Raw genomic sequence first — 57,671 nt, 5'->3', positions numbered from 1 at the left:
GCCTGGGCATCTCCCGCGCCCTGCTGCAGGCTGGCGACTACCGCGCCGAGCTGAAGAAGGCCGGTTTCCTCACCCGCGACGCCCGCATGGTGGAGCGCAAAAAGTACGGCCTGAAGAAGGCCCGCAAGCGCCCGCAGTTCAGCAAGCGCTAAAGCTTCGGTTTCGGCAGAAGAACCTGTCGCAAATGCGAAAGAACCCGCCCAAGTGGCGGGTTCTTTTTTGTGCCTTCGGCAGGTTCGCCCGAAAGCTCACCGCATGGGAGATGGGTGATTGATTTTGGGGGGTTTGTCTGCGAGTATGGCATCTGCCAAAAGCAGCACGCAGAGCACTTGGAGGATTTAATGCGTTTCTATCGGGCCGTTTGCACCGCCGAAGACCACAATGTCCGAGGCCTGGCCTCGGCCACTACTTGGAAAGAAGTGGGGAAAGACCTGGTGCTTTTCCCTTATACCCAGCGCGGTTTTGGCGGGGACGATAGCTTTTTCGTGGGAGTCATCAGCGCGCGGAACGACCTTACGCGGGAAGCGCTTTCGGGCATTATCCGCCGGGTGTGTGAAGATGATTGGGACATTGCTGACCTGGAATCCATCAACTCAGTGGAATGTACGTTCAACAAATGTACCGACCAAGTAGGGGCCACGGCGTTGTATTCCTCCGACATCGTGTCGCGGGCGGCGCGTCTGCTGCATGCCGAAGAGCTGTTCACCCTGCTGATGCGTACGAAGGTGTTTTGGGAGTACACCATCAAGGACGCCATTCCGGCCGGCGGTCTTTTGGGGGCGGCCCAGAAGACCATCTATTCCGAGGCTCTTTCCCAGGAAATCGAGCGGGTGGTAGCCTGTGTACCCGAGGCGGGGCACGCGCACCACATACTGCCGGTTCACTATTTGGTGGAGGGCAACAATCCCAACGATTACCAGCCGGCCATTGACGTGCTGCTTGAGTCGCTGTACGAGAACAATCGCCTGGTGTCGAGCCACGCCTATGTGTTCGAAGTAGACAAGCTGGGCAGAAGCGAATGGGCGCGGGGCGCGGCCGCCAATGAAGACAACTTCATGGCGCTTATCAACGGGGCGCTGGGGGATGCCCTCAAGTCCAGCTCTATCATTGTGAAGTACGGGCAAGACGACGATGGCTCCAACTTCAACAAGTTCGCTTATCAGGCGCTTACCAAACTCATCGATGAGCTGTCCGAGCGGGGCGACGAGATACAGGTGGTGTTCGTGGTGCCCGAGGGCAGTGGGGATCTTCAGGTGCGAATCAAAAACCGCTTCCGGCTGCCGCTTATTCGCATTGTCCCCGATGAGGCGCCTAAGGCCTTTGACCTTACCGAAGACGAAGCCCATGCGATTCTTGTGCGCCGGGCCGAAGCGGACAGCTTAGAGCCCGACGATGAGCTGCGGCGCATCTTGCATCGTCGCATGGAGGACCGTTCGTTTTCGAACCTGGACGAGGTGTACGACGAATGGAGCAAGCTGACGCTCACCCGCAGCGTGTTTCCCCAGTATCTGTCCATCGTGCAGGCGGCTTACGACTCCGACGGAGCGGCGGCACCGGTGGACGCCCGCAAGCGGCTGGAGGAAATGATTGGGCTTGCGGGAGTAAAGCGCCAGATAGAAGACGTGTTGCTGCGTTTCAAGATGAACAAAGAAGCGGCCTTCGCCGGCCTTAAGCCCCAGCCGTTTTCGATGCATTTGGCGTTCCAGGGGGCGCCCGGCACCGGCAAAACCGAGGTGGCGCGCCTGTATGCGGAAATCCTGAAAGACGAGGGCATCTTGTCTGAGGGGCGCCTGATTATGCGGTCCGGCACAGGCGCGTGGAATGTTCAGGAGGCCTTTGCGGAGGCCAAGGGCTCGGTGCTGTTTGTGGACGAGGCCTACGCGATGGCCAGCACCTCCGATGGGAGAATAGCCGATTTCATCGCCTGCATGGAGAATTATCGCCGCGACACGGTGGTAATTCTGGCGGGCTATAAGAACTCTATCAACCGCCTTATCGATTGCAATCCGGGCTTCCGCAGCCGCATCAGTTTCTTCATTGACTTCCCCGATTACAGTCAAGAGGAGAAGATGCAGATATTCCAACTGATGGTGGACCGCGCGGGCCTGACCATGGCGGAGGAAGCGCGTTCCGCCGCCCGTGACATTCTTGCCCGTGGCGGCACGCGGGCCGACGAGGGTAACGGCCGCTTTGTGCGCAATCTGTTTGAAAGCGCCATCGGCCAGCAGCAGCGGCGGTTGTCGCGCCAGAAGCCTGAGGGTGGCTACACGAAAGAGCTGCTGGCAGAACTTCGGGAAGAGGACATTGTGGCAGCTGGCAAGCGCGAGTCGGTGCACCAGCTGAGTGGCCGCGAGGAGCTGGCCGGGCTTATCGGGCTTGCGGAGATAAAGCAGCTGGTGAGCGACCGCATGGACTACATGAAGGTGCAGAAGGCAAAGCGCGATGCCGGCATAAAAGCGCCGTTTATTCCCATGCACATGGCGTTCAAGGGCAACCCTGGCACGGGCAAAACCGAGGTGGCTCGGCTGATTGCTCGCATTTTGCGAGAAGAAGGGGTGCTTTCGGTAGGGGAGTGCAAGGAGTACATCGGGGCTGATTTGTGGAACACGCTGGCTATAAATTTGGCGTTTGAGGACGCCAAGGGCTCGGTGCTGTTTGTGGACGAGGCCTATTCCATTCCGAATAATGCCGAGGCAACGGCGGCGCTGGTGGCCTGCATGGAGAACTATCGCGAGGACGTGATAGTGGTGTTTGCCGGCTATACCCGCGAGGTTGATCAGCTGCTGAGCGCCAATCCGGGCTTTGCCTCGCGAGTGAAGTTCCATCTGGAATTCGCCGACTACATCGAAGACGAGCTGCTGCAGATTCTGGATCTGCTGGCGGGCAAAATGCACGTAACCTTGGGAGAGGGCGTGCCGGAAAAGGTGCGCGGCTTTGTGCGGGAAGCCCGGAAGGAAAGCCGGTTCGGCAACGGCCGATTTGTGCGCAACGTGTTGGAAGATGCCATTGTGGCCCAAGGGGCGCGATTGGTGCGAGAGCACAGCGCGCTTGGAGGGTTGGACCCCGATGTGTTGACGCGGCTTGAGGCCGAAGATTTCAGTTGGCAGCCCAAGCGGCTGGAAGACGCTCCTGCTTCGGTAGGCTTTACCGCTTAAGGCTACTCGCGCCCGGCATCCTCTAGGCGGTAGGGGGTAGTCTGGTACACGTAATAATTCAGCCAGTTGGTGTAGAGCAGCTGGGCATGGGCCCGCCAGGTGTTGCGCGGCGTGGCCGCTGGGTTGTCGTTCGGGTAATAATGGGCCGGAAGCGCCATGGGCAGACCCTTGGCAATGTCGCGATCGTACTCGGCTTTCAGGGTGTCGCGGTCGTACTCAGGATGGCCAAACACGAAGAAATGGCGGCTGTCCACGCTTTTGGCAATGTACACCCCGGCTTCGGGCGAGTCGGCCACAACTTCCAGCTGCGGGTGGTTGTCGATGTCGCCCCGTTGCACCGTGGTGTAGCGAGAGTGGGGAGCGCGGAAGCCATCGTCGAAGCCGCGCATCAGCGGCGAGTAGGGCTTCACCACCCGATGCTCGAACACGCCGAACAGCTTCTGCGGCAGCTCCTGCTTGGGAACGCCGTAATGGAAGTAGATGCCTGCTTGCGCCCCCCAGCATATGTGCAGCGTGGAATGCACGTGGGTAAGCGACCAGGCCATGATCTCGCACAGTTCGTCCCAGTAATCTACCGACTCGAAATCCAGCAGTTCCACCGGCGCGCCAGTGATAATCAGCCCGTCGAAATGCTGGTCGCGGATTTCCTGGAATGTAGTGTAGAACGATTCCAAGTGCTCGGCGGTGACGTTTTTTGCATCGTGGGAGGCGGTTTGCAGCAGCTCCACCTCCACCTGCAACGGCGTGTTGGAAAGCTTGCGCAGGATTTGCGTTTCGGTGGTTATTTTGGTGGGCATCAGGTTCAGCAGCAGCACCCGCAGAGGGCGAATGTCCTGATGCATGGCGCGGTATTCCGTCATGACGAAGATGTTTTCGGCTTCCAAGGCCGCCGTTGCCGGCAAAGAGTCGGGGATGCGGATGGGCATGGGAGGTCCTTTCTGTGTGCTGCTGAAAACTATAGCCAATGACGACACGGGGCGGGGGAGGGATGGGCATTCGGGTTATTCGATTATCGGGTAACTGGTTATAGCGAATTCGCGGACTACCCTGGCCGATTCGTGGCGACCATGCCCGAAGGTGCCCACTAGAATAGCCACCGGACTTACGAGGAAAGGACCGGCAATGGCAACCCATTCTGTTGATACCGTTTGCGTGCAAGGGGGCTGGCGCCCCGGCGACGGCGACCCGCGCCAGGTGCCCATCTACCAGAACACCACCTGGAAGTACGACACCTCCGAGCACATGGGCAAACTGTTCGATCTGGAGGAGAGCGGCTACTTCTACACCCGCCTGGCCAACCCCACCAACGATGCGGTGGCGGCCAAGATAGCCGAGCTGGAAGGGGGCACGGCGGCAATGCTCACCAGTTCGGGGCAGGCGGCCAACTTCTTCGCGGTGTTCAACATTGCCGGCGCGGGCGATCACGTGGTGGCGTCATCGGCCATTTACGGCGGTACCTACAACCTGCTGGCCCACACCATGAAGCGCATGGGGCTGGAGTGCACGTTTGTGGGCCCCCACTGCAGCGATGAGGAGCTGGAAGCGGCGTTTCGCCCCAACACCAAGTGCGTGTTCGGCGAAACCATTGCGAATCCAGCGCTGGCGGTGCTGGACATCGAGCGCTTTGCCGCGGCGGCCCACGCCCACGGGGTGCCGCTGATTGTGGACAACACCTTCCCCACACCGGTGCTGTGCCGGCCGCTGGAGTGGGGGGCCGACATCGTGACCCACTCCACCACCAAGTACATGGACGGCCACGCCGCCAGCGTGGGGGGCGCCATCGTGGACGGCGGCAAGTTCGACTGGACCGCTTATCCGGACAAGTTTCCGGGGCTGTGCCGGCCGGATGAGAGCTACCACGGCGTGGTGTACACCGAGCGCTTCGGGCTGGGCGGGGCCTTCATCACCAAGGCCACGGCGCAGCTGATGCGCGATCTGGGCTCCATCCAAAGCCCGCAGAACGCGTTTCTCATCAACCTGGGGCTGGAGAGTTTGCACTTGCGCATGGCGCGCCACGCCGAGAACGGCCGCAAGGTGGCCGAGTATCTGGCGGCGCACCCGAAGGTTGCCTGGGTGCGGCATCCCTCGCTTGAGGGCGACGCCGAGTTCGGGTTGGCGGCGAAGTACCTGCCCCAGGGCAGCTGCGGCGTGGTGAGCTTCGGCGTGGCCGGCGGGCGCGCGGCGGCGGAAACCCTGATGAAGAACTTGAAGATGGGGCAGATTGCCACCCATGTGGCGGACGCCCGCACCTGCGTGCTGCATCCCGCCAATGCCACCCATCGCCAGATGAACGACGCCGAGCTGGCTGCGGCCGGCATCGGGGCCGACCTCATCCGCCTCTCCTGCGGCATCGAGGCGGCCGACGACCTGATTGCCGACCTGGAGCAGGCCCTGGCCCAGGTGTAAGGCGCGCGCCGCAGGACTACTGCGGCAGGAACGGCGACGGCTCGTGGCGGTACAGCACGGTGAGCCGGTGCATGGCGCGGGTGATGGCGGTGTACAGCAGGTGCCGATCCGCTTCGGTGGCGTATTGCTGGCAGTCCGCGTCCAGCAGCACCGCCTCGTCGAATTCCAGCCCCTTCGCCAGCCGCACCGAGGTGACCGCCACACCGGCGGGGAAGGTCTCGGTGCGGTCGGTGATGAGGGTCACGGGAAGATCGCGGACCAGCAGCTCGCCGTAGCGGGCCGCCAACAGGTCGGACTTGCAGATAATGCCCAGCGTGCGGCGGCCGTCCTTCTGCCACGCGGCTACCGCTTCGGCCACCGCCGCCAGCGTGCCCGCCGTGTCGCGGCAGCGTCGAATGAGGGGCGCATCCCCGTGGCGCTCCACCGCTTGCAGGCCCGCCACTGGAAGTACCCGCTGGGCCAGATGGGCAATTTCCCAGGTAGAGCGGTAACTGCGCATCAGCCGCATCGTGCGCGCGTCGGGGTAGTGGGCCGCCACTGCCTCCGGCACCTGGCCGGTGCGGCCGTCCACCAGCTGGTTCACATCGCCCAGCAGCGTTTTGCTGCCGGGGAACAGCCGCGCCAGGGCCTCGTGCTGCACGGGGGTGAGGTCTTGCATCTCGTCCACCACCAGATGGCGCACCTGGGCTGCGGCCGGAAACCCGTCGGCCCCCCGGAACGCCAGCGCGCACAGCAGCAGTGGAAACGCGTCTTCCCACTCCACCATGCCCTTTTGCGGCGCTCGCAGCAGTTTGCTCTGGCCGGTTTCCGCTAGGAAGCGCCGGTACAGTGCCAGCGGGTTTTTGGCCCGCATCATGCGCAGCAGGCGCCCCTTCAGCTCTTTGCGGGTGGGCATAACGTGGGCGTATCGGCCGAAGGTGGCCCCGTGGACCAGCGCCAGCGCGTCGCCGGCCACCAGGTGCAGGCGCTCTTCGAAGGGCACCGGCGCGTAGGCGGCAAAGCGCTGCGCCAGCCAGTCGGCGCTGGCGGTGGAGCCCCCTACCGCGAGGTCACGGGGCTCGAAGAGGGAAGGCCCATCGCCGCTCGCCCCCAGTTGGGCCTCCAGCCACTGGGTCAGCTGCCGGGCGAAGGCCTCGGTGCCCTTCGCTGCCGCCCGCCGGGCGCGCGCCGGGTCTGCCTCGTCGGCAAACGACCGGGGCGGCTGCACCTTCGCCATGCCTTCCAGAAGCACCTGAGCCAGCCCATGCACGCTCCATTGCCTCACCGGCTCTTCGCCCAGCTCGGGCAGCACGCCGGAGATGTAGTGGCTGAAAACGCTGCTGGGGGACAGGATGGCCACCGATTGGGCGTTCAACTGGTCTTTCTGCTGATACAGCAGGTAAGCGATGCGGTGTAGCGCGATAGAGGTTTTGCCCGAGCCGGCTACCCCTTGTATGACCAGTGTGCCTGGGCGCTCGTCCCGGATGATGACGTTTTGCTCTTGCTGGATGGAGTTCACGATGTCGTGCATGCGGGTGTCGGAGGTGCGGGAGAGGGCGCGGGCCAGCACTTCGTCGCGCACGCTGGAGCTGCTGTCGGCGGCCCACACCAGCTGCCCGCGTTCGATGGATATCTGGCGCTTGAGGGTAAGCTGCCCTTCGCGGCTGCCGCTGGGGGTGGCGAAAGAGGCGGGCCCGGGTTCGAAGTCGTAGAACAGCGCCGCCACAGGGCTGCGCCAGTCGGAAATGAGCGAGCGGTTTTCCCAGGTGAAGGCCGAGCGTCCGATGTAGGTTTGGCTGGTGGAGCCGTTTTCGCAAAAGTCCACGCGGGCGAAGTAGGGGTTGCCCAGCAGCCGGTGCAGCCGTTGCCGGGCCAGGGCGGCTGATGCGGCCTGCTGATCCATGCGGTTCAGCTCGTAGGCGGAAAGGTGGGCTTCTTCGGGGGACAACTCGCCGCGGGCGCCGGCAAGGTAGGCGCCGGCTTCCCGGTGGCTGTCGGCGGCCCGTTGGGCCAATCCGTCGGCGCGGGCCGTGGCCGCCTGCAGGCAGTTCAGCACGTGGGCCAGATGGGCGCGTTCTTCGTCTTCGATGTTCAACGGATTCTCCTTCCACTCGTGGGGGCTCACAGGTGGGGCGGCCGGTTTCGGGCGGCTCCTGAGGTCAACGAGCGGTCGGCTTTTGGCCCGGTAACGACTCGGGCAAGGCGACATCGAAGTGGGGGAAGTAATGCTAGTAATGCGGCGCACGGGCGCTTTCGGCATCACACCGACCTTCACAAAATGCCCACATCGGGCGCGGGCAGCTGCCCTATACTGGGTGAATCTTCCACAGGCATAGCCCGACTTTCCGCCTGAAAGGGAAAGCGGGCATATGAGAAGGAGCTCATATGGATTCGTTTTTGGCGTCCCTTCGGGGGCAGCTCACCCTGCGCGGCTGCGTGATCGGCCTCATCGGGTGCATCGTCATCACCGCGTCGTCGGTGTACACCGCGCTCAAGCTGGGGGCGCTTCCCTGGCCCATCGTGTTTGCGGCCATCATCTCGCTGTTCTTCCTGCGGGCGCTTGGCAGCCGCTCGCTCAACGAGGCTAACGTCACCCACACCATCATGTCGTCGGGGGCCATGGTGGCCGGCGGCCTGGCCTTCACCATCCCCGGCGCCTGGATGCTGGGGCTTGCGGACGAGATTTCCATTCCTGAAATACTGGTGGTCACGCTGGGGGGCGTGGCGTTGGGGCTGGTGTGCACCGGCCTTTTGCGCTGCTATTTCATCGAAGAGGCGCGGCTGGAGTTTCCCATGGGCATCGCGGCGGCGGAAACCCTGAAGGCCGGCAGCGCCGGCGGCAAAGTGGGCAAAAAGCTGTTCGGCACCATGGGGCTGGCCGGGCTTTACACCGCGCTCAAGAATTTCGTGCCGGGCATCCCCGCCATTTTCCTGGGGAATGTGAGCATTCCCGGCGTGGCCTTTGGCATTTACAACTCGCCCATGATGCTGGCGGTGGGTTTCCTGGTGGGCACTGGTGCGGTGGTGGCGTGGTTCGTCGGCGCGGTGTTCGCCAACTTCGGCATTATGGTGGGGGGCACGGCGGCGGGTCTGTGGACCACCGAGGCGGCCGGCGGCATCGTGAGCAGCTTAGGCATGGGGCTCATGATGGGCTGCGGCTTCACGGTTATTTTGAAGAACATTCTGCCCGCCGGGGTGCGGGCGCTGCGGCGGACGCTGGCGGAGCGCCGCGGGAATGCGGCGGGCGCGGACGTGGAGGCTGCGGGTGCCGCCGGGGCCGCTGCTTCCAATGCGGTTGCGCTGGAAGGGGAGGAGCCTCTGGTTGACCAGGGGGCTTCCCGCTGCGATGGCGCTGGTGCCTCGGCGGGTTCGGTCGTGGGCGCCTGCGGCGGCGCGGCCATCCACGGCGGGGCCGCCCCAACGGCCGCCGCTTCCGCCCCGCGCGGGGTGGCGGGGCTGGCGGCGCTACTGACGGCCGCGGCGGTGCTGGCCCTGTGCCTGGCGCTGGGGGTTCATCCCCTGGTGAGCATGGCGGTGGTGGCCCTCACCTTCGTCACCACCGCCATGAGTGCCCAAAGCGTGGGGCAAACTGGCATCGATCCCATGGAGATTTTCGGCCTCATTGTGCTTTTGCTGGTGGCGGCCTTTTCCGCCACGGCCCAGGCGGCGCTGTTCCTCATCGCCGCGTTCGTGGCGGTGGCTTGCGGCCTGGCCGGTGACGTGATGAACGACTTCAAGGCCGGCCACGTGCTGGGCACCAGCTCCGCCGCCCAGATGACCGGCCAGGCCATCGGGGCTGTAGTGGGCAGCTTCGTGGCGGTGGCCGTTGTGGTACTGCTGCTGGGCGCCTACGGCCCCGATGCCTTCGGCGTGGGCAAGGAATTTGTGGCGGCCCAGGCCAGCGTGGTGGCCACCATGGTTTCCGGCGTGCCCAGCGTGGAGGCCTTTGCCATCGGCATCGCGGCGGGCATGGCGCTGCAGTGGGCGGGGCTTCCGGCCATGATGATCGGCCTGGGGGTGTATCTGCCCTTCTACATGTCGTTCACTGCTTTCCTAGGGGCCATGGCGAAAGCGACCTTCGACGCGGTGCAAAAGCGGCGCCAAGCGGGCCTTTCCTCCGACCAGCGGGCCCAGCGCCAAGCGGATGCCCAGGAAACCGGCCTGGTTGTGGCCTCCGGCGTGCTGGGCGGCGAATCCATCGTAGGCGTCATCCTGGCCACGCTGGCGGTATTCGCCGCATAGCAAACGGGAGCGCGCGGTGGTCCCGGCTTCCCATTGCCCGGTTGCGAAGGTTTCCGATTGCCGGCTGGAAAACTTCCTGCCTTGCCGGCAAATGCGCTGCAGCCGCAATCCGCGCCGTTCCCACCATTTGCGCTCCTGTAATATAGGGCGCGGCAAGACGGAGCGGATGAGAGGCGTTGCATGAACGTTTTGGCGGTTATGGTGGGGAACTCGGTTACCGAGGCGGGGCTGTTCGCGGGCGAGCAGCTGGTGGCGTCGTGGCAGATGGGCACGGCGGCGCGGCTCACTGCCGATGAGGCGCGGCTGCAACTGCGCAGCGCCATGGCCGCCTTCGCCCCGGCGGGCTGGCCGGGGGAGGGCGCGTCTGTGCAGGTGATTCTGGGCAGCGTGGTGCCCGCCCTCACCCAACCGTGGCGCCAGGCCTTGGAGGCGGAAACCGGCCAGCGGGTGTTGGTGATGGGGCCGCGCTTGAAAACCGGCATCGCCATTACCTGCAAGAATCCCGCCGAAGTTGGGGCTGACCGTGTGGCGGATGCCGTGGCGGCGCGGGCCGTGGCGGGGGCGCCCGCCGTGGTAGTGCATCTGGAAGCGGCCACTGCCATCACCGCTGTGGACGCGGCCGGCGCGCTGGCGGGCGGCGTGATTGCGCCCGGATTCGAGGCGTCGTCTGCCACCATGGCCCACGTGGCCGCGCGTTTGCCCGAGGTGGAGGCCCAAGTGCCGCGCCAGGTGGTGGGTAAAACCACTCAGGAAGCCATCGCTTCCGGCGTGTTCTGGGGCGAAGTTGCCCGCATCGACGGCCTGGTGGCCATGGTGCGGGTCGAGTTGGCTTCCACGGGAGAGGTTCCCGTACTGCTTACCGGCCAGAAAGCGGCGCTGCTGGCTCCTCATCTCACCTGCGCTCCCGCATTGCATCCTCATCTCACCCTGCAGGGCCTGGCCCGCATCGCCGAAGCCTCCGCCGCCCGCCACTAGGGCGTGGGTGCTGGGGGGGGTGCTGACACACCTAACCCGTGGATTCTTTAGGGTGAGCTTCTGCTTTTTTCGCTTGGGGGCAACGGAGGAAAGCCCAGATGATACGGTCGTGCCCCGTTAAACTGTGGCGCTGCACCGATGGTGCGCCGGAGCGGCGGGGCTTTTGGGGTATGTTATATCGGTTATCCATTTGAGAGGAAGAGAGACCGATGGGTCGTATATCCGTGAAGCCCGCCGCGAAAGCGGACGGGCGCATTGGCGAGTTCGCGGCCGCCCTTTCCCGTCGTGCGGAGGCCATGCCGCCCGGTATCTGTCCGGTGGGCGTGGTGCTGGGGCAGCTGCAAGTTTCGCTGGCGCAAACCTGCGGAAAGTGCACCCCCTGCGCACAAGGTATGCCGAAAATGGCGAAGATTCTGCAGGACGTCGCCCAGTTCAAAGCCGATGAAGCCGCCCTGCGCGAACTGCGCGCCGCCGCCGATTTGCTGCGCGAAACCGGCGATTGCGCCGTGGGTTGGCAGGCGGCCGACATGGTGCTGGCGGGGCTTGAGGCCTTCCCCGAGGAATTTGCCAGCCACCTGGAAGCGGGCCAGTGCGCCGCCGGCACCCGCCAAACGGTGCCCTGCACCACGCTGTGCCCCGCCCATGTGAACGTGCCCGCCTACATCGCGCTGGCGGCCGAGGGCGACTGCGCCGGCGCGGTGAAGATGATCCGCAAAGACAACCCGTTCCCCACCGCCTGCGCCATGATCTGCGAGCACCCTTGCGAAGAGCGCTGCCGCCGCACCATGGTGGACGCGCCGGTGAACATCCGCGGCTTGAAGAAGTACATCGTGGACACGGTGCCCGCCAACACGGTGCCGGTGCCCCGTCCGCTGCCGGCCACCGGCAAGCGGGTGGCCGTGGTGGGCGCCGGCCCCTCCGGCCTCACTTGCGCCTACTTCTTGGGCCTGATGGGGCATGAGGTGACGGTGTTCGAGCAGCGCCAACAGCTGGGCGGCATGATGCGCTACGGCATCCCCGCCTACCGCTTCCCCCGCCAGCGGCTGGATGAAGACCTGCAGGCCATCTGCAGCCTGCCCAACCTGGAGGTGCGGGCGAACAGCCCCATCGATGGCGACGGGCTGAAGCGGCTGGCCGGCGAATACGACGCGGTGTACGTGGCCATCGGCGCCCAGGGAGGCAAGATGCTGACGCTGCCCGGCAGCGATGCCGCCGGCGTGATGAGCGCGGTGGATTTGCTGGAGGCCATCGGCGACGGCAACTATCCCGACTTCACCGGGAAGAACGTGGTGGTGATCGGCGGCGGCAACGTGGCCATGGACTGCGCCCGCACCAGCGTGCGCGCCGGCGCCCAGTCGGTCACCGTGACCTACCGCCGGCGTCTGGAAGACATGACCGCCCTGCCCGCCGAGGTGGAAGCGGCCATTGCCGAAGGGGTGGAGATGATGTGCCTGCAGGCGCCCGAGTGCATCGAGGTGGACGCCGCCGGCGCCGCCTGCGCCCTGCTGTGCCAGCCGCAGCGCATCGGCGCCGTGAAGCGCGGCCGTCCCGTGCCGGAGGCAGCCGACAAGCCGCTGCTGCGCATCCCCGCCGACATCGTGCTGGTGGCGGTGGGACAGGCCATCGAGAGCGCGCCCTTCGAAGAGGCGGGCCTGGAAGCCGACCGCACCTACTTCTGCGCCGACGAATTCCTGCAGGCGCCCGGTTTTTCCAACGTGTACGTGGGCGGCGACTGCCAGTGGGGGCCGCGCACGGTGATCATGGCCATCGGCGCCGGCAAGGCGGCCGCGGCCAACATCGACGAGGCGCTGGGTTTCTGCCATCAGCTGGACTGTGGCGCGCAGGTGCCGCCGGCCCGCAGCAACAACCGCACCCCTTACGGCCGCGTTCAGGTGGCCGAACGCCCCGCGCGCGAGCGCCGCGGCGACTTTGAATGTGTTGAGATTCCGGTGAGCCACGAGGAGGCCATGCAGGAATGCGGCCGTTGCCTGCGCTGCGACGTGTACGGCATCGGCGCCCTGACGGGGAAGGAGCAGGGAGCATGGTAACGATTTCCCTAGACGGCCGCGAAGTGCAGGCGGCCGAGGGCACGAAGCTGGTGGACGCCGCGGCGGCGGCCGGGGTGAGCATCCCCACCCTGTGCTACCTGAAGGGGCTGAACTTCATCGGCTCGTGCCGGGTGTGCCTGGTGGAAGTGGAAGGGGAAGGCCTCGTGGCCTCCTGCAACACTGCTGTGCGCGAGGGCATGGTGGTGCGCACCGCCACTCCGGCCGTGGCCGCCGCCCGCCGCGCCAACCTGCAGGCCATCACGGACGACCACCGCGCCGTGTGCGCCACCTGCGTGCGGCAGGACACCTGCGCCCTGCGCAGCCTCTCCAGCGCCTTCAACCTGGAGGACTCCACCCAGCCGCTGCCGGAAAAGGGCACCTGGGACGAAGATTTCCCCCTGCAGCGGGACAGCTCGAAATGCATCAAGTGCATGCGCTGCGTGGCCATCTGCCGCGACGTGCAGCATTGCGGCGTATGGGATTTCACCGGCATGGGCCCCTCCATGAAGGTGACGGTGCGCGACGGTTTGCCCATTTCACAGGCCGGTTGCGCCCTGTGCGGCCAGTGCATCACCCATTGCCCCACCGGCGCCCTCACCGCTCGCGACGACGTGAGCCTGATCATGGAGGCCATCCTCGACCCCGAGGTGATGACGGTGGTGCAAGTGGCGCCGGCCGTGCGCACTGCCTGGGGCGAAGGGGTGGGGCTCTCCCACGACGAGGCCACGCCGGGCCGCCTGGCGTCGGCGCTGCACGCGCTGGGTTTCGACAAGGTGTTCGACACCGACTTCGCCGCCGACCTCACCATTATGGAAGAGGGCAGCGAATTCGTGGAATTCATGGCTTCCGACAAGCCGCGCCCCATGTTCACCAGCTGCTGCCCCGGCTGGGTGCGCTTCGCCAAGCTGCACTACCCGGGCGTGGTGCATCAGCTGTCCAGCGCGAAGTCGCCCCACCAAATGCTGGGGGCCGTGGTGAAGAACACGCTGGCCGACGAGGCGCAGGCGGCGGGCAAGCGGCTGTTCTGCGTGTCCATCATGCCCTGCGTGGCGAAGAAGTACGAGTGCGACGTGCCCGAGCTGGCCACCGTGCCCGCCGGGGAAGACCCGCAGCTGGCGGCCGAGGCGGCCCCCGATGTGGATGCGGTGCTCACCGTGCGCGAGCTGGACCGACTGCTGCGCACCGTGGGGGTGCAGTGCGCCACGCTGCCCGAGGTGGACTTCGACAACCCGCTGGGCACTTCCACTGGCGCTGCCACCATTTTCGGTCGCACCGGTGGCGTGATGGAGGCGGCGCTGCGTTCGGCCGCGTACCTGATCACCGGCGAGAACCCGGATTTCAGCACCTGCGACACCACCGATGCCACGCCGGAAGTGCCGTGGGTTTCCAAAACGCTGGCCATCGGCGATGCCACCGTGCGCATCGCCATCGCCAGTGGCCTGGAGAACACCGCCCAGCTGCTGGACGCCCTTGAGCGGGGCGAAGCGGAGTTCGATTTCGTGGAGATTATGGCCTGCCCCGGCGGCTGCGTGGGGGGCGGCGGCCAGCCCATCCATTTCAACCGTGAGATGGGGGCCCAGCGGGCCGGCATCCTGAACCGGCTGGACAACGCGGCGCCGCTGCGCTATTCCCACGAGAACCCCGACATTCACCAGCTGTACGAAACCTGGCTGGAGCAGCCGCTGTCCCATACGGCGCACGAGTGGCTGCACACCCACCAGGAAGACTGGCAGATTTAGATGGGGCAAGCGGTGGCGGGCCCGGCCTGGCCGATTGCCGAGAAGCTGCGCCAAGGGAGCGCCTTGTCGGCGGCGGAACTGGAGCACCTGGTGCGCCACCGCACCCCTGAACTGGCCGAATACCTGGCGGAAGCGGCGCGGGCGGCCTGCGAGGCCGTCTATGGAGACGCCCTGTTCGCCCGCGGGCTCATCGAGATTTCCAACTTCTGCCGCAACGACTGCTACTACTGCGGCATTCGGCGTGGCAACCGCTCGGTGGCCCGCTACCGGCTTGCCCCCGAAGAGGTGCTGGCCTGCGCCGACGAGGGCTGGCGGGCCGGTTTTCGCACCTTTGTGCTGCAGGGGGGCGAAGATGCGGCGTTGACCGATGCGTGGCTGTGCGCGGTGGTGGGGGCGCTGAAGGCGGCGCATCCCGATTGCGCCGTCACGCTTTCGGTGGGGGAGCGCTCGCCGGCAAGCTACCGGCGGCTGCGGGCGGCCGGGGCCGATCGCTACTTGCTGCGCCATGAAACCGCCACCGCTTCCCACTACCGGCAGCTGCACCCGCGCCCCCTGACGCTGGAAGCGCGCATGGCCTGCCTGCAGGCGCTGCGGGAAGCGGGCTTTGCGGTAGGGGCCGGCTTCATGGTGGGCAGCCCCGGTCAGACGGCGGCCCACCTGGCGGCCGACCTGGCATTTGTGCAACAGTTCCGTCCGGAAATGTGCGGCATCGGCCCCTTCGTGCCCCACCACGCCACGCCGTTTGCGGCCCAGCCGGCCGGCTCGGTGGAGCTCACCTGCTACCTGCTGTCCATCATTCGCCTGATGAACCCGGCGGTGCTGCTGCCCGCCACCACCGCGCTGGAGGCGCTGGACCCAGAAGGCCGCGCGCGGGCCGTGCGGGCGGGGGCCAACGTGGTGATGCCCAACCTGTCGCCGCCGGCGGTGCAGGGCAGCTACCAGCTTTACGACAACAAGCCGGCGGGGGGCGAGGCGGCCCAGCAGCTGTGGGACGCTTTGGCGCTGAAGGCCCGCGGTTGGGGAAAGCGCCTGGTAGAAGACCGGGGCGACCCTGCACCTGCGCCGGCTGGTGGTTCCTCGCTGGTCGGGGCGCCCGTGTCCGCGGATGCGCTCGCACTGGACGCTGCGCCCGTGCCCGCGGATGCGCCCGCGCCGGTTGGTGGGTCTGCGTCCGTTTCCACAGGGGCTACCGCGTCCATCGCCACGTCCGCCGCCCCGTCTTCGCCCGACTCGATTTCGCCATGCCCGAAGGAGGCCTGATGGCCGCGTACAACGTAGCGTCGCCCCATGCAGACGAGTTCATAAACCACCAGGAAGTGCTGGACACGCTGGCCTTCGCCCAGCAGCAAAAGGACGACCTGGAGCTGTGCCGCCAAATCCTGCAGAAGGCCCGCGGCAACCTCGCGCCCGCCAACGACCACGGCGCGGTGCTGACGCACCGGGAGGCAAGTGTGCTGCTGGCCTGCGAAGACCCGCAGATCAACGGCGAGATTCGCGCCCTGGCCCGCGACATCAAGCAGGCCTACTACGGTAACCGCATCGTGCTGTTCGCGCCGCTGTACCTGTCGAACTACTGCGTGAACGGTTGCCTCTACTGCCCCTACCACGCCAAAAACCGCGACATCCCGCGCCGCAAACTGACACAGGAGGAAATTCGCGCCGAGGTGCTGGCGCTGCAGGACATGGGTCACAAGCGGCTGGCGGTGGAGGCGGGCGAAGACCCCAAGCACAACCCGCTGAGCTACATCCTGGAAAGCATCGAAACCATTTACGGCACCCGGCACAAGAACGGGGCCATCCGCCGCGTGAACGTGAACATCGCCGCCACCACGGAGGACGCCTATCGGCAGCTGAAGGCGGCGGAGATTGGCACCTACATCCTGTTCCAGGAAACCTACAACCGCGCCCGCTACGAGGAGCTGCACCCCACCGGCCCCAAGGCCGATTACGCCTGGCACACCGAGGCCCACGACCGGGCCATGGCCGCCGGCATCGACGATGTGGGGCTGGGGGTGCTGTTCGGGCTTGAGGGCTACGCCTACGAGTTCGCGGCGCTGCTGATGCACGCCGAGCACCTGGAGGCGGTGTTCGGGGTAGGGCCCCATACCATCAGCGTGCCGCGGGTGCAGCCGGCCAGCGACATCGACCCCGACCAGTTCGACAACGGCATCCCCGATGAGATGTTCCAGAAGCTGGTGGCGCTGGTGCGCATCGCGGTGCCCTACACCGGCATCATCGTGTCCACCCGCGAATCCGAGGCGGTGCGCTCGGCGGTGCTGCAGCTGGGGGTGTCGCAGGTTTCCGGCGGCAGTCGCACCAGCGTGGGTGGTTACACTCAAGAGGCGCGGCCCCGCGACACCGAGCAGTTCGACGTGTCCGACCAGCGCACACTGGACGAGGTGGTAGGCTGGCTGATGGACCAGGGGCACCTGCCCAGTTTCTGCACCGCTTGCTACCGGGCTGGCCGCACCGGCGATCGCTTCATGGAGTTTTGCAAGAGTGGGCAGATTTTGGATTACTGCCACCCCAACGCCCTCATCACGCTGGCGGAGTACCTGAGCGATTACGCCAGCCCGGCGGTGGCCCGGAAGGGCTGGCGGCTGATTGACCAGCAGTTGGCGCTGATGCCCGAGGGGCAGCGGCAGGCGAAGGCGGGCGAGTACCTGGAGCGCATCCGCGCCGGTGCCCGCGATTTCCGGTTCTAGCGGGCGCATTGGCGCCTGGCGGGCGATCGCTTGGGTGCTTGGCGGGCGTGGCTGCTTGGGCGTTGCGTCGGCGGGCAGCTGGGTTCTTCACAGCGGGGCTTGATGCGCCTGCGATGGCCGCCTTCGACGGTGGCGGGGCGGAGCTTGCCGCTTAGGCGCGCTGTGGCTGGAGGCGAAACGGCGCCCCAATTTGCGGGGCTTGGCAAAGGAGGAAGCATGTCGCTGAACGAAACGCCCTCGGGCGAGCGGCCTCATATCGTGTTCTTCGGCGTGCGCAACGCCGGCAAGTCCAGCCTGGTGAACGCCGTGACGGGCCAGGCGCTGGCGGTGGTTTCGCCGGTGGCCGGCACCACCACCGACCCGGTGCGCAAGGCCATGGAGCTGGCGCCGGCGGGGCCGGTGCTGGTGGTGGACACGCCGGGCATCGACGACGAGGGCGATGTGGGCCAACTGCGGGTGCAGCGGGCGCTGCGGGCCCTGGACGAGGCGGACGTGGCGGTGCTGGTGGTGGATGCCGCCCGCGGCCTCACCCCCTTCGACGCCCAGCTGCTGGAGGCATTCCGGGAGCGGGTCGTCCCCCACGTGCTGGCCTGGAACAAGGCAGATGTGGCGGAAGCCCCCGAAGGCGCCGGGCTGGTTTTGGGCCGGGAGGTGCGGGTTTCGGCCCTTACTGGCGAAGGGGTGCATCAGCTGAAGGAGCTGCTGGCGGCCATGGTGGCCGGGGCAGGGGAGGGCGGCCTGGGCGCAGATGGCCCCGGCGCGGCTGCGGGCCTTGCCTCCGCGAACCCCCTGGTGGCCGACCTGCTTTCCCCCGGTGATGTGGTGGTGCTGGTCATCCCGTTGGATTCCGCCGCCCCGAAAGGGCGCCTTATCTTGCCGCAACAGCAGGTGATGCGCGATGCGCTGGAAGCCGGCGCCTTCCCCTGCGCCACCGGCGTGGAGGGGCTGCCGGCGCTGCTGGACATGCTGCCCCGGCCGCCCCGCCTGGTGGTCACCGATTCGCAGGTCTTCGGCGCAGTGGCGGCTGCCGTGCCCACCGATGTGCCGCTCACGTCGTTTTCCATTCTCATGGCTCGTTACAAGGGTGACTTGCCGGCGCAGCTGGCGGCGGTGCGGGCGCTGGAGGCGCTGTCCGACGATAGCACCGTGCTCATCGCCGAGGGCTGCACCCACCATCGCCAGTGCAACGACATCGGCACGGTGAAGCTGCCGGAGTGGATTCGCCAGATAAGCGGCGCCAACCCGCAGTTCGCCTTCACGTCGGGCCGCGAATTCTCCGATGACCTTTCCCCGTATGCGGCTGTGGTGCACTGCGGCGGCTGCATGCTGAACCGCCAGGAGATGCAAAGCCGCCTGCGCCGCGCCGTCGCCCAGGGAGTGCCCGCCACCAACTACGGCATGGTGATCGCCCACGCCAACGGCATCCTGCCCCGCGCCCTCGCTCCGTTGGGGGTCGCCGCCTCGTAAGCCCCCGCGTCGCGCAGAAGGCGAAGCGAGAGTTGACCGTGCTGCTGAAATCCATCCATGCCGTCGTGGCGCCACGCAAGAGGCGCGGCCGGCTTGCCCGCTGTGCTGGGGCCGCGCTGTGCGGCTCTGGCGACGCCGCCTAGTCGTGCCGCGGCAACCTGCTACAATGGCCTTCCGCGCTATGAGGGCGCGGGTCGATTTGCGAAGGAGGTGAGAGGATATGCCGAAGAAGCGAGCGCGCAAGGCGCCTAAGAGCGGTGCGGTGTGGCGGCAGACCGCCGACGAGGCCACGCTGGCCCAAAACCCGCGCTACAACGGTTTTGCCTGTGGCCACGGAGCCCACGGAAGCAAAAAGTACAGCCGCGTGAAAGCAAAGCGCGCCTGGCAAAAGCAACTGAAGCAAGAAGGAGCCTCTCGGGGCTCCTTCCCTTTTTCGGGGGTATGGCGCGTTCGTTCTCTCTCGTGCAACTGTCCCATCTCGCTGCTTCGAGTATTGCAACTTTTGCGTCAAAATACCAAAAATTAGTGCAACTTTTGCGAGTAAAACCTTAAAATAGATGCAACTTTTGCGATATTTCCTGTTCAGGCGTTTGAATGGAGGAATGGATGTGCTTAGACGAAAAGCATACGATGCCATAGCTCGCTGGAAGTCTGAAAAGACCGCTCAGGCCTTGCTCGTGATGGGGGCTCGGCAGGTGGGGAAGACCACCATTATTCGCGAGTTCGGGCGTGCGCATTATCGACAGGTTGCGGAAGTCAACTTCTTTCAGAACAGGGTGGCGGTTGAAACAGTGAACGCTGCTCTCGATGCGCAGGACCTGTTGTTGCGCATCTCTGCCCTGAGCCGCACGGACCTCTCCGTAGAGGATACGCTTATCTTCCTGGATGAAGTCCAAGAGCTGAGCGATGCGCTCACAGCCGTGAAGTTCCTTATGGAGCAGACGACTTGCGACGTCATCCTCTCTGGCTCGTTGTTGGGGCTGGATTCCTTTCCGGCTCGGTCGCTGCCAGTAGGGTATCTGCAAACCATTGAGATGTTCCCTCTCGATTTTGAGGAGTTTTGCTGGGCCCGATCGGTGCCAGCGCCTGTTTTGGACTCCGCAAGAACGGCCTTTGCCGAGAGGGTTCCTGTTCCGGACTATATCCACGAGCAGCTAATTGACGAATTCTATAAATACCTTCTTGTCGGCGGCATGCCTGATGCGGTACGGGCGTTTGTGGAATCCGGTAGTTTGGTACAGCCTCGAAACGCCCAGAGGGCGATAGTGGGTCTGTATGAGTACGACATCGTGAAGTATGTTGAAGATAAAACTGAAGCGCGGCAAATCGAGATGGTTTATGAGGCCATTCCGGCTCAGCTAAACGCAGAGAACAAGCGCTTTAAGTACACGCGGCTGGGGAAGAACCTGAGGTTTGCAAATTTAGAAACCGCTTTCGACTGGCTGAAAAGCGCAGGCATTGCCCTGCCGGTGCCGCGCGTCACCGATCCGGTGTTTCCTCTGGGCCTGAGCGCCGAGACGGCTTCGTTCAAGCTTTATTCCAGTGACGTGGGTTTGCTGACGTCGCAGCTTATGGGGTCGGTGGAGCTAGACATATTGAATCACCGCTCGTTCATCAATTTCGGTTCGATTTTCGAGAACGTCGCCGCGCAAGAGCTTCGGGCCCATGGCTTCGGTTTGTTCTACTACAACACGAGAACGGTGGGCGAGGTGGATTTCGTGCTGCAGAACAGCAGGGGAGAGGTGCTTCTCTGCGAGATAAAATCAGGGAAGGACTATCGGCGCCATAGCGCTCTCAATAACCTGCTGGGCACAGAGAACTATCGATTTAACCAGGCGCTGGTGTTTTATGATGGGAACATCGAGCAGCGTGGCAAGGTGCTGTACGCGCCAATCTACGCGATAGGATTTTTGTCGCCTTCCGCCTCCATGGCGGAAATAGCCGCCTAGTTCTGCCAAACCTGCGGATGGGAGGGCCTCGCGGCGCCCCCGTGGCAGGACTAGCCGCCTAGTCCTGCCACAGCTCGGAACCAGGGGGCGTTTTGCCACGGCGTTGGCAGGATTAGCCGCCCAGTCCTGCCAAACCGGCGGAGGGGAGGGCCTCGCGGCGCCCCCGTGGCGGAAATAGCCCCCTATTCCTGCCACGGGAAGCAATGGGGGCGTTGATGGCCTGTACCGTGAGGCCGATGGCCCTATCGCACCATGGCGTCCAAATCGGCGGCAGCCACTTTCTCGATGAGCTCTTGGCGGGAGTGCACGTCCATCTTCTGATATATATGCAGGGCGTGGGTGTTTACCGTGCCAGCCGAAATAACCAGCTCTTCTCGCACACGGGCAGCGGTGCGCCCGGTGGCGAACAGGTGCATGACGTCGATTTCCCGTTCAGTCAGGCCGTAGTAAGCCCCCACGATGCGGCATCGCATCAGCAGCGGCACGCGCTCCGGGCGCCCATCCTCTGGCCGGCCGGTGTTGCTGCCGCAGTTCGCCGACGAAGGCGAACCTGCACAATCGTCCTGCGTGTCTCGTCTGTCCTCAGCCGTTTCCGCTCGCTGCCGCCCTCCATCGCGCTGGCGCCCGCCTTCGTCCTCGCGTTCCGTCGCACTGCTCTCCAGCTGACGAATATCTTGGGCTCGCAGTACGTATTGAGATACAGCGGTTATCGAAATCACGCAAAGGGCGGCAATGGTCACCAGCAGCCGCGGCTCCACCTCTTGCACCCCCAGCGAGGGGAATAACACAACGCCTGCGATAACCCCGATCTCCACCACCAAAATGCGACCAATGCCGAAAACCTGCACCGACGTGTACTGAAAACGGTGGGCGATTTCGGCCATTATCACCCAGGCCACCACCTCGAACAGCGCATATCCCACGGTGAATAGCAGATGGGGCAGGGCCGAGTTGATTTCGAAGATGGGCACGATGGCAAATCCGGCAGTGCACAACACGATGACCAGCTTGTAATAGGGTGACATGCTGCACTGGCGTTGGCGGGCGGCGGGAAGCATGAGCGCAAGACACACTACGGCGGACAGCAGGAAGAACCACACGGCTTGCTGGTTGGAGGAGGGGCTATCTGCTTGGGGCGAATAGAGGTAGCGGATGAGCCCTGTGGCGAACCCCAGAATGAAGGCGCCTATCACCAAGCGCCCGAGAGTGACGGCGGGCAGTACCTCGCCAAGAGCCCGGGTGCCGCGCGGCTCGCCTTTGCTGTGGAGGTTGGCCTGATGGGCGCCGATGGCGGCGGCGTACATCAGGCAGATGGCCAGGGCGCAGCAGATGCTCACAGGTAGAGCCATGGCCGCTAGGGGCAAAAGCGATCCCAACGCGGTGCCCAGCAGCGCCTCAAACAGGCATACGCGGCGGGTGGTGCTGGCGTAGGTGCGCCCCACGTCCAGCAGCACAAGGCACGAGCCGGTGCCGGTGAGCACGGCGCTGATTGCCAAGGAGACTGCCCCGAGGTGCGCTCCTCCTGCAAGCGAAGGCCACAGCACCGCCACCCCAACGGCTGCCAGCGTGGGACCTGCCAGGAAACCGAGGCGGCTGTCAAGCACGCGCAGCACCGCCTGGTGAAGAAGCGAGCAAACCAACAGGGAGGCGGTGAGGACCGCCAGCGACGAAACGAACACATCGTTGGCGGCCCGCCATTGGACGGTACCGTCGTAGGCCTGGAACAGCGCCGAGCAAAAGAACAGCAGTCCCATCCAGCTTCGCAGGAAGCAAAAACCCATGATTCGCGAAGGAGAAAGCCCCATATGATAACCCCCCAACCAGGTAAAACCCTCATTTCGCCATTGTGGGCGAATGCGCTTTATGATGCATCATAAAGCGTTTATGATTTCCCGCCCTTCTCTAATTTCATAACCACTTTACGATGCGGCCCGCCAAGGCCGCAGGCTATAGTGCGCGCCATGTGGGGCGGCGAAGGCCGGCGCGGCTGAAGCTGGCCCCGGCGTTTGAGGGCAGTCTAGGGCTGCTCTGTTCAACCAAGAGAAGGAGGAGGTATGACTGCATTGAAGCTTTCGCGTCGGTCTTTCATAAAGGCCGCAGCAGTCACCAGCGCCGCAATGGGAATGGGCGGCGTTGCAGGGACGGCTTTTGCCGAGGAGCCCTATACCGCCGCGAACAGCGCGGGCGAGGTGCGGCGTATCCGCAGCTGTTGCCGTGGTTGCGGCAAGATGGAGTGTGGCGTGTGGGTGACCGTGGAAAACGGCCGCGCCGTGAAGATCGAGGGCGACGAGAGCGCGCCCCACACCATGGGCAGCTGCTGCAACAAGTCGGTGGCCTCGCTGCAAGCCTGCTATCACCCCGATCGCCTGGCTTATCCCATGAAGCGCACGCAACCCAAGGGGGAGGACCCCGGCTGGGTGCGCATCAGCTGGGAAGAGGCGCTCGACTCCATCGTGGAGGGCATCAACCAGGTGAAGGCCAAGTACGGCGGCGAAGCGTTGTTCACCATGGGCGGCACCGGCCGTATCTGGTGCATGTCTCCCTATGCTGGCTACGGCAGCTGGTTCATGACCCCCAACACCTCGGTGGCCTGGCAGGTGTGCAAGGGCCCGCGCCATTTCTCGTCGGCGCTCACCTCCGAGTACAACCACAGTTGGTCCGCCTCGGTGGAGCGGCCGCCGGTATTCACCATCTGGGCCTCCACCCCCGAGGGGTCGAACTACGACGAGGCGGGTCGTTCGGTGGTGGACGAGGCCATGCAGGCGGACACCTTCATTTCCGTTGACCCCCGCACTACCAATCTGGGCAAGGAGTCCGACATCCACCTGGCCTTGCGCGGCGGCACTGACACCGCGCTGGCGCTGGCCATGTGCGATGTGATTATCAAAAACGACTTAGTGGACTGGGGTTTTGTGAAGCGCTGGACCAACGCGCCGTTTTTGGTGGTGGCCGACAAGGAGCCCTCCGGCCCCGACGCTCCCCATATCTTCCACGGGCCCAACTTCATCAAAACCACTCTGCTCACTCAGGCCGACCTGCAGGAAGGCGGCAGCCCCTTCAAATATATGGTGTGGGACAACACGTCTCAGTCGCTCAAGTGGTTCAACGCCACGGGCCAGCTGGCGGCGGTGGACCCCACCTATGACCCGGCGGCCGACCCCGAGTGCAACTGCTGGGAAGGCGAGCAACCGTGGGTGCGCTACGACGGCGAAGGCCACAAGGACACCTGGTCGCGCCGCACCTTCGCCGGTCAGGAGGGCGAAGCAAATGTGCGCGAAGGTCACTCCCAGGCATGGATGCCCGACCCGGACGCCTTCGAATCCATCGATCCGGCCATGGAGGGCCAGTTCGAGGTAACGTTTAAAGACGGCAGCAAGCACACGGCGGTGCCGGTGTGGCAACTGTTCGCCGAGCGCTGCGACCAGTACGCTCCTGAAAAGTCGGCCGAAATCACCGGTTGCCCTGCCGAGCAGGTGACCGAGGCGGCGCTCGTGTACGGCACCCGCAAAGACCCCCGCTGGGGCAACGGCGGCATTCTGTACCAGCTGGCGGTGGAGCACCACGGCAACTCCATCATGAACTGCCGCGCTATCGAGCTGCTCACCTGCATCACCGGCAACACCGACGGCCCCGGCGGTCAGCGCGGTGCCACCAAGATCGACGTGAACTACATGGGCAACTTCTCCGACCAGAGCTACAGCAAGGCCATTGATTCGCCGCTGGCCCATCCGGAAATCATGGAGAAGCAGCTGGGCCGCGACACCCATCCGCTGTTCGAGTGGTGGGGGCTTTGGGCCAACGCCAACAGCATTTGGGAAGCGGGCGTCACCGGCGACCCCTACCCGGTGAAGGGCGGCGTGTGCCAGTCCGGCGACTTCATGAACATGGGCAACACCACCATGGCCTGGGAGTGCCTGAAGCAGCTGGACTTCTTCTTCGACATCGACCTGTGGCATCATCCCACCTCCGAGCTGGCCGACATCATCCTGCCCTGCCGCCATTGGCTGGAGGTGCCCACGCCGCGCCAGAGCCAGGGTTCCGGCGGTGCGCTGGGTGCCTGCGTGCCCTGTGTGGAGCCGCTGGCGGAAACCTGGTACGACCCGGAGATTGTGGAAGCGCTGTACCAGCGCAACAACATTCCGTGGGGCTGGGACGAGGCAAACCCCTATCCGACGCTGGAAGAAAAGCTGGACTACGTGGTGCGCGAAGTCTCGCCTTCGTGGGCGGCTTACGTGGAAGAGTTCCAGCAAAATGGCTGGTGGGATGTGAAGAAGCTGCGTCCGGACGACTGGGGTACGTACCGCCGGTACCAGACGGGCTTCCTGAAGAAGGCCTACACCGAGGCCCCCACGCCCCAGAACGTCATCCCCGGCTTCAACACCCCTACCCAGAAGCAGGAGATCTGGTGCACGGTCATGGAAACCTACCATGGCGCCGAGGGCGCCCTGCCGGACTACCGCCCCAACCCCGATTCCCGCGAGCGCAACCCCGAGCTGTGGGAAGAGTACCCGGTGCAGTGCCTCACCGGCCGTCGCATCCCGGTGTACTTCCACAGCGAGCATCGCCAGCTGCCCTGGTGCCGCGAGGTGTGGCCGGTGCCGCGCGTGGAGATCAACCCCGACGACGCCCGCGAGTGGGGCATTGAGCAGGGCGATTGGTGCTGGATCGAGAGCCCCCATGGCAAGATTCGCGAGGCGGCCGACCTGTTCTACGGCGTGCCGCGCGGCGTGATCAACTGCGAGCACACTTGGTGGTTCCCCGAGTGCCCCGCCCCTGAGCACGGATGGCGCTACTCGGCAGTGAACCAGCTGGTGAACAACTCCATCGACGACCCCCACTGCGGCTCGGCCATTGTGCGCGGTTATCCGGTGAAGGTTTACAAGGCGGAAGAGGGCTGCCCCGAGGGGATTATCGCCGATGCCTCCGACCCACGGTTGAAGGCATGGCAGCCGGTGTATGAAGGGAGGGCCTAATCATGACCCAGTACGCTATTGCGGTGGATGTGAACCGCTGCGTGGCCTGCATGGCTTGCAACGGCGCCTGCAAAATGGTGAACAACGTGCCCATCGGCAGCTTCTGGAACAAGGTGCTGCGCATTGGGCCCCAAGAGGCGGCCGAGGGCGGAGCGAAGCCGGCGCGTGACTTCTACTACCTGCCCATCCAGTGCCAGCACTGCGAGAACCCGGCGTGCGTGGCGGTGTGCCCCACCGAGGCCAGCCACAAGCTGGCCGACGGCACGGTGCAGATTGACAAGGAGAAGTGCATCGGCTGCCAGTTCTGCGCCATGGCATGCCCCTACGGCGTGCGCTACCTGAACGAGGAGGAGCGCGTGGTGGAGAAGTGCACCCTCTGCGAGCAGCAGATCGCCCAAGGGGAGCTGCCCCAGTGCGTCACCAACTGCGTGGGCATGGCCAAGTGGTTCGGTGATTTGGAGCAAGGGGTGGGTTCTTTCCGTGGCGTGCGCGGCGAAACCATCGACAGCTTCTGCGAGCCCTACACCGAGGCCGATCTGCACGCGCTGCCTGATGTGGGCAACAAGCCGTCGTTCGTGTACATCCTGCGCAACCATACCTGGCAGGGCGGCGAATAACCCTCCGCGAATCGCCGTTCGAACGCTCGGGCCGCCATCGGCCCATCAGGGAAGGGGCCCCACGGGGCTCCTTCCCGTTTTTTGCCCCGCGCCTCATCCCAGCTCCGGTGGCCCCTCCCCGAAAGTCCGCCGATTCCCCGTTCCCGATGACATAGAGTGTTCTCTGCCCTGAAAACACTTTGAAACAATAGCGGCGTACCTTTAATCCGTTAATTTTTCAGCCGTCGTCAAGGCCGGCGCGCAGGCGGGCCCGTCCAGTGAGGAGCAAACTATGGCGCTAGTTTCCGACATCTACGGATCAATGGTTTTCAACGAGCACACCATGCAGGAGCGGCTGCCTTCCGCCACCTACAAGAAGCTGATGAAAACCATCAAAGACGGCCAGCCGCTGGATTTGGAAGTGGCGAACGTGGTGGCCCACGCCATGAAGGAATGGGCCATCGAGAAGGGCGCCACCCACTACACTCATTGGTTCCAGCCGCTCACCGGCATCACCTCCGAGAAGCACGACAGCTTCATCGATCCCATCGCCGACGGCCGCGCCATCATGAGCTTCTCGGGCAAAGAGCTCATCCAGGGCGAGCCCGACGCCTCCAGCTTCCCCTCGGGCGGCCTGCGCGCCACGTTCGAGGCCCGCGGCTACACCGCCTGGGATCCCACCTCCTACGCCTTCATCAAAGACGAAGTGCTGTGCATCCCCACCGCGTTTTGCAGCTACACCGGCGAGGCGCTGGACAAGAAAACCCCGCTGCTGCGCAGCATGAGCGCCGTGGAAGTGCAGGCCAAGCGCGTGCTGGAGCTGTTCGGCGAAACCCCCCATCGCGTGGTGACCACCGTGGGCGCTGAGCAGGAATACTTCCTCATTTCCGAAAAAGACTACGAGAAGCGCTCCGACATCATCCTCACCGGCCGCACGCTGTTCGGCTACCCGCCCTGCAAGGGCCAAGAGCTGGAAGAGCACTACTTCGGCGCCATCCGCCCCACCGTCAACGAGTTCATGAAGGAGCTGGACGACGAACTGTGGAAGCTGGGCGTGTCGGCGAAAACCAAGCACAACGAGGTGGCCCCTTGCCAGCACGAGCTGGCGCCCATCTTCGCCAATGCCAACCGCGCCATTGACGAGAACCTGCTGACCATGGAGAAGATGAAGCTGCTGGCCAGCCATTACGGCCTGGTGTGCCTGCAGCACGAAAAGCCCTTCGACTCCATCAACGGCTCGGGCAAGCATAACAACTGGTCCATTTCCGCCGACAACAAGAACCTGCTGGACCCCGGCGACAGCCCCATGGAAAACGTGCGCTTTCTGGTGTTTCTCACCGGAGTCATCCAAGCGGTGGACGAATACCAGGAGCTGTTGCGCATGTCGGTGGCCAGCTGCGGCAACGACCATCGTCTGGGGGCGAACGAGGCGCCGCCGGCCATCATCTCCATGTTCCTGGGCGACGAGCTGGGCGCCGTCGTGGATGCGCTGGTGGCCAACGACGAGTATGTGGCTCCCAACGGCCAGGAGATGGACCTAGGCGTGGACGTGCTGCCCAACTTCCTGAAGGACACCACTGACCGCAACCGCACCAGCCCCTTCGCCTTCACCGGCAACAAGTTCGAGTTCCGCATGCCCGGATCGTCGGTGAACCTGTCCGACTGCAACATGGTGCTGAACACCGCCATGGCCAAGAGCCTGAAGGAATTTGCCGACGCGCTGGAAGGGGTGCCCGCCGCCGAGTTCGAGATGGCGGCCCTGAACTACGTGCGCAACACGCTGCGCGACCATCAGCGCATCATTTTCAATGGCGACGGCTACTCCGACGAATGGCCGGAAGAGGCGGCTCGCCGTGGCTTGGCCAACCACAAGACCACGGCCGACGCGCTGCCCTGCTTCGTGGAGCCCAAGAGCATCGCGCTGTTCGAGGAGTTCGGCGTGCTGTCGGAAACCGAGGTGCGTAGCCGTTACGAAGTGAAGCTTGAGAAGTACAACAAGCTGATGAACATCGAAATCCGCACCATGAAGCGCCTCACCCGCCGCGATTACCTGCCGGCCATCAACAACTACGCCGCCGAAGTGGCCCGCAGCATTTCCGAGATTCGCACGGTGCTGCCGGATGCGAACGTGACGCTCCAGGAGACGCGTCTGCGCCAGTTGACCGACGGCATCGCCGAGATAAACACCCAGCTGGAAGAGCTGCATCGCCTGCACTACCAATCGCTGGAGATTGCCGACGAGCAAGAGCGCGCCAACATGAACGCCCACGTGATTATCCCCGTGATGGAGAAGCTACGCGCCGCCGTGGACGCCATGGAGATCATCGTGGAGCGCCAGTGGTGGCCGGTGCCCGCCCTGAACGAGGTCCTTTTCTACTGCTAAAGAGTTCCGACGGCCCTGCGGGGCTATGACGCAGCTGAACTATGTGGTTTGCCGACCCCTCCGGGAACAATCCGGAGGGGTTTTTGTCGGTGCGGCAATGGGTTCGCGTTTGGAATGTGAAGACAGTGAAAATGGGCAAAACGGCTGGCGCGCTTTGCTAGTATGCGCTGCGGATAAACACACGTGGAAAGGCCCATTATGTTGCGACGAATCATCCAGATAGACGAAGAGAAATGCGATGGCTGCGGCCTGTGCGCCACGGCTTGCCACGAGGGCGCCATCGCCCTGGTGGACGGGAAGGCGCGCCTGATGCGGGAAGACTTTTGCGACGGGCTGGGCGACTGCCTGCCGGCGTGCCCCACTGACGCCATCTCGTTCGTGGAGCGGGAGGCTGCCGCCTACGACGAGGCGGCGGTGATGGCTGCCCAAGTGGCTAAGGCGATGGGGGAAGCGAAGGCGGCTGGCTGCCCCAGCGGCGGCTGCCCTGGCTCGGCTCCGGAAACGCTGCGGGCCGCTGCCGAGGCGGCGGTGATGGCCGGTGGCGGCTGCCCTGGCTCGGCTCCGGCCAGCCTGCAGGAGCAGCGGCCGGTGGCAAGCGCCGGCACCGCGGCGGATGGGGGCGTCATGGCGGCATCCGCTTCCGCAGCTGCTGCCGCCAGCGCCGCACAGCCTTCCCAGCTGGCCCAATGGCCCTGTCAAATCAAGCTGGTGCCGGTGACGGCCCCCTTCTTCAACGGCGCGAAGCTGCTCATCGCCGCCGACTGCACCGCCTACGCCTATGCCAACTTTCACCAGGAATTCATGGCCGGCCGCATCACCCTCATCGGCTGCCCGAAGCTGGACGGCGTGGACTACAGCGAGAAGCTGACGGATATAATCGCTAACAACGCCATTGAAAGCGTGGAAGTGCTGCGCATGGATGTGCCCTGTTGCAGCGGCCTGGAAAACGCCGCCATCAAGGCGCTGCAGCAAAGCGGGAAGTTCATCCCGTGGGCGGTGATCACCATCGGTCGCGACGGCCAGGTGCTGGATCGGCGCCCCTAGGCGAAGAGGAGCAACTTGAAGGACGGGAAGAGGGCGCGGCTCATTGCGCTGCGGATAATCGTTGCGGGGCTGATTGTGCTGTGGGCGTCGTTCATCTTCGGGTTCTCCGGCCAGACGGGCGGGGAGTCGGGCGGCTTGAGCGCGAAGGTGGCCGATGCGCTGGTTTCGGCGGCCGACTTCTTCACCGGTGCCACCACTGTGGGGTCGGCCCGCGCGAGCGCCATCGAGGCGCTGCAATTCCCCATTCGCAAGGCAGCCCACATGAGCGAGTACGCTGTGCTGGCCCTGTTGGTGCTGGCCCAGCTGCGCCTCTGGCCCGCTTTCGGCGACCCGGGCAAGCAAAGCGCTGCCCCCATGGCGGGCATGACAGGGGACGGGGATGATGTCAGCTTTTTGGAGGATGGGCCGACCCAGCAGGCCTGCGCTCGACGCTCCGCACGAGGGGAACTAACTCGCCCTCCGGGCGAGTGGATTTCCCCTCTGCTCCGCTTGGCTGGACCTCGCTCCGACCAGCCGGATCGGCCCAGTCACGATGTTGTTCCAGGTGCCCCGACTGCTGCTTTCGCCATCCCCGCCGCTGCCTACCTGCGCACGCTACGCCGCGCCGCCCTGGTGGCCTGGGGCGCCGCCACCCTTTACGCTGCCACCGACGAGTTCCACCAGCTGTTCGTGCCGGGTCGCGCGGGCTTACCCACCGATGTGCTCATCGATGCCACCGGCGCCGCCCTGGGCCTGCTCGTCGCCTGCGCCCTCATGGCCGCCTTCTATCATCGGAGGGCGAGCTGATCCGGCAGACCTGCGCTTAACGCTCCAAGCGCATGAGACATTAGGGTTGTCCCTTTGTCTCAAGCGTACGTCCCCCCGACACGCGCTGCGATACTTGCAACAAAAAATGGCGACCCCGGAAGGGGTCGTCATTTTCATGCCATTTCTTTCGCGTGCGGTTATGCCAGGTCGTACTTGGAGAGGAGCATCTGGCCGCCGATGGTGGAGGGGGTGGCGTTGCGGGCTTCGGCGATGAAGGTGGTGGGGCGCAGCAGGGCGATGCGGTCGTCGCCATCGGAGCGCACGCGGGTCACCTGCATCTTCGTCTTCTCCGCCAGCTCCAGCTGGGCCCGCGAGAAGGTGGAGAGCATCAGTTCCTGGCCCGCCTTGGCCACGGCGCCGGCGAACAGGCGCCGCTCGGCGTCCATCACCCGCTTGCGGTCCTCGTCGGTGGAAACCACCTCGAAGGCGTCGCGGACCGGCATCAGGCCGTCCACGCAGCCGGTAATCACCACGTACTGATAATTGCAGCCCACCATGTTCTCGTAGGAGGAAATGCGCAGGATGTGAGCGCCCTCGGTGAAGGTGGGGTTCATCTCTTTGTCTCGCAGCACGGCGTACACGGTGGCGGCATCTTCGTCGCCGGCCAAGGTGTCCAGCGTGCCCTTGAACTCCCGCAGCCCGTCCAGCCCGGCGGCACGGGTGAGGCCGAAGCCCTTGCGGCGGCTGTTCTTCTCGATGAACTCGCGGCCCTGGTTGTAGCGCTCGGCAATCAGCTTCGCCTTCATGAAGGGCTCGGTGCCCCCGGCCACCGCCTGCGCCACAGCCGGCAGCGCTTCAAGCACGGGGATGCCCTGCTGGCGGGCGTATTCCAGCAGGCGCCCCCAGGTGTCTGAATGGGTGAGTTGGTGCCCGTAGCCGCACCAGGCGCGCCAGGCTACCACGTCTTCGGGGTTGGCCAGCAGGTTAAGCTTGGTGAAAGCAATCAGCGCCTGGGAGCGGGCGGCGTCGCGCGGGTCGCCCACCAGGCTGGGGAAGGCCCCGTCAGCGGAGGTTTTGATGCCGCGCTTGCCCAGCGCCTGCTGCATGGTGCGGGCCCAGCGCTTGTTGGGCACCACCACGCACATCTGGCTCTCCTCAATCTCGCGGTCGGCGATGAGGGCGCGCAGGTACTTGGTGAGGCTGTTGAACTCGTCTTCGGCCATGTTCCACTTCACTAGGGTGATGTCGGTGGCAGAACCGTCGCGCTTCTGGGCGGTGAGCGCCTGGCTGTCGGCGCCGGCAACGGCCAGCGCATCGGCGAAGGCGGTGGCCTTCACGTTGTTGAAGGCGGTTTCCAGCTGGAAGCAGGTAACGCCGTTGCGCAAGTTCTCGAACTGGGTGAACCCGTCGGGGTGGGGAAGGGGAGAGGCGCAGGTGGCCGTCTCGTTGCCGTTGCCCGCCACCATCACCTGGCGGTTGGCCAGCAGGCACACCAGCGTCTGCTGGGCGTGGGAGAGATTTTGGAAGTCGTCCGCCAGCACCACCTCGAAGCCGCACTGGGCGCGGCCCTTGGGGTTCTCCTGCAAAAAGCGGGCGGCCAGGTAGGGCGCCTCGTTGGGCAGCATGGCCCCTAGGGCCCCCAGCGCCTCTTGGGCCCGCTGCCAGGCCACCGTTTGCTCGCCGGGAATCAGCCAATCTTCGCTGGTGTCGTAGCTGCACCAATGGCGGTCGAACAGATCCATTACGTTCTTCAGCTGGCGGCGCGACTGGCCAGTGGTTTTCATGTCCTCGATGAAGAAGTTGTGCTCGAAGCCGGCCAGAAGCCGCGGTTTGCGGCCGGTGGCCTCGCGGGCGGCGGGGGTGCCCAGCACCGCAACGGCGGCGTTCAGGGCGGTGGTGATGGCCACCTCGTTGGCGGCGGGGGCGTTATCTTCCCCCAGGGCGGCCCGCAGCCGCTCCCGCAGAGCCTGGGCGCCGAAGGTGGTGGAGGCCACCATGAGAATGGTGCTGGGGTCGGCGCCGCCGTTGATGAGGCGGGCGGCGCGGGCGATGAGGGCCTCGGTCTTTCCGGTGCCGGCGGCGCCGGAAACCTTCACCAATCGCTCATCGCATGCGGAGATTTCTTCGATCATCTTGTCTTCCTCTTCGTCTTAGGCAAGCGTGCGCTGGGCAAGCTGATAGACGGCGGTGGAGCCGTCCCGGTATTCGATGTCCCATTCGGAATAGTCTAGCGCAAAGTCCGCCTCCGGAAGCTCGAAGCGGGCCTCAAAGTCCTCCCCTTGGACGATATCTTCATCCGGCGTGCCCGCGCAAGGTGATTGTGCCGGCCAAGCTGGAGGACGGCCTTTTGGGCATGCGCTCGCCCATGCTGGATTTCGAAACCGAATACTGCGACTTCTGCCAAGAGGAAAACGGCGGCGTGCCGAAGTGCGTGGAAGTGTGCCCCACCGAGGCGCTAGTGCTGCCGGTGGGGGCCACTGCCCAGAGCACCATCATTGGCCGCGCCGTCATCGATCAGTCCACCTGCCTGGCCTACCGCGACACCGGGTGCCGCGAGTGCTACGACGCCTGCCCCTACGAGGCCATCGAACTCACCGACGTGTCCATCAACCCACATCCCTATGTGATCGAGGACAAATGCAACGGCTGCGGCGCCTGCGAATTCTCCTGCGTGTCCATGAAGGCGGGCTTGCTGGCCACCACCGGGGCCACGCGCCGCGCCATCACCATCCAGTCCGTCAGCGCGTACAACTAGGAGGTTGCCATGGCTGCTGAAACGAAAAAGGCTACCGCCGACCTGTCCGCCAAGATGCGCACCCAAAAGCTGCGCACCGCCATCGCCCCCGCCGTGTTCGCAGTGATGGCCGCCGGGCTCATCCTGGGGGTTTCCACCGGCACCATGTCCGGTTTCGGTTGGGAATCCATTTCCGCCCTGTGCCCGCTGGGGGCGGTGGCCACCATGCTGGCTACCAAAACCATGGTGCCCCGCGCCATCATCAGCTTGGTAATCATGGCGGCGCTCATTTTGCTGGTGGGCCGCGCGTTCTGCGCCTGGCTGTGCCCCAGCATGCTGATCACCCGCCTGCAGGAGTTCCTGCGCACCCCTCAAAAGCGCCGCAAGCTGGCCGCTGAAACTCACGAGAAGATGGTGGACATCGCCCGCTTCGAGATTGCCCAGGCGGGGGAGGGGGCTGCGGCCGGTGCCGCCGGGGCCAAGGCGGCCGTGGCTGCCGATGCGGCTTCCGTGGCCACGCCGCTTTCCGAGAGCGAGAAAGCGGGCCTTTCCGGCTGCTCCTCTGCGGGTTGCGGCTCCGGGTGCGCCAGCTGCGTTTCTGCCAAGATGCCCCACAAGAAGCTGGACTCCCGCCACTACGTGCTGGGCGGAGCGCTGCTCTCCACCGCCATCTTTGGTTTCCCGGTATTTTGCCTGGTGTGCCCGGTGGGCCTCACCTTCGCCACCGTGCTGGTGGTGTGGCGCCTGTTTGCCGCCGGCGACATGACCATCGCCGTCATCCTGGTGCCGGCGCTGCTCATCCTTGAGCTGGTGTTCCTGCGGAAATGGTGCACCCGCTTCTGCCCGCTGTCGGCGCTGATGAACCTGGTGTCGCGTTTCAGCAAGACGCTGGTGCCGGTGATCGACGATTCCAAGTGCCTGGAAACTTCCCAGGGCGTGCCCTGCAGCCGTTGCGCGCAGGTGTGCGAGAGCGACATCAACATCCGCCACATCGCTTACGGCGAGCGCACCTTGGCCGACTGCAGCCGTTGCCGCAACTGCGCCGACGTGTGCCCCACCAAGGCCATCACGTTCCCGGTGTTCTCCGGCGTGAAGGCGAAGGCGGGCGCCGCTGCCGGCATTGGCGCGAACGCTCCTGCCCCCGTCGCCCAGCCCGCTGCCGTGATGCTGGACGAGGACGCCCTGCTCGAAGGCTAGTTCCGCTGCGCCCTGCGCGGCGGCCTCCGGCTTGCGATTGCGAGCTCCTGTAACCACCCCTGGTGGCGCGGGCCGTACTCCCGGTAGCTGACGGCCCGTGTGTTGCCTGCCCCCTGCGCCATTTCCTCTTCGTCGGCGCAGGGGGCTTTTGCGTCACGGCTATGGGCCTGTCGTTGGGTACAATGAGCAAATCGAATAGGCCCTGAAGGCGAGAGCGGAAGCGGGTGAGGCGATGTCGATGGCGAAGGCGGAACTGCGGAAAGAACTGATGGCGCAGCGAGAAGCGCTGGGGGCGGCGGCCCGCGTGGCGGCCGATGGGCGCATTGCCCGCGCGGTGCTGGGCTGGGGCGGTTTTCGGGAGGCGCCGCTGATGCTGAGCTATATTTCCGTGGGAGCCGAGGTGGACACGCGGGCCCTCATCGCGGCAGCATTGGCCCAGGGCAAGCAGGTGGCGGTGCCGCGCTGCGTGCCGGGCACGCGCTGCATGGAGTGGTACCGCATCGAGGGACCGAAGTGGCTTGAAGGGCTCAGGCCATCCGCGTTCGGCATTCCGGAACCGGCCGAAAACCCCGACACGCTGCTGGGCTCGTTTCCCGCGAACGCCCTGGCCCTGGTGCCGGGGCTGGCCTTCGATCGCGCCGGCTTCCGCATCGGTTACGGCGGCGGCTACTACGACCGCTTCCTGGCGCAATTCCCCGGCCGAGCGCTGGGCCTGGTGCGCAACGGCTTCCTACTGGAAAGCCTGGCGACCCTCGGCGCCGCTGATGCCCACGACCTGCCGGTGCCCCGCCTCGCCACCGAAGCGGGCGTCATCGCCGCGATGCGCGAGGGCTAATCGCATGACAGGCATGACAGGGGACGGGGATAACGTCATATGGGCACTCGCCCACATGGCGTTATCCCCGTCCCCTGTCATGCGATCGCGCGCCCAGCTTTCTCTACATTTTTTTGAAATATTGACATAGCAATGCTAAAATTTCAAAAAAAAAATGAAAGGAGTCGAGTGTGATTCCAAGGGAAATGCAGCCAAAGCTGTTGGACTTAGCCCGCAAATTTCCGGTAGTGACCATAACCGGGCCGCGCCAATCGGGGAAATCAACGCTCTCGAAGATGACCTTCCCCGATTATCGCTACGTAACGCTGGAAAATCCCAACAACCGTGAATTCGCGGAGATAGACCCTCAAGGTTTCCTGGCCACTTACCACAACAAGGTCATCATTGACGAGACCCAGCGGGTCCCCCAGCTCTTCAATTACCTCCAAGGGCATGTCGATGCCGCTGACGAGCCCGGCCAGTTTATCCTCACCGGATTCCAGAACTTTCTCCTTATGGACGGCGTGACCCAGAGCCTGGCTGGGCGCACCGCGCTGCTCACTTTGTTCCCGTTCTCCCAAACGGAGCTTTCATCGCAGGGGAAGCTTCCGCCAACGCTGGATGAATGGCTGCTCACAGGCGCCTTCCCCCGCATTTACCATAGCGCTATTCCTGCAGGGGATTACTATCCACCCTATATCCAAACGTATTTGGAGCGAGACGTGCGCAGCCTTGCCAATGTTGGCAACCTGGATTCGTTCAGGCGCTTCATGCGTTTGTGCGCCGGGCGAATCGGGGGAATAGTCGACTACTCCGAGCTTGCTGCAGAGGCCTCGATTGATCAGCGGACCGCCAGACGCTGGCTATCCATTTTGCAAGCCAGTTCTATCGTGTTCCTGGTGCAGCCGTTCTCGAAGAACTTCAACAAGCGTCTTGTGAAACGGCCGAAGCTGTATTTGTGCGATACCGGCCTGGCGTGCGCCCTGTTAGGATTGCGCACTGCGGACGATGTTGCCCTCAGTCCATTTCGGGGGGCCCTGTTCGAGAACCTGGTGCTCATGGAGCACCTCAAGCGCCAGTGGGCCCGAGGAGTTCAGCCGGAGGTGTGGTTCTGGCATGAGACGGCCACCAATGAAGTGGACTTCATAATCGGTTCTGAGTCATCCCCCCAGGCAGTTGAGGTAAAGTCGGGGGCCACTTTTAGCGCGAAGTGGTTCAAGTCCATGAAGGTGTTTTCTGCGTTGGCGAATTTGGGCCCTGATCAGCGCATCGTTGTCTACGGGGGAGAGGACAGCCTCGTTACATCGCAGGGGAAAGTTCTCTCTTGGCGGGATTGGTAGCGATAGACGCGCTCTGTTGTATGGCCCCCCGATATCAGCACGGAAGGGGCATGGGCATGACAGGGGACGGGGATGACGTCATATGGGCAGGTGCCCATATGACGTCATCCCCGTCCCCTGTCATGCCCCCAGGTGTGCTTAGCCCTCGATGGCGGGGTCTTCGAAGTCGGCTTCGGCGGGACGGGTGGGGGCCGTGCCCTTCACCGCGCGTCGCTTCGCTACGAAATCCCGCAGGTTGCGGGCCACCATGAACACCAGCAGCACGGCGCCGATGTATCCGTTGATAACGTACACCACGTTCACCAGCGTGCGGTAGGGCACAAACAGGCCAATCACCAGCCCTGCCACGCCCAGCCCCAGGGTGAGCAGGCGAAACTTCCGCGTGCCCTCCTTCGCGAACCGCGCCGCCGGGTTGTACAGCAGTGGCACCGCCGTGGCGCAGATGCCCACGAACACCACTACCGAGTACACCACTGAAAGCGGCGGCCACACCTTGTCGGCCAGGATGAGGTTGGGGATGGGGGCGTTCCACACGTACACGCCGTCGGAGCCGGTGTTGATGTTGGCCAGCTGCGCGCAGTAGATGACCACGATGGCCAGGCAAATCACCGCAGTGGCGATGACGATGCCGGCGCTCAGGCTTTTGCGGTCGTTCTTCGCCCCCAAAAGCGTCATGAAGCTGGCGAACCACAGCAGCACGAAGCCGGCGTAGGACAGGCCGCTGATCAGCCAATTATCGCCCGCCTTCACCATGCCCTCCTCGGCGGTGGCGCCCGCCAGCGCGCCGGTGTTCACCGCCTCAAGCCCTGCCGGCAGCTGCTGCCAGTCCATGCACAGCACCACAAGCCCGATCACCACGAAAAACGCGATTTTGATGGGGCCGATGATGCCGATGATGTCCACCAGCTTCGACAGCCCCAGACACACGATGGCCACCACGATGGCGCACACCAGCGCCCCGCCCACCCAGCTGGGCAGGCCAAAGCCCTGCTGCAGCGTGGAGGCAGCTCCGCCGATCATCACGAAGAACGACATGTAGCAGAACATGGTGGAGTAGTAATCGAAAAACGTGCCCAGCTTCTTGCCGCAGAAGTGCTGGAACACCTGGTTGCCCACTTCGTACTGCTCGCGGGCGCCCACGCGGGCAAAGTTGATGTTATAGTAAATGAACACGATGGCGAAGATGGCCACCACCGCCAGGCCCCCCAGCCCGTAGGCGGTGAAGTACTGCACCAGCTCTTGGCCGGTGGCGAACCCCGACCCGATAACCAGCGCGATGCACGCGCCCGCCAAAATGCACGCGCGTTTCCAGCTGAATTCCTGTGACCCCATCGCTGCCCCTCTCCGTTGCGGCAACTTCTGTGCGACTGGGGCATTTTATACGGTTCAAGCGGGGAAGGGAATAGGCGCCCGACGCCTTTTTCGGGGTTTGGGGAAGGGGCGGCCGCGCCGCAGCCGCCCCGCGGATGTGCGCTACAGGGCGCTGCGGTAGATGGCGGCGGCGTCTTCCATGGAAAGCCGCTTGAAGCTGCCGAAGGGATTGCCCTTGTTGGCGGCCAGGGTGGGCAGCATATCGGCGATGGCCTCTTCCAGCCGCGCTTCGTCGAAGCCCAGCTCCGCCAAGGTGGTGGGCATGCCCAACGATGCGAAGAAGCTGCGGGTCTCATCGATGGCCGAGAGCGCGTCCGCTTCCACATCTCCACTGGTCACCAGCCCGAAAACCTCGCGGCCGTAGAAGGCGAAGCGGGCCGGGTTCTCCCCGTGCACGTACTCCATCCAGGCGGGGAACATGACCGCCAGCCCAGCGCCGTGGGTGATGGAGGTGTCGAAGGCGGACAGCTCGTGCTCAAGCCCGTGGGTGGCCCAGTCTTCGTGGCGCCCCACGCCGGCCAGCCCCTGGTGGCACAGCATGCCGGCCCACATGATGTTGGCGCGGGCATCATAGTTTTCCGGATCCGCCAGCACCCGCGGCGCTTCGGCGCGGATGGTTTTCATCAGGCTCAGGTTCAGGTTGTCCGTCACCGGCACCGCTCCGTAGTCGTCGAAGAAGCGCTCCAGCAGGTGGCAGAACATGTCGGTGAGGCCGGCGGCGGTTTGATAGGGCGGCAGCGTGAAGGTGAGCTGGGGGTTCAGGAAAGCCAGCTTCGGCCGCTGCGCATCGTTGCCGTAGCCGGTTTTGCGCCCCAGTTCGTCGTTGGACACCACGGCGTTGGGGGATGCCTCGCTGCCGGCGGCGGGGATGGTGAGCACCACCGCAATGGGCAGCACGTCGTTGGTTTGCTGCTTGGTTTCGAAGAACTGCCACACGTCGCAGGTGGCGCGGGCGCCCACGGCGATGGCCTTGGCGGAGTCCACCACCGAGCCGCCGCCCACCGCCAGCACCCAGTCGATGCCGTGCTGTTTGCACAGGGCAACCCCTTCCCGCACCAGGGTTATCTCGGGGTTGGGGCGCACGCCGCCCAGCTCCACGCACTTTATGCCGGCCGCGGCCAGGCTTTCGCGCACCCGCCCCAAAAGCCCGCTGCGCTCAGCGCTGCCGCCGCCGTAGTGCAGCAGCACCTTCACGGCGCCCTGGTTGGCCAGCTTGGCGCCCACCTGTGCCTCCGCGTCGCGGCCGAATACGAAATGGGTGGGGGATACGAACTCGAAGTTCTCCATGAGGGTCCTTTCCGAAAAGGAGCGGTTTTTGCTGGTTCCATTATGGCGCAACGAAGCGGGCGCGCCGGTGCGAACCGAGGCGGTTGGGTGCGCGTTATGTGGGGCGGCGCGATGATCTGGCGGCTTGGCGGCGCCTTTGGCATTGTTGCCGGGGCGAAGGGGTGGGCGTCGCGGGCTTGATGCCCTGCGGCGCCCCTTTTTTCGAGCCGGTGCGCTAGTACACGTTGTGCACTACTTCGGCAAAGCCCAGGAGGTCGGTTACGGGGAAGCGCTCGCCCGGGGCGCCGTCCGCGCCGTCCGGCACCACCCAGCCGTTGAAGTGGCCGAACACCTGGTGCTGGTCGGTGAGCACCAGCCGGTAGTCCATCCAGTCGCTGCGGTCCAAAAGCGGGGTAAAGCGCAGGTCAAGCCGCCCTTCGTCGTCGGTGAAGTGCCAGGGTTCCATCAGCCGGTAGCGGCTGGCCAGGCGCTTGGCGCCCTCTTGCCCCGGCGCCTCCGGCACGCCGAAGTTCACCCGCCCCAGCTTGGTGGCGCGGCCGTTCACGAACAGCATGTTCTCGCTGGCGGCGCTGGTGTCACCGAAGCCGTAGCCCAGGTTGAAGCCGAACACCTGCCCGTTCTGCAGCCCTTGGGCCGCCGACCATCGCCAGGTGTTGTCGCGGGTCCACACGCCGCGCCCCCAGTCTAAAAGCCCGAAGGCGGGGCCGGAAAGCGCCGCGCCGCCGCTGCCCAGCGGGCTGAACTGATGGCAGAAATCCCCCACGCGCACCTGGCCCTCTGCCCACAGGCCGATGATTTTCTGGTTGTAGTAGAAGGCGCTGGGGTCTTCGGCCCACGGGGTGGCGATCACCATGCTGTCGGCCGGCGGTCGGGTAAGGCGCAGCTGCAGCTCCAGGGGCTGGCCGTTTTCAAAGTTGTCGAACCGCACCTCGATGCGCCGCTCGCCCCCTTCCAGCACTTCAAAGCGGAAGTTGGAAGTTTCGCTCTGGTACGCGGACGTTCCCGCCGCCGAGCTGGGCGGCATTTGAAACTTCCCCATGGGCATCACCGCCAGTTGGCTTTTGGTGGTATAGCGGGGTGCGGAGAAGTCCAGCAGCGACGGCGAAATGAGCCCGATGTAGCCCATGTCGCTCAGGGTGAGGGCCACGGCGACCTCCCCATCATATATAAGGTAGTAGTCCCATTCTTTGATGCGCCATTTCGCCGCGCCCACCTGCTGGCGGTTGTACTCGCGCACCAGCTGGGTGGCCCAACCGGCCTGGGCCAGCTGGCCGCGCTCGTTTAGCAGTGGCCCGCAGCTCAGCTGCGTTTGCTGTGGAGAAGGGGCCGCGCCCGCGTTTGGCGCGCCGGCGGCGGGGGCGGGAGCGGGGTCAGAGGCGGAGTTCGTACTGGGGCCGCGATGGGCGCTGGAGTTGAGGTCGGAGCCGTGGTCGGCATTGGCGCAGCCGCCGGGATTGGCACCGGAGCCGTGGTCGGCATTGGCACAGGCGCTGGGGTTGGCGCCGGGGCCGTGGTCGGGGTTGGCGTTGGGGCTCGGGGGAGCAGCTGGGTCGGATCCAACCGTGTCGGAGCCGCTGCTGGCGGTGGGGCCGGGGCGATTCATGGGAGCGTCCTTTCTCGAAGGGCGGCAACGGCGTAAAGCTCCCGTCGCGAAACGATGGCTCGATTATAGGCCGAACCTCCAGCCATCTCAAGAAACCCCGCCGTCCCCCTGTTTCGCTGGCAAAACTAGCCCCCTATTTCCGCCACGGCTTCGTTCGGTGACGGAACTAGGCCCCCAATCCCGCCATCGGGGTTGCGGGGGCCGGGGTTTCGGCCGGTTTTGTCGGAAGGGGCTCGGAGAAAGCGGCTGTTTTTGTCGCCGCCGGCGGCCCCCTGGCGGAACTAGCCCCCTAGTCCCGCCGCGTTGTGCGGGGGGCGTCTCCCCCCCCGCGGAGCGGCCGAAAACCTTAAGGCGCCTTAGGGTTTCCGGCACCGCCGCGGCATGGGGCGGCAACCCTGCGGAAACAACGTTGCCAAGCGGACAAAATCCTAAAAAGTTCCCAGGTAAACGCCAAGAAACAAAGGTTCCCGCATTCCAACGCGGCAATGGCGTTTGCGGCAATTTGGCCGCGCAGCAACAACGGAATTCACCTTTATTTCTCAGGGCCTTCAAGATTGGCCTGTGGGCAGAAATGACCCGCTGCGCGCCGACCCGCGCATCCCTCCCTGAAAGTGAAAGTAAGGAAAATGGTGATCAGTATGAAGATTCGCACTCTGACCATCGCCGCGCTGTCCGCCGTGGTTGCCCTTGGGCTTGCCGGATGCGCTTCGAACCCCACCGTAAACGACGATGCCGCCAACGGCCAGCAGGTGCAATCGGCCGATGCGCAGCAAACAGACGCCTCCACCGACCAAGCGGCCGCGCCGGCTCGAACTCCCGAGGAAGAGCTGGCCGACCCCGCCGACCTGACCATCGCCGACTACGGCTGGTTCCCGGCGGAAAACGGCATGGTGGATTTCGCCGTTGAAGTGCAGAACAGCAACGCCACTATGGAAGCGGTGGCCCCGGTGATCCACGCGGTGGCCAAGGACGCCGACGGCAACGTGCTGTTCGAGAAGGATGTGGACGTGCCCAGCGTGCTGCCGGATTCCACCTATTACTTCTCGATGGTGACCGGCGACAACAGCGGCATGAAGCTGGCGGGCCAAGAGGCGCCCCAGCCGGAAACCATGGAGTTCACCATCGAAACCCCCGATGACGCGTGGCAGCAGACCGACGTGACCATCAGCGACATCTACACCATCGAGGACGCCGGAATTTCCGACTCCGATTTCGGCGCCAAGGAATTCACCGGCACCGTTACTGCCTCCGAAGAGGTGGAGGGTTCCGAGTCGTCCCGCGTTGACGTGATTCTGTTCGACGGCGACGGCAACATCGAGGGCGGCTATTTCAAGATTGTGGACACCACCCCCGGTCAGGCGGTGGACTACGACGTGTACGCCATGGGCGCCCCCGACTTCGCCAGCTACCAGGTGTACGCCTCCCCGTGGATGGACGAGGCCTAGCGCCGGCGCGGCCAACCCGCCGACAACGGCACGTTCCCAGCCTGCAGCCTCGGTTGCGGGCTTTTTTAAGCCTTGTTTCAGGCTATTGCGTACAATAGGCGCAAACTGCTGAAGGAGAAGTCGCCTATGCGCGTTTTTATTGTGGAAGACGACATCAATTTGGCCCGCGCGCTGCAGAAAATCCTGCAGGACAACGGCTACGAGGTGGACACGGTGCACAGCGGAACCGAGGGCCTGAGCTGGGCGGAATCCGGCTACTACGATGTGGTGGTGCTGGATGTGATGTTGCCGGGGATGGACGGCTTCGAAATGTCTCGCCAGCTGCGCCGCGCCGGCGTTTCCACCCCCATTTTGCTGCTGACCGCCCGCGACGCGGTGCCGGACAAAATTGCCGGGCTGGATTCCGGCGCCGACGACTACATGATCAAGCCCTTCTCGCCGGCCGAGCTGATGGCCCACCTGCGGGCGCTCACCTGCCGCCAAGGCGACGTGGTGTTCGAGCGGCTGCAGCTGGGCGACGTGGCGCTTGACTTGGACAGTCGCGAGTTGCGCTGCGGCGCGAAGGCCATTACGCTTTCCGCCAAGGAATTCGCCATTGCCCGCATATTGATGGAGAATCCGCGCCAGGTGATATCGAAGGACCAGCTGATGCAGCGGGCGTGGGGCATGGATTCCGACGTGGGGGAGAACAACGTTGAGGCCTTCATCTCGTTTTTGCGGAAGAAGCTGGGGCACGTGGGATCGAAGGTGAAGCTGGAGAACATCCGCGAGGCCGGCTACCGGCTTGCGGAAGCGGAAGGCGCCAAGGAGGCCGTCCATGGCTAGCGGTTCGGGCGCCCGCCAGCCGCGGCGCGGTGCGGCCCAGGGCGCGGATGCCGTGCTGAAAAGCCTGCGATGGAAGTTCGTGGGGCTTACCATGGCACGGTGACGCTGGTGCTGGCGGCGTTCTTCGGCATCAGCCTGTTCTTCGCTCGCTGGGCCCTGCGCCCGGTGGAGCGGGCCTGGGGGCAGCAGCAATTCGTGGCCGACGCGTCCCACGAGCTGAAAACGCCGCTCACGGTTATTCTGGCCAATACGTCCATATTGAAGTCGCGGCCGGGCGAAACCATCACCGTGACCAGCGAAGACGGGGAGGACACCGCCTTCACCGTGCGCCTGCCCGTGGCCTAACGCTGCGGGGCTTTCTGTCTGTGGGGTTCTGTCAACGGTTGGCCCGTGCTGTCGCCGGCGGCGCGCGGCAGCGTTGGAATGCCGCTAGAATGTTAGGAACATCAAGCGACAGAAAGGATGCCCTATGGGAATCGTCGAAGGAAAAGTTGCAATCGTAACCGGTGGCACGCGCGGCATCGGATACTCCATCGTCCGCGAGTTTTTGAAGAACGGCGCGAAGGTGGCCCTGGCGGGTTCGCGCAAGGAGACGGTGGACAAGGCCATCGCCCAGCTGGCCGAAGAGGGTCTAGCCGACAACGTGATGGGCATCTGCCCCAACCTCACCAGCCCCGATGAGGTGAAGGAGGCCTTCGACGCCGTGGTGCAGCGCTTCGGGCGCCTGGACGTGCTGTGCAACAACGCGGGCGTGAGCTCCCGCACCCCGCTGGTGGATTACACGCTGGAGGAGTTCGAGAAGGTGATGGCCCTGAACGTCACCGCCGTGTTCGTGTGCAGCCAGGCGGCGGCCCGCATCATGATAGAGCAGGGCACAGGTGGCTCCGTTGTCAACACCAGCTCGATGGTGGGCAAATACGCCCAGCCTTCCGGGTGCGCGTATCCCACTTCCAAATTCGCCGTGAACGGTCTCACGCTGTCGCTGGCCCGCGAGCTGGCGCGTCATGGCATCCGCGTGAACGCGGTGGCGCCGGGCATCACCCACACCGACATGGTGGACGCCCTGCCCGAGTCCATGATCAAACCGCTGATCGAGTCCATTCCGCTGGGGCGCATGGGGGAGCCGGAGGATATCGCCTGCGCGTGCATGTTCCTGGCCTCCGACATGTCCAGCTACATTTCCGGCGCAGTGCTGCCAGTAGACGGCCTCTCCCGCCCGTAGCCTTTCGCAATTTGGGCGGAGCTGCCAGTTTGATTCATGGGGCAGAGATTCTGTCTCTGCCCCATGCTCCGGCCAGCTTGTCGCTGCGCTCTCGGCTTGCGTGGGGCAAGGCTCTTCCTTCCTGCTTTCTAACAGTCTATAATGAAATATAAATAATTATTTATATTGAGTTATATTTTGTTAGAGAGGAGCGAAATGAGCAATCCCTTCAATCCCGGAGCTGGGCGCAAGCCCCCTTATTTGGCGGGCCGCGATGACATTGTCCGCTCCATTGAGCAAGACATGACAAGGGTTTACGACGATGCCGAGGGAATGCGTCCTATCGTCATTTCGGGCCTTCGCGGAATGGGCAAAACGGTGCTGTTGCGTGCCCTGTACGATTTTGCAAACCAGCGCGGATGGGTGGTGGTTTGGGCCGAAGCTTCCAAAGACGAGTCGCTGTCTAAAAAGCTGGCGCAGTCGATATATGTCGAGCTGCGCAAGTTGCGTAGCTCCGAGAAACTTGCGGGGAGGGCCTTCGAACATGCCCTGGCGGTCCTGAAGTCCTTCCAGCTCAAAATCGATCCCGCCGGGGCGTGCTCCTTCGGCATCGACGTCTCTCCTGCGAAAGGCTATGCGGATTCCGGCGACCTTTCCTTGGACCTGCAAGACCTTCTGGAGGCTTTGGGGGGAGCTGCGAGGGAGGCGGGGACGGCTGTGCTCATCTGCGTGGATGAGCTGCAGGAAGCCCCAATTGAAGACTTGCGGCCCTTGAACATGGCGCTTCACAGCATCGGGCAAAGTTTCAGCCCGGTTCCCGTTTTCTTTGTGGGAGCAGGGCTGCCCACGCTGCCCTCGGTCCTTGCCGACGCCTCCAGTTATGCCGAGCGACTGTACCGCTATTACACGCTCGATCCGCTAAGCGATAAATCCTCGGGGAAGGCGCTCGTGGAGCCCGTTGCCGGCCAGGGTATGGCGTGGAGCCCTGAAGCGCTGGGTCTTGTGGTTCAGGAGGCGGCAGGATACCCATACTTTATTCAGCAATGCGGCTTTAGCATCTGCGAGCAGGTGGATGGGCCCATCGAGCTTACCATGGTGGAGACTTTGGCAGGAATTGAACTGGCTCGTGAAGAGCTGAGCCGCGGGCTTTACCGCTCTCGATGGGGGAGGGCCACCGCCCAAGGCAAGGAGTTCATGCGAGCAATGGCTCAGGACGAGGGGCCGTCAAAAATCAGCGAAATTGCCAGACGAATGGGAAAAGGGGACCCATCTTCTCTGTCCGTGCTGCGGGATCGCCTGATCAAAGATGGCCTCATCTACTCTCCCGAGCGCGGGCTTGTGGCGTTTACGGTCCCCGGGATGGACGGTTTCATAAATCGCTGCGGCGAGGTGGACTAGCCGTAGCGAAGGGAAACCGAGTGCAACCAGGGTTTTCCGTGCGAAGCCCATTGATTTGAAAAATGCTGATTCGTGTCCCTTTTCAGGTACACATGCGAGCTTCCGAGTCGCTAAACTGCTGCGTTGAACCATTCACAGCCTTGCTACGGTGAAGGAGTTTTCTTATGAACGAGATAAAGTGCCCCCACTGCGGGCAGGTGTTCACCATCGACGAATCCGGCTACGCCGCGCTGCTGCAGCAGGTGCGCGACGCCGAGTTCCAAAAGGAGGTGGGCGAGCGCCAGAAGATGCTGGAACAGCAGCGGCTTCAGGAACTGCAGCTGGCGAAAAGCGAAGCGGAGGGGCGCCTGCAGAAAGAGATGGCGGCGCGCGACACCTCCATCGCGCAGCTGCAGGAGCAGCTGAAGGGCCAGAAGCAGGCGGCAGAGGCGGCGCTTCGCCAGGCCAACGAGGCAGCGCAGGCGCAGGTGCGTCAACTGCAAGAGCAGGCGCAGGCGCAACGGCAGATGAGCCAGGCGGAGTACGAGCGGCAGTTGGCAGAGGCCCAGGCGGCCGACAAGGCCCGCATCGCCCAGCTGGAGCAGGCGGCGGCCGCCCAGGCGCAGCAGGCGAAAGCCGAGCGTCAACTGGCGGTGCGCGAGGCGCAAGATGCGGCGGCCGGCGAAGCGGAGAAGCTGCGCGCACAGTTGCAGCAGGCTCAATCGGACAAAGAGCTGGCGGTGGCCGAAGCGCGTGCCCAGGCGGAGAAGGAGCGGGACGTGCTGTCGGCCCAACTGCAGCAGGCAGAAGCGAAGCAGCAGCTGGAGCTGGCATCGGTGCGCGGGCAGCTGGAGCGGGAACGGGACGACCTGGCGGCTCAAGTGAAGGTGGTACAGGCGGAAAAGCAGCAGATGGAGGCCACTGCGGCCGCGCAGCTGGCGGCCGAGCTGAAGGCCCGCGACGAGATGATTCGCATGAAGGACGAGGAAATCGCCCGCGTGAAAGACATGAAGGCGCGGCTGTCCACCAAGATGGTGGGGGAGAGCCTGGAGCGCCACTGCGAAACCGAATTCAATCGCCTGCGGGCGGCCGCCTTCCCCCGCGCCTACTTCGAGAAGGACAACGCGGTGGCCGACGGCACCAAGGGCGACTACATCTTCCGGGAAACCGACAACGATGGGCTTGAGGTGGTGTCCATCATGTTCGAAATGAAGAACGAGTCGGATGAAAGCGTGAACCGCCACAAGAACGAAGACTTCCTGAAGAAGCTGGACGCCGACCGCAAGAAAAAGGGCTGCGAATACGCGGTGCTGGTAACCATGCTAGAGCCGGAAAACGAGCTGTACAACGAGGGCATTGTGGACATGAGCTATCGCTACCCGAAGATGTACGTCATCCGCCCGCAGTTCTTCATCCCCATCATCTCCATCCTGCGCAACGCCGCGCTGAACGCCCAGGCCTACAAGGCCGAGCTGGCGCAGGTGCGGGCCCAGAACATCGACATCACCCATTTCGAGGAGCAGATGGAGGACTTCAAGGCGAAGTTCGGCCGAAATTACGAACTTGCCAGCCGCAAATTCGCCACCGCCATCGAGGAAATAGACAAGACCATCGATCACCTGCAGAAAACCAAGGATGCGCTGCTGTCCAGCGATAGGAACCTGCGCCTGGCTAACGACAAGGCGCAAGACCTCACCATTAAGCGCCTCACCAGGAAAAACCCCACCATGGCCGCCAAGTTCGCCGAGCTGGAAAAAGCCAAACAGGCCGACGAGGTCCCCGCAGATGACGAGGAAGCGTGACAAGGGACTAGGCTGGCAGGGGGACGGGGGTGATGCCGTGCCGCTAGCCGCGGTGCACCATTATCAGCAGCTCGTTTTGGGTGTGGATGTCCAGCTTGGCGTACACGTTGCGCATGTGGGTTTTCACCGTGGAGGTGCTCACCGTCAGTTCCTCGGCAATGGCGCCCGCAGTCATGCCGCGGGCCAGCAGCTGCAAAATTTCCCGCTCGCGGCCGGTGAGGCCGTGGCTGCGGGCGATGGTGTCGCAGGAGAGGGCCACACGCTCCTCTTCGGAAAGAGGGGGCTCTTCGGCTGCTGGCTCGCCGGGCGCCCTGTGCGTTTCGGCGGGGGCGGACCCCTGGAGTACCTGGTTTGCCGGTGTTCCGATGGCGCCGCTGATAGCGGCTCTGCTCAGACGTGCCGCCCTCGTCCCATCGTCCGAACCAGTGCCCGCCCCGAGGCCGGCCATTTCGTCGTGGGGTACGTTGCCGTTCAAAATCATCCCGGTTACCAGTGCCGCGCCAGCTAACAGGATGGCCCCCAGTACAGCTGCCGAGTAGGCGGACTGGGCAAGTTGCCCGGCCGCCAAGATGGTGACGCCCCGCCCGAAGGAATATAGGGCTGATGCGATAGCAGCCACGGCCAAAGATGACCGTTGGGCCGGCACGAGGAAAGGTGCCAGAAACACGAGGAAAAGTGCCGTTTTTTGGGCGACGTTAAGCGGAACGATGTAAAGGCCGGGCATCATACCGCTAAACATGGTGCTCACGTACAGGGTGACGCCCAACAGGAACAAGATAAACATGTTATACAGCTCGAGTTTCTTCGGGCCCCAGAAGTAAGAAATGAGAAGTAGCAGAAACGCGCCTGCTAGGGCGGTTCCCAGTCCGGCGGCCATCTGTATGACGAGTGAAGTGCCGCCGCCGTCCTGGAAGGGCACCCATGCGTAGTGGATGAAGCCGAACGAGAACGTGTAGAGAGGCAACGGCGCCAGAAAAATGAGGACGAGGCCACGGGAGTACGGCCCCGGCTCTTTTAGTGCGTTCCGACGGCGGCTGCCATTGCTGCCCAGCGATCCACCCATTGGGGCATCGAATGAGTCCTGCTTGTCTTTGAACCAATACAGGCAGGCGGCGGAGAACAGCGGAATCATGGCAACCAGAACCATAACGGCATCTTGTTTTATAAAGGCGGAAAAGCAGTTCAGCCCTCCCGTCATTGCCAACGCCAGCGCCAGGATTACGGCATATTGTCGTCCTCTGAAGGGAATCAGCGCTTCTACCCAGCATAGGCTGAGAAGCGATTTTGCCATCCCGCTCAGCACCATGGCGATTAGGCAGATTTGGCTGGGGGGCGAAAACGTGATTTCAGACATGAGCAGCAAACTGCCGGATAGCAGTCCGGCGATGGCAAAACCCGCCAAAGGGTGTCGATGGATGCGAAGACTGGGCCGCGCCCGGTAGCACAGTGCTAAAGCGACAAGGACAGCTACGGATGCAAACTGGGAAACTGAATTCATGACCGAAGGACTAGGCACGTTCTGGAAAGATGCCATTCGGTTCGCTTCAAACGCATAAATCGCCAGGGCGACGCCCATCGCTGCGATGGCGGTGCCGGGAATATCCTCGCCTACTTTTCGAACAATGCCCCTCACGGTGCTTGCAGCCATTTTTCCCTCCCCTCGGGCATGAGGTAACTATAACTGATGTGGTGGGCCATTGAAAGGAGCTCATCCAGCTGAGGGCTACGGTTGTCCAGCTGAGGGCTACGGTTGAACTGCGCAAATGTAAAAAATCATACGAGAGTATGAGGCCGTCTTCGTCAAAATTCATCCTCGGCTCACGCTGCACTCGCCCCCGATTTCCCTCTTCCGAACGATTGGCGCCCACCCGCACTCTCCGTAGAGTTGCCTTAGCGCCCACGCAATGGGCGTGGCAAACAATAGGAGAGGAGTGGGAATGGGAATGAAACTCAATACCACGCGCCGCAGCTTTTTGAAGCTGTCGGCGGCCGTAGCGGGAAGTGCGGCCTTGGTGGGCTCTTCCGCCATGCAGCCAGGCGCGGCAATGGCAGAAGGCGCAAATCCGGGCGCCGGCGATATCAAGCGCGTGCGCACCGCTTGTCGCGGTTGCGGCAAGATGGAGTGTGGCGTATGGGTGACGGTGCAAAATGGACGCGCTATAAAAATCGAAGGCGATGAGAGTGCCTACCAGTCTAACGGCAACTGCTGCACAAAAAGCCAGGCGTCCATCCAGGCCGCCTATCACCCCGACCGCCTTCTTTATCCGCTGAAGAGAACGAAGCCTAAAGGGGAAGAGCCGGGCTGGCAGCGCATCAGCTGGGACGAGGCCATCAAAACTTGCCACGAAAAGCTGACGGAAGTACAGGGGAAGTACGGCGGAGAGGGCGTCATGCACATGACTGGCACCTCCCGATTCTGGGGAATGCGCGGCGGTCCTCTTGCCAGCCTTTACGGTGCGGTCAACGGCCATGGCGCAGCTCAGATTTGCAAGGGCATCCGCCGCGACGCCGGTTCCCTCACCATTGAAAACGGTATTTTTTTCAATGAAACCGTGGGCTTTCCCAAGGTCTATGTGCAATGGGGCACCGGTCCGTCTATTTCCAACTATGACGACACCTGCCGCACTATTACCGAAGTGATTGCCCGCAGTGAGAAGTACATCCTCATCGACCCGCGTCTGAACAACGAGGGTCATGAGGCCGACATCCATCTGGCCCTGCGTCCCGGTACCGACGGCGCTATGGCCTTGGGTTGGACTCATCTGGTGATGAAGAACGGCTGGGAAGATCACGAGTTCTGTACCCGCTGGTCCAACGGCCCCTACCTGTATTGCGAAGAACTGGACATCAACGATCAGCCTTTCCATACCGGCAAGTTCACCAGGGGGAACGGGCTTGATGTAAAGACGCGCCTGCTGCGCGAGTGCGACCTGGTGGAAGGCGGCAGCGTGTCCCGCTTCATGGTGTGGGATAGCTTGGCCAACAATGGCGAGGGCGGCCTTACTTATTTTGACGCTGATGAGAAGATTGGTCTGTGGGAAGGGGAGAAGGAGCATCACAAGCCCACTACCTTTACCGATTACGTACGCCCCTCCGGCGATATCCGTGGTGACGGGTCCGACGGCGATGTGTCCGGCCGCATCCCCGACCCCACTCAGTTCGAGATAGAGCGCGAGCCGGAGCTGTGGTACGAAGGGGAGGTGACCCTGAAAGACGGCCGCACCGTGAAGGTGAAGAGCGTGTGGAAGAAGTACTGGGATGATGTGGTGTCCAAGTACACCCCTGAATACACCGGCGAGATTTGCGATGTGGACCCGAAGCTCATTGAGGAGGCTGTGGAGGCCTGGGCCGGCCAGCGCTTCGATCCCCGTTTCTCCAACGGTGGCCTGCATTACCAGCTGGCACCAGAGCAGGCGGGCAACTCGATGCAGAACTTCCGCGCTCTGGGTATCCTGTCCGCTATGGTGGGTGCTTACGACACTCCGGCCGGCAATCGCGGCATGACCCGCGTGCCGATTAACGCTGGCGGTGTGGCCATACCGGCCAATGAAGTTGCTGCAGCGAAGAAAAAGAAGGATCCCAACGAGCCTTTCGTGGAGCAGTTCGACAAGAAGGCGAACATCGCTTGCGCCGAAGAGTTCCCGCTTACCCGGTGGACCGCTCGTACGGACGCTAAAAGCTGCTGGGTGGCGGCACTGGAAAGCAAACCGTATCCCATCAAGGGCTGTGTGGCTGTTACGGGAAACTTCATGAATCAATCGAATGCCACTTATGCATGGAACGCCCTGAAGAGCCTGGACTTCTTCGTGGACATGGACCTGTGGCACGCCCCCATGACTGAGTTGGCTGACATCAAGCTGCCGGCCCAGCACTGGCTGGAGATTCCCGGATTCGCGCGTATTTCCCAGGGTGCCCACGGCGCTTTTGGCGCCAACGTTAACTGCATTGCCCCTCCTGGCGAAGCCAAGTTCGAAATCGAAGTGGCGCAGATGTGGTTCAAGGAGGCGGGCAAGCCCTTCTATGACCCCGAAACCGGAGACGCCTGGGGTCCGGTTACTCGCTACATGGATCATGTGATCAAGGATACGGGCATGAACCATGAGGAGTTCCTCGATAAGTTTGCCAAGCATGGATGGTTCCGGGCAAAAGATGAGTACCCGGAGATTTGGGGCACCTACAAGCGCTATGAAACCGGAGAGCTGCGCCAGGTGGACGGTATGGTGTACAAAGAGGGCGATCACATGCCCGGCATGCCCGTCCCTTGCATGAAGATGGAAATCTGGTCCACCATCATGGAAACTTATCTCAGCCCCGAAACCAAGGGCCTGCCGGAGCGTCTTAAGGGCCTCGCCCCTTCGGAAATCTGCCTGCCGGAGTACAAAGAGCCGCCGCTGTCGCCGGTGTCCACGCCGGAGCTGATGGAAGAGTATCCTTTCAACATGACCACCGGCCGCCGCAATCCGGTGTACTTTCACTCCGAGCATCGGCAGTTGCCCTGGTGCCGCGAGCAGTGGCCTGTGCCTCGCGTGGAAATCAACCCCGCCGATGCCGAGAAGCTGGGCATTCAGCAGGGCGATTGGGTGTGGATTGAGTCTAAGGACGGCAAGATTCGCGAAGTTGCCGATCTGTATCACGGCGTCAAGCCCGGCGTCATCAACACTGAGCATACCTGGTGGCTGCCGGAATTCTCCGCTCCCACCCATGGCTGGGAACTGGTGTGCATCAATGCCTTGGTGGACAAAGAGGCGCAGGACCCCTATACCGGCTCGTCGCAGCTGCGCGCCTATCCGGTGAAGATTTACAAGGCCACGCCCGAGAACAGCCCGTTTGGCAACCCGTGCCCCTGCGACGTGGACGGTACCCCCTGCATCTCCGATGCCTCCGACCCGCGCCTGAAGGCATGGCTGCCCACCTATGAGGGAAGGGACTAAACCATGACCCAGTATGCCATCATTACCGACCTGAACAAATGCGTCGGCTGCCTCTCCTGTAGCGTGGCCTGCAAAGCAGTAAACGAGGTGCCCATTGGCAACTTCTGGAACAAGGTGCTGCGCGTGGGGCCGAACCCCAAGTACGAAGGCGCCATCGTGCCCGATGTGGAGATGTACTTTTTGCCCATCACCTGCCAGCACTGCGCCGACGCCCCCTGCGTGAGCGTGTGCCCCACCGAGGCCAGCCACAAGCTCGAAGACGGCACCGTGCAGATCGACAAGGAGAAGTGCATCGGCTGCCAGTTCTGCGCCATGGCCTGCCCTTACGGCGTGCGCTACCTGAACGAGGAAGAGCGCGTGGTGGAGAAATGCACCATGTGCGAGCAGAAAACCTCCCAGGGTGAGCTGCCCCAGTGCGTGGCCCAGTGCGGCGCCCGCGCTCGCTTCTTCGGCGATCTGGAGGCCGGCTACGATAGCTTTGTGGCCCCCGGCCGTGTGTTGGAGTACGATGCCACCTACGACGATGTGCACAATGCCCGCGTGAAGATGGTGGAGTGCGTGCGCCCCTTCAGCGACGGCGAGGTGCATCGTCTGCAGGACGTGGGCAACAAGCCTTCCTGCGCCTACATCCTGCGCGAAATGACCTGGCAAGGCTAGTTCGCCCGCGCAAGTCAAGGCCCTCTCTTCCGAGCGCCCGACCCCATCCCAGGGGCCGGGCGCTCGCCTTGTTAGGGCAAGTTTCGGGATTCCGGGCACTGGAAGGAGCGAGCCTTCGGACGGGGGACGCTGTGATCCATGACCGGGGACGGGGATAACGTCATGCCTTCCGCCATCGTAGGGCAGAGATTCTGTCTCTGCCTAAGCGTTTCTGGGGGATGGGCCGGTTGGGCGGGGCTGCGCTCGACGCTCCGTACGAGGGGAACTAACTCGCCCTGCGGGCGAGTGGATTTCCCCTCTACTCCGCTTAGCCGGACCTCGCTCCGCCCCGCCCAACCGGCCCAGCCACAATACGTTGGGGGAAGGGGAGGGCTTAGACAAAAGAAGAGCCCGGCGCTTGAGGGGGGGATGCGCCGGGCTAAGAGGAGGGTCGCAACCTCTGGGGTTGCGTACTGCTTGAAAGCAGTTCGTTGCGTTTGAGGGGGGGGGATTCGCAACGACAAGCATATATTACAGAAAGGATTATTCTTCAGAAATAGGTATTGACAAACTGGCAAGGAACGGCATGTTATGGCGGGTAAACGGTATTTCCCCAGCCCAAACGTCCTGTTAACCACAGCTAACGGCCTTCAGGTTTTCCTAAGATTTGCCCGTGAATGGGAGCGGGATTTCGGAATGACGATTGCAACCGATGACCTGATTGATTCAACGTAACGCTGGGCTGCCCTTTGTGCCGTTGCCGCTCCGGCGTTGAGGGTCGCAGCTTAGCGCCCGCCAGTCGCGCTGGGTCCCGCAGAGCGCGCCAAGCGCCGCGCGCGGCCGTGCGCGTGACGGGTCGGTGGCGGCGGCGCCGGTTGCGCTATCATAAACGCACCAACCAAGGAGGGAATCATGCCCGACATCCAACTTCGCTTCCATCAAGATGTGCTGGTGCTCTCGGCCCCGCCGGCCCCGGCCCTGCAGCGCATCGGCATTGCCGACGGGCGCGACCAGCAGCTGGCCTTGCTGCTAGAGCCGGAAACCGTGGAAGACGCCTACCAGCTGGAGGTGGCGGCCGGGCCGCAGGTGTTGTGCGCTCTCACCCAGGCCCTTTCGCCCATCCAACTGACCAAAGCGGGCATGGAGGGCGAAGGGGAGGCGCTGGCCAACCGCGCTCTTTCCATCGTGCGCAGCTTCAAGCCGCAGCATGTGATAGCCCCGGTTTCCCCGTGCGGGCTGCCGCTGGACCCGTGGAGCGCCGCGTCGCTGAAGGAAAATCGCAGCCAGTACGTGCGGGTGGCGAAGCTGCTGAAGCAGCAAGAATACGATGCCATTTTGCTGGACTCGTTCGAGGGCCTGGCCGATTTGAAGTGCGCCCTGATGGGGGTGCGCACCATTACCGATGCGCCGGTGATTGCCCTGGTGAAGGTGGGGGCCGATGGCATGCTGGCCGATGGCCGCAGCCGTTTGGCCGAGGCCTGCGAAGTGATGGCCGACCTCCAGGCCAGCGTGGCCGGGTTCGCTACCGAAGCCGCGCCAGAGGAGGCGCTGGCACTGGCCCGCGAGGCGCTGGAGGTGTGCGGTCTGCCGCTGCTGGTGCAGTTGGACGTGCGCCAGCGCGACGGCGCCCAGATGAAGCCCACGGCGGAGAATCCCTACTACTGCCCCGACACCATGGTGGACGCGGCGCTTGCGTTGCAGGCGGCGGGGGTGCAGTTCCTGCGCGCCGGCGGCGACGCCACTCCGGCCTATACCGGGGCGCTGGTGGCTGCGGTGTCCAACATGTCCGTGGCGCGGGCGGTGGCGGAAGGCGAAGTTGCGGCGGATGGCGCGGAAGGCGAACCGCCGCTGGAAGCGCTGCTGACCGGCGCCGTTGCGGCGGGGCAGCCGACTGGCGGGGAAGATGAAGTTGAGGCGTCTTCCCGGCGAAGCGCCGGTGCGTCGGGTTGCCCGGCTGAGGCTGGCGGCCAGGCTGGTGCACCATCCGCTTCCAGCCATCCTGCGGCGCAGGAAGACCTGCTGGAGCAGTTGATGGCGCAGGGGAAAGCGGCGGTGCAGGCGGCGCTGGGCAAGCGCACCGGCGCCTCGCCCGACATCGTGGTGGAGGACGATGACGCAACGCCCCAGGTGGAAGCCTTGTGCGGCGAATATGCCTGCCTGGTGGAGCCGCCCGCTGCACCAGCGGATCCCCAGCCTGCTTCGGCCGGGGAGCCGTCGGCCCCCGAGGCCTTTGTGGTGGCGGCCGTGGCCGATGGCGCTGCGCATGGGGTGGCGGTGCGGCCTGCCGAGGACGTCGCGTCCGCTGAAGGCGCTGCGTCCGTGGCGGACGCCGCCCCAAGCGAGGACGTCGATTCGCCATACCCCGAAGACGAGGCGGGCCGCTAACATGCCGAACGACCATTCCGGAACCAATTACCAGCGCAGCCCCTATTTCGGCGCGCTGCAATCGATAGTGGACGCGCTGTACGAGGTGGGGGACAGCAAGGAGGAGATCATCGCCGCCATGGTGCGCCCGCCCGAGGTGCGCCGCCTTGACGTGGTGCTGGCGGCGGAAGCGGCCGACCTGCCCGACGACCTCCTGCGCATTGTGCGCTTGCTGCCTCCGGGCAACTACACCCGCGATCGGCTATGCGTGCAGTTGAATTCCGCCATCGCCGGCCACGCGTGGGGCCAGGTGTATGGAACCGTGGCATGACCGGCCATTACGCGGTTTTTCCCGACAGCGATGAAGGGGAAGGGGGCGAAGGCGTCGAGCCTTGGAGCTTCGCCCAGCCCGAGAAGGCCCCTGGCGCGCCCCTGCGCACCACCCCGGCCCTGCAGGGCCTTATGGCCGAAGTCGAAGAGATGCTGCAGCAAACGCCGGGCCGCATTGCCCTGCAGCCGGCGCTTGCTGTGGAGTACGGCCGCTTCTCGCTGCAGCTTTGGGTGACCGACGGCGCAAGCCGCTATGCGGTGAAATCCATTTCCCAGCTGGCCCGTCACGTGGCGGAGGGGGCTACCTACGCCTATGGCAAGAAGCTGGCGTTCGCCCACGGGCTGGCCGCCTTCGACGAGCGCAGCCAGGCGCTGCTGCGATGGTTGCTGGCCGCTTTGGAAGAGGGCGCTTCCCTGGAGGACCCCTTTGGGCAGTCCGGCGATGACGAAGCCGAGCTGCCGGGGCCTGCGGGCCGCCGGTGGCACGGCGGTGCGGATTTGTGGGGCGCGGGCTTCGGCGACGCCCGTGCCAGCGCCTTCGGCCAAAAGCGCTCGGCCGCCGCGCGCGGCCCCCAGCGCACCATGGCGCTTTCCCCGCAGCAGCTGGTGGAATTCCTGAAAACCCAAATTGGCGAATCGTTGCAGCTGAACTGCGAAGACTACTCCCGGTCCCGTTGCGGCGTGGTGGAGGTGCGCCGCGGCGCACCGGCTCAAGAACAGCTGCTGGAGGTGCGCGAAGTTGAAGGCGGCTTCGAGGTTTCGGCGCTGTGGGAATTCAGCGGCGTGGTGGCGCCGGGTGGCTGCGCCCTTCTGGTGGATGACGGGTTCTATGTCACGGATCCCGGCTTTGCTCCGGTGGGTCGGCTGCTGCATGCCCTGCAGGACGCCGGCGGCCAGCTGCGGGTTTCGCGCGAGGACGCGCCGCTGTTCGGCGCCACTTTTCTGCCCGCCCTGCAGCGCGAACTGGGGCTCAATCCCCCTGATGCCCTCCTGCGCTATCGGCCGCAACCGCTGCAGCTGCAGTTTTCCTTCGACGTGATAGACGGCGCCATTCAGGTGGATGCCCAGGCGCTTTACGGCCAGCGGGCCATCGCACTGGCCATCTCGCCGGCAAGCCTGCCCGGCGTCATGGAGCAGGCGCCCGACGGCCAGCCCATCGTGGTGGGCATCGCCGACGAGCCGCCGGCGCTTCGCCAGTGCAATTTCTATCGCCAGAAGGCGGCTGAGGCCCGGGCGCTGCAACTGCTGCTGGCCTACTTTCCCCCGACGGGCGTGCTGCCCCTGGCTGCCGATGGCCCGGCAGCGTCGCTGCTATTCGACGGGCTGGCGCAGTTTCGCCAGATGGGAGAGGTGTTCACCACGCCGGCGTTCAACCGGCTCATTCGGCCGCGCCCTCCCCGCGTGCAGCTGGGGCTCTCGCTGGCCGGCAACCTCATCGCGCTGGACATGGCCGCTGATGATGTGCCGCTGCCCGAGCTGTTTGCCCTCATGGACAGCTATCGGCGCCGCCGCAGCTTCCATCGCCTGAGCGACGGCACCTTCGCCAGCCTGCGCAATTTCGACGACCACGGGTTGTCCCGCCTGATGGCCGATATGGGCATAAGCGCCGAAGATGTGCGGGAGGGGCGGGTGGAACTGCCCACCTACCAGGCGTTCTATCTGGAAAGCCAGCTGGATGGCGTGTACCGCAGCGAGGTTTTTGCGAAATTCGTGCAGCAACTGCGCCAGCCGGACCCCGCGCAGTTGGCGCCGGTGCCCGCCGCGCTGGCCGAGGTGCTGCGGCCTTACCAAGTGGAGGGCTTCCGCTGGCTGCAAACGCTGCGGGCCATGGGCTTCGGCGGCATCCTGGCCGACGAGATGGGCCTGGGCAAAACCCTGCAGGTAATCGCCCTCCTATTAAGTATGTACAGCGAAGGGGAGGAATCCGCCCCCACCTCCAACCCCGCCGGCGAGCCTCCGGCCCCCGACGGTGCCGCCTCGGCCCCCACCGACAGCGCCGTCGGGGG

At 64.2% G+C, this 57,671-nt stretch carries 40 protein-coding genes (1 of these 40 running past the window's edge); 32 read left to right on the top strand and 8 right to left on the bottom strand.

The genetic code is table 11. The features are described from left to right. Both rpsI and DMP11_RS07715 read left to right on the top strand, forming a co-directional pair. Positions 1-152, top strand: partial view of a 30S ribosomal protein S9 gene (rpsI, locus tag DMP11_RS07720; RefSeq protein WP_123185915.1) — the 3' end only. Its footprint begins 241 nt before the window's first position; 152 of the gene's 393 nt are visible here — the last part of the coding sequence; its start codon lies off the left edge, out of view; its stop codon occupies positions 150-152. Positions 153-341: 189 nt separating this feature from the next. Further along, positions 342-3,155: an AAA family ATPase gene (locus DMP11_RS07715; RefSeq protein ID WP_123185914.1), complete on the top strand. Its 2,814-nt coding sequence runs from the start codon at positions 342-344 to the stop codon at positions 3,153-3,155. A 2-nt stretch (positions 3,156-3,157) separates the two neighbouring features. On the opposite strand, the gene metA is transcribed toward DMP11_RS07715, so the two are convergent. Next, positions 3,158-4,081, bottom strand: coding sequence for a homoserine O-acetyltransferase MetA (metA, locus tag DMP11_RS07710; RefSeq protein ID WP_123185913.1), 924 nt, complete (start codon positions 4,079-4,081; stop codon positions 3,158-3,160). 196 nt (positions 4,082-4,277) lie between these two features. Between metA and DMP11_RS07705 the strand changes: the two genes are divergently transcribed. Then, a complete protein-coding gene (locus tag DMP11_RS07705) occupies positions 4,278-5,561 on the top strand; it encodes an O-acetylhomoserine aminocarboxypropyltransferase/cysteine synthase family protein (protein ID WP_123185912.1) in 1,284 nt (427 codons plus the stop codon). A 16-nt stretch (positions 5,562-5,577) separates the two neighbouring features. On the opposite strand, the gene DMP11_RS07700 is transcribed toward DMP11_RS07705, so the two are convergent. Further along, on the bottom strand, positions 5,578-7,635 hold the full coding sequence (locus DMP11_RS07700; RefSeq protein WP_161555334.1) for a HelD family protein: 2,058 nt from the start codon (positions 7,633-7,635) through the stop codon (positions 5,578-5,580). Between the two features lie 290 nt (positions 7,636-7,925). On the opposite strand from DMP11_RS07700, the gene DMP11_RS07695 reads away from it, so the two are divergent. From DMP11_RS07695 to DMP11_RS07655, 9 genes are all read left to right on the top strand, one after another. Next, positions 7,926-9,782: an OPT/YSL family transporter gene (locus DMP11_RS07695; RefSeq protein WP_235869425.1), complete on the top strand. Its 1,857-nt coding sequence runs from the start codon at positions 7,926-7,928 to the stop codon at positions 9,780-9,782. A 180-nt stretch (positions 9,783-9,962) separates the two neighbouring features. Continuing rightward, entirely contained in the window at positions 9,963-10,757 is a 795-nt protein-coding gene (locus DMP11_RS07690; RefSeq protein WP_123185910.1) for a type III pantothenate kinase, read from the top strand. A 209-nt stretch (positions 10,758-10,966) separates the two neighbouring features. Then, a complete protein-coding gene (locus tag DMP11_RS07685) occupies positions 10,967-12,805 on the top strand; it encodes an NAD(P)-binding protein (RefSeq protein WP_123185909.1) in 1,839 nt (612 codons plus the stop codon). Continuing rightward, positions 12,799-14,544, top strand: coding sequence for a [FeFe] hydrogenase, group A (locus DMP11_RS07680; protein ID WP_123185908.1), 1,746 nt, complete (start codon positions 12,799-12,801; stop codon positions 14,542-14,544). Before DMP11_RS07685 ends, DMP11_RS07680 begins: the two co-directional genes overlap by 7 nt. Continuing rightward, on the top strand, positions 14,545-15,804 hold the full coding sequence (gene hydE / locus DMP11_RS07675; RefSeq protein WP_123185907.1) for a [FeFe] hydrogenase H-cluster radical SAM maturase HydE: 1,260 nt from the start codon (positions 14,545-14,547) through the stop codon (positions 15,802-15,804). It begins immediately after the preceding gene. After that, on the top strand, positions 15,804-17,249 hold the full coding sequence (gene hydG, locus DMP11_RS07670; RefSeq protein WP_123185906.1) for a [FeFe] hydrogenase H-cluster radical SAM maturase HydG: 1,446 nt from the start codon (positions 15,804-15,806) through the stop codon (positions 17,247-17,249). The genes hydE and hydG overlap by 1 nt, the downstream gene beginning before the upstream one ends. A gap of 216 nt (positions 17,250-17,465) precedes the next feature. Then, positions 17,466-18,716 carry a [FeFe] hydrogenase H-cluster maturation GTPase HydF gene (gene hydF, locus DMP11_RS07665; protein WP_123185905.1) on the top strand — a complete coding sequence of 417 codons (1,251 nt, stop codon included), beginning with the start codon at positions 17,466-17,468 and terminating at the stop codon, positions 18,714-18,716. 220 nt (positions 18,717-18,936) lie between these two features. After that, positions 18,937-19,242: a hypothetical protein gene (locus tag DMP11_RS07660; RefSeq protein WP_123185904.1), complete on the top strand. Its 306-nt coding sequence runs from the start codon at positions 18,937-18,939 to the stop codon at positions 19,240-19,242. Positions 19,243-19,318: 76 nt separating this feature from the next. Next, positions 19,319-20,665, top strand: a complete 1,347-nt coding sequence (locus DMP11_RS07655; protein WP_194950539.1) for an ATP-binding protein — start codon at positions 19,319-19,321, stop codon at positions 20,663-20,665. A gap of 242 nt (positions 20,666-20,907) precedes the next feature. Here DMP11_RS07655 and DMP11_RS07650 read toward each other — a convergent pair whose 3' ends face one another. Next, positions 20,908-22,419: a LuxR family transcriptional regulator gene (locus tag DMP11_RS07650; protein ID WP_161555333.1), complete on the bottom strand. Its 1,512-nt coding sequence runs from the start codon at positions 22,417-22,419 to the stop codon at positions 20,908-20,910. A gap of 300 nt (positions 22,420-22,719) precedes the next feature. Between DMP11_RS07650 and DMP11_RS07645 the strand changes: the two genes are divergently transcribed. From DMP11_RS07645 to DMP11_RS10380, 5 genes are all read left to right on the top strand, one after another. Then, positions 22,720-25,638, top strand: coding sequence for a molybdopterin dinucleotide binding domain-containing protein (locus DMP11_RS07645; RefSeq protein WP_123185901.1), 2,919 nt, complete (start codon positions 22,720-22,722; stop codon positions 25,636-25,638). Between the two features lie 2 nt (positions 25,639-25,640). Beyond that, positions 25,641-26,255 (top strand): 4Fe-4S dicluster domain-containing protein, encoded by a 615-nt coding sequence (locus tag DMP11_RS07640; protein WP_123185900.1) that lies wholly within the window; start codon positions 25,641-25,643, stop codon positions 26,253-26,255. 271 nt (positions 26,256-26,526) lie between these two features. Further along, positions 26,527-28,617, top strand: a complete 2,091-nt coding sequence (locus tag DMP11_RS07635; protein ID WP_123185899.1) for a glutamine synthetase III family protein — start codon at positions 26,527-26,529, stop codon at positions 28,615-28,617. A gap of 198 nt (positions 28,618-28,815) precedes the next feature. After that, positions 28,816-29,661 (top strand): ATP-binding protein, encoded by an 846-nt coding sequence (locus DMP11_RS07630; protein WP_123185898.1) that lies wholly within the window; start codon positions 28,816-28,818, stop codon positions 29,659-29,661. A gap of 15 nt (positions 29,662-29,676) precedes the next feature. Beyond that, complete coding sequence (locus DMP11_RS10380) at positions 29,677-30,447, top strand: VanZ family protein (protein ID WP_170155480.1); 771 nt, start codon at positions 29,677-29,679, stop codon at positions 30,445-30,447. A gap of 158 nt (positions 30,448-30,605) precedes the next feature. Here the strand turns inward: DMP11_RS10380 and DMP11_RS07620 are convergent, their stop codons facing one another. Further along, positions 30,606-32,540 carry a UvrD-helicase domain-containing protein gene (locus DMP11_RS07620; RefSeq protein ID WP_123185897.1) on the bottom strand — a complete coding sequence of 645 codons (1,935 nt, stop codon included), beginning with the start codon at positions 32,538-32,540 and terminating at the stop codon, positions 30,606-30,608. 188 nt (positions 32,541-32,728) lie between these two features. On the opposite strand from DMP11_RS07620, the gene DMP11_RS07615 reads away from it, so the two are divergent. The 4 genes from DMP11_RS07615 (at position 32,729) to DMP11_RS07600 (ending at position 36,493) form a co-directional block, all read left to right on the top strand. Next, a complete protein-coding gene (locus DMP11_RS07615; RefSeq protein ID WP_214647103.1) occupies positions 32,729-33,163 on the top strand; it encodes a 4Fe-4S dicluster domain-containing protein in 435 nt (144 codons plus the stop codon). A gap of 9 nt (positions 33,164-33,172) precedes the next feature. Next, positions 33,173-34,339: a 4Fe-4S binding protein gene (locus DMP11_RS07610; protein WP_214647104.1), complete on the top strand. Its 1,167-nt coding sequence runs from the start codon at positions 33,173-33,175 to the stop codon at positions 34,337-34,339. Between the two features lie 238 nt (positions 34,340-34,577). Further along, positions 34,578-35,174: a 5-formyltetrahydrofolate cyclo-ligase gene (locus DMP11_RS07605; RefSeq protein WP_161555332.1), complete on the top strand. Its 597-nt coding sequence runs from the start codon at positions 34,578-34,580 to the stop codon at positions 35,172-35,174. 170 nt (positions 35,175-35,344) lie between these two features. Continuing rightward, on the top strand, positions 35,345-36,493 hold the full coding sequence (locus DMP11_RS07600; RefSeq protein ID WP_123185894.1) for an ATP-binding protein: 1,149 nt from the start codon (positions 35,345-35,347) through the stop codon (positions 36,491-36,493). A 138-nt stretch (positions 36,494-36,631) separates the two neighbouring features. Here the strand turns inward: DMP11_RS07600 and DMP11_RS07595 are convergent, their stop codons facing one another. The 3 genes from DMP11_RS07595 to DMP11_RS07585 form a co-directional block, all read right to left on the bottom strand. Continuing rightward, positions 36,632-37,825 (bottom strand): YkvI family membrane protein, encoded by a 1,194-nt coding sequence (locus DMP11_RS07595; protein WP_211236171.1) that lies wholly within the window; start codon positions 37,823-37,825, stop codon positions 36,632-36,634. A 141-nt stretch (positions 37,826-37,966) separates the two neighbouring features. Further along, the gene (locus DMP11_RS07590; protein WP_123185893.1) at positions 37,967-39,151 is read right to left on the bottom strand and encodes an iron-containing alcohol dehydrogenase; all 1,185 of its coding nucleotides are present in this window, start codon (positions 39,149-39,151) and stop codon (positions 37,967-37,969) included. A 214-nt stretch (positions 39,152-39,365) separates the two neighbouring features. Then, positions 39,366-40,754 (bottom strand): DUF2804 domain-containing protein, encoded by a 1,389-nt coding sequence (locus tag DMP11_RS07585; protein WP_211329088.1) that lies wholly within the window; start codon positions 40,752-40,754, stop codon positions 39,366-39,368. A gap of 638 nt (positions 40,755-41,392) precedes the next feature. Here DMP11_RS07585 and DMP11_RS07580 point away from each other — a divergent pair. The 6 genes from DMP11_RS07580 to DMP11_RS07555 all read left to right on the top strand — a co-directional run bounded on the left by DMP11_RS07580 (position 41,393) and on the right by DMP11_RS07555 (position 47,404). Beyond that, positions 41,393-42,199: a YgdI/YgdR family lipoprotein gene (locus tag DMP11_RS07580; protein WP_148041114.1), complete on the top strand. Its 807-nt coding sequence runs from the start codon at positions 41,393-41,395 to the stop codon at positions 42,197-42,199. 126 nt (positions 42,200-42,325) lie between these two features. Continuing rightward, positions 42,326-43,024 (top strand): response regulator transcription factor, encoded by a 699-nt coding sequence (locus DMP11_RS07575; protein WP_123185891.1) that lies wholly within the window; start codon positions 42,326-42,328, stop codon positions 43,022-43,024. Between the two features lie 69 nt (positions 43,025-43,093). After that, positions 43,094-43,369, top strand: a complete 276-nt coding sequence (locus DMP11_RS10530; RefSeq protein WP_148041113.1) for a histidine kinase dimerization/phospho-acceptor domain-containing protein — start codon at positions 43,094-43,096, stop codon at positions 43,367-43,369. Positions 43,370-43,493: 124 nt separating this feature from the next. Beyond that, positions 43,494-44,246, top strand: coding sequence for an SDR family NAD(P)-dependent oxidoreductase (locus DMP11_RS07565; RefSeq protein ID WP_194950540.1), 753 nt, complete (start codon positions 43,494-43,496; stop codon positions 44,244-44,246). A gap of 195 nt (positions 44,247-44,441) precedes the next feature. After that, positions 44,442-45,623: an ATP-binding protein gene (locus tag DMP11_RS07560; RefSeq protein ID WP_123185889.1), complete on the top strand. Its 1,182-nt coding sequence runs from the start codon at positions 44,442-44,444 to the stop codon at positions 45,621-45,623. A gap of 164 nt (positions 45,624-45,787) precedes the next feature. Continuing rightward, positions 45,788-47,404, top strand: coding sequence for a DUF2130 domain-containing protein (locus tag DMP11_RS07555; RefSeq protein ID WP_123185888.1), 1,617 nt, complete (start codon positions 45,788-45,790; stop codon positions 47,402-47,404). Between the two features lie 43 nt (positions 47,405-47,447). On the opposite strand, the gene DMP11_RS07550 is transcribed toward DMP11_RS07555, so the two are convergent. Beyond that, positions 47,448-49,052: a helix-turn-helix transcriptional regulator gene (locus DMP11_RS07550; protein ID WP_123185887.1), complete on the bottom strand. Its 1,605-nt coding sequence runs from the start codon at positions 49,050-49,052 to the stop codon at positions 47,448-47,450. A gap of 289 nt (positions 49,053-49,341) precedes the next feature. Here DMP11_RS07550 and DMP11_RS07545 point away from each other — a divergent pair, with 289 nt between their 5' ends. The 5 genes from DMP11_RS07545 to DMP11_RS10420 form a co-directional block, all read left to right on the top strand. Next, positions 49,342-52,335 carry a molybdopterin-containing oxidoreductase family protein gene (locus tag DMP11_RS07545; RefSeq protein ID WP_123185886.1) on the top strand — a complete coding sequence of 998 codons (2,994 nt, stop codon included), beginning with the start codon at positions 49,342-49,344 and terminating at the stop codon, positions 52,333-52,335. Between the two features lie 3 nt (positions 52,336-52,338). After that, on the top strand, positions 52,339-52,992 hold the full coding sequence (locus DMP11_RS07540) for a 4Fe-4S dicluster domain-containing protein (protein WP_123185885.1): 654 nt from the start codon (positions 52,339-52,341) through the stop codon (positions 52,990-52,992). An 891-nt stretch (positions 52,993-53,883) separates the two neighbouring features. Beyond that, the gene (locus DMP11_RS10425) at positions 53,884-55,356 is read left to right on the top strand and encodes a homocysteine S-methyltransferase family protein (RefSeq protein WP_183621508.1); all 1,473 of its coding nucleotides are present in this window, start codon (positions 53,884-53,886) and stop codon (positions 55,354-55,356) included. A 1-nt stretch (position 55,357) separates the two neighbouring features. Continuing rightward, positions 55,358-55,666, top strand: coding sequence for a hypothetical protein (locus tag DMP11_RS07530; RefSeq protein WP_123185884.1), 309 nt, complete (start codon positions 55,358-55,360; stop codon positions 55,664-55,666). Then, on the top strand, positions 55,663-57,671 hold a 2,009-nt coding region (locus tag DMP11_RS10420), incomplete at its 3' end, for an SNF2 helicase associated domain-containing protein (RefSeq protein WP_211329087.1). The genes DMP11_RS07530 and DMP11_RS10420, both read left to right, overlap by 4 nt.

The organism is Parvibacter caecicola, assembly GCF_003725335.1.
GTDB classification, from domain to species: domain Bacteria; phylum Actinomycetota; class Coriobacteriia; order Coriobacteriales; family Eggerthellaceae; genus Parvibacter; species Parvibacter caecicola.
Note: the sequence above shows the minus strand (reverse complement) of the source record. Positions and strands in the feature narration are given on the sequence as shown.

What these genes read in the sequence shown, in the direction of transcription:
- DMP11_RS07650 (WP_161555333.1), bottom strand. Translation starts at nt 22,419, where the DNA reads ATGGGACTGCTGTTCTTTTGCTCGGCGCTGTTCCAGGCCTACGACGGT.
- DMP11_RS07680 (WP_123185908.1), top strand. Translation starts at nt 12,799, where the DNA reads ATGGTAACGATTTCCCTAGACGGCCGCGAAGTGCAGGCGGCCGAGGGC.
- DMP11_RS10425 (WP_183621508.1), top strand. Translation starts at nt 53,884, where the DNA reads ATGCCCGACATCCAACTTCGCTTCCATCAAGATGTGCTGGTGCTCTCG.
- DMP11_RS07565 (WP_194950540.1), top strand. Translation starts at nt 43,494, where the DNA reads ATGGGAATCGTCGAAGGAAAAGTTGCAATCGTAACCGGTGGCACGCGC.
- DMP11_RS07605 (WP_161555332.1), top strand. Translation starts at nt 34,578, where the DNA reads ATGGCGAAGGCGGAACTGCGGAAAGAACTGATGGCGCAGCGAGAAGCG.
- DMP11_RS07645 (WP_123185901.1), top strand. Translation starts at nt 22,720, where the DNA reads ATGACTGCATTGAAGCTTTCGCGTCGGTCTTTCATAAAGGCCGCAGCA.
- DMP11_RS07560 (WP_123185889.1), top strand. Translation starts at nt 44,442, where the DNA reads ATGAGCAATCCCTTCAATCCCGGAGCTGGGCGCAAGCCCCCTTATTTG.
- DMP11_RS07690 (WP_123185910.1), top strand. Translation starts at nt 9,963, where the DNA reads ATGAACGTTTTGGCGGTTATGGTGGGGAACTCGGTTACCGAGGCGGGG.
- DMP11_RS07550 (WP_123185887.1), bottom strand. Translation starts at nt 49,052, where the DNA reads ATGGCTGCAAGCACCGTGAGGGGCATTGTTCGAAAAGTAGGCGAGGAT.
- DMP11_RS07585 (WP_211329088.1), bottom strand. Translation starts at nt 40,754, where the DNA reads ATGAATCGCCCCGGCCCCACCGCCAGCAGCGGCTCCGACACGGTTGGA.
- DMP11_RS07635 (WP_123185899.1), top strand. Translation starts at nt 26,527, where the DNA reads ATGGCGCTAGTTTCCGACATCTACGGATCAATGGTTTTCAACGAGCAC.
- DMP11_RS07655 (WP_194950539.1), top strand. Translation starts at nt 19,319, where the DNA reads ATGGATGTGCTTAGACGAAAAGCATACGATGCCATAGCTCGCTGGAAG.
- DMP11_RS07555 (WP_123185888.1), top strand. Translation starts at nt 45,788, where the DNA reads ATGAACGAGATAAAGTGCCCCCACTGCGGGCAGGTGTTCACCATCGAC.
- DMP11_RS07540 (WP_123185885.1), top strand. Translation starts at nt 52,339, where the DNA reads ATGACCCAGTATGCCATCATTACCGACCTGAACAAATGCGTCGGCTGC.
- DMP11_RS07630 (WP_123185898.1), top strand. Translation starts at nt 28,816, where the DNA reads ATGTTGCGACGAATCATCCAGATAGACGAAGAGAAATGCGATGGCTGC.
- DMP11_RS07590 (WP_123185893.1), bottom strand. Translation starts at nt 39,151, where the DNA reads ATGGAGAACTTCGAGTTCGTATCCCCCACCCATTTCGTATTCGGCCGC.
- DMP11_RS07575 (WP_123185891.1), top strand. Translation starts at nt 42,326, where the DNA reads ATGCGCGTTTTTATTGTGGAAGACGACATCAATTTGGCCCGCGCGCTG.
- DMP11_RS07660 (WP_123185904.1), top strand. Translation starts at nt 18,937, where the DNA reads ATGCCGAAGAAGCGAGCGCGCAAGGCGCCTAAGAGCGGTGCGGTGTGG.
- DMP11_RS07685 (WP_123185909.1), top strand. Translation starts at nt 10,967, where the DNA reads ATGGGTCGTATATCCGTGAAGCCCGCCGCGAAAGCGGACGGGCGCATT.
- DMP11_RS07580 (WP_148041114.1), top strand. Translation starts at nt 41,393, where the DNA reads ATGAAGATTCGCACTCTGACCATCGCCGCGCTGTCCGCCGTGGTTGCC.
- DMP11_RS07610 (WP_214647104.1), top strand. Translation starts at nt 33,173, where the DNA reads ATGGCTGCTGAAACGAAAAAGGCTACCGCCGACCTGTCCGCCAAGATG.
- DMP11_RS07715 (WP_123185914.1), top strand. Translation starts at nt 342, where the DNA reads ATGCGTTTCTATCGGGCCGTTTGCACCGCCGAAGACCACAATGTCCGA.
- metA (WP_123185913.1), bottom strand. Translation starts at nt 4,081, where the DNA reads ATGCCCATCCGCATCCCCGACTCTTTGCCGGCAACGGCGGCCTTGGAA.
- DMP11_RS07640 (WP_123185900.1), top strand. Translation starts at nt 25,641, where the DNA reads ATGACCCAGTACGCTATTGCGGTGGATGTGAACCGCTGCGTGGCCTGC.
- hydG (WP_123185906.1), top strand. Translation starts at nt 15,804, where the DNA reads ATGGCCGCGTACAACGTAGCGTCGCCCCATGCAGACGAGTTCATAAAC.
- hydF (WP_123185905.1), top strand. Translation starts at nt 17,466, where the DNA reads ATGTCGCTGAACGAAACGCCCTCGGGCGAGCGGCCTCATATCGTGTTC.
- DMP11_RS07620 (WP_123185897.1), bottom strand. Translation starts at nt 32,540, where the DNA reads ATGATCGAAGAAATCTCCGCATGCGATGAGCGATTGGTGAAGGTTTCC.
- DMP11_RS07545 (WP_123185886.1), top strand. Translation starts at nt 49,342, where the DNA reads ATGGGAATGAAACTCAATACCACGCGCCGCAGCTTTTTGAAGCTGTCG.
- DMP11_RS10530 (WP_148041113.1), top strand. Translation starts at nt 43,094, where the DNA reads ATGGAAGTTCGTGGGGCTTACCATGGCACGGTGACGCTGGTGCTGGCG.
- DMP11_RS07695 (WP_235869425.1), top strand. Translation starts at nt 7,926, where the DNA reads ATGGATTCGTTTTTGGCGTCCCTTCGGGGGCAGCTCACCCTGCGCGGC.
- DMP11_RS07530 (WP_123185884.1), top strand. Translation starts at nt 55,358, where the DNA reads ATGCCGAACGACCATTCCGGAACCAATTACCAGCGCAGCCCCTATTTC.
- hydE (WP_123185907.1), top strand. Translation starts at nt 14,545, where the DNA reads ATGGGGCAAGCGGTGGCGGGCCCGGCCTGGCCGATTGCCGAGAAGCTG.
- DMP11_RS07595 (WP_211236171.1), bottom strand. Translation starts at nt 37,825, where the DNA reads ATGGGGTCACAGGAATTCAGCTGGAAACGCGCGTGCATTTTGGCGGGC.
- DMP11_RS07705 (WP_123185912.1), top strand. Translation starts at nt 4,278, where the DNA reads ATGGCAACCCATTCTGTTGATACCGTTTGCGTGCAAGGGGGCTGGCGC.